Genomic DNA, 57,671 nt, shown 5'->3' on the forward strand with positions numbered 1-57,671 from the left:
CTCATAATCCCTCTTTTTTCCAAAGTCGCTTCCATAAAACTATAATCCTATCGGTTTACTAGGTTTTAAGCAAAACTAAACTTCGCCTGTTTAAACACCAATTATTTCCTTAATAAAAATCTTATTTTAACACTTCAGGCTATTGCGTGATAGCAATATCTTCCAAAGTGTTTTCACCAAGTACATTTAGTGAAGCATCCCTCACCTGTATCATCAGTTTATGAACTGAACAGGTATTCTCATCAGGACAATCATCACACTTTTCATAATAATTAAGGCTAACGCAGGGAACCATTGCGATAGGCCCTTCTAAAACCCGGATCACTGCGGTCATTTTTATTTCCTGAGGTTCTTTTATTAAATAATAACCTCCGCCTTTACCCTTTTTCGAGCCTAGAAATCCTGATTTTCTGAGTTCCAGCATAATACTCTCCAGGAACTTCTGAGAAATATTCTCACTTTCAGATATCTCTGAGGCCTGGACCGGATTCCTGTCCTTTTTTCTGGCGATGTACGCCAGTGCCTTAATTCCGTACTTGGTCTTTTTGGAAAGCATAGGACGAATATAAAATATTCCCTTTGCTTTCTCTAATTGTTCAACGCGTTTTTTAAATCCTTAATTATATCATCTATATGTTCCAATCCAACGGAGATCCTTACAAGTCCGTCGCTAATTCCCGCATCCAGACGCTCACTTTCACTAAGCTTACTATGAGTTGTAGAAGCCGGATGCGTAACTATGGTCCTGGTATCCCCGAGATTTGCCGACCTGCTGCAAAGCTGAAGTCGGTCAATAAATCTTCTACCAGCTTCTATTCCTCCTTTTATTTCGAAGGCGACCACATTCCCTCCTAGTTTCATCTGTTTTTTGGCAATTTCATATTGCGGATGAGATCTTAAAAATGGATATTTCACATTTTCAGTTTCGTCCAGGGTTTCCAGAAACTCAGCCACTTTTAAGGCATTTTCGCAATGCCTTTCTAAACGAACCGGAAGGGTTTCCAGGCTTTTAGAAAGTATCCAGGCATTGAAAGGAGAAAGTGCCGGCCCTGTATTTCTACTGAAAAGATAAATTTCCCGAATTAGATCTTCTCTACCTACAGTGACTCCACCAAGGACCCTACCCTGCCCGTCTATTAATTTAGTAGCCGAATGTAGTACCAGGTCTGCCCCAAATTTTATCGGATTCTGTAAATACGGAGTTGCAAAACAGTTATCGATGATCAGAATCAGATCATGCTTTCTGGCAATTTCACCCAGATATTCCAGATCCAGAATATCAACTCCGGGATTGGTTGGAGATTCTGCAAAAAGGACTTTGGTTTCCGGTTTAATTAGTGCTAGAATATCTTCAGGTTGATTCACATCAAAATAGGAATGTGAAATATTCCACTTCGGAAAATACTTCGTAAACAAGCCATGGGTAGAACCAAAAACCGATCTTGCCGCCACAATATGATCTCCACTATTCAGCAAAGCCGCCAGGGTGGAAAATACAGCCGCCATACCAGTAGCAAAAGCGTAGCCTCCTTCTGCGCCTTCCATCTTCACAATTTTCTCCACAAGTTCTGAAGTATTCGGATTGGTAAATCGGCTATAGATATTACGTTCTTTCTCTTCGGCAAAACTCGCTCTCATATCTTCTGAATCTTCAAAGACATAACTTGAAGTAAGAAAAAGCGGCACAGAGTGCTCCTGAAATTGAGTTCTTTCACTTTGGGTTCTTACAGCAATCGTCTCAAAATTCTCCTGAGAATAGGCGTTTCCGTTTATTTGTTCTGTCCCGATAGCTTGTAGGTTTTCCATCTTATTTTAATTTAATCGTTCAGATATTTTTAAAATATCTCCAAATACTCCCCTTGCAGTCACCTCTGCCCCAGCACCGGCTCCTCGAATCACCAAAGGCTGATCTTTATAGGATTCGGTATAGATCTCAAAAACATTATCGGCTCCTTCAATTTGTCCCAGAACTGAGGATTTTGGTTCATTGATAAGTTTTGCTTCCAGTTCCCCGGTTTCGGCATTTAATTCACCTATATATCGCAGAACATCATTGGTAAGTTTCTTAGTTTTAAAATTCCTAAAATGAACATCCAGTTCTCCAGTTCTTTTGTTGAACTCATCCAAAGTTGTATTTCCATTCAATTGCTTCGGAATTAAAGACTGGATCTTTACTTCTTCAAATTCCTTTTGCAATTCCAGTTCACGGGCAAGAATGAGCAATTTTCTACCAACATCCTTTCCACTCAGGTCTACCCTTGCATCAGGTTCAGTATACCCCAATACACCTGCTTCCTTAAGCACTTCTGAAAATTCTTTTTCTTCTTCAGAATACGTATTGAAAATATAACTCAGGGAACCAGAAAAAACTCCTCTTATTCTCGTCACTTTCTCTCCGGAAAGGTGCAGAATTCTCAAAGTTTCGACTATCGGAAGTCCTGCACCAACATTGGTTTCGTAAATGAACTTCTTGTTATTTTTCTTCAGTTCTTCTCTCAACTTTCTATAAAATTCGGTAGACAGGGTATTAGCAACTTTATTAGCCGCGATAATATGACTTCCGGAATTTATCAGCGAGATGTAATTTTCTGGAAATTCGTCACTGGCCGTTGTATCTATGGAAACAAGATTCTCAAAATCATTTCTTCTGAAATACTCCTGAATATCCTCAAAAGAATAGCGCTGCGAATTAGTTTTGAACCCGTTATTCCAACCAGATTTTATCCCGTTTGGGTTTAGAAAAGCATGGGAAGAATCTGCCACCAGGATCACTTTTACAATGATGCCTGATGATTTCTTCAGATGTTCCTCAGATTTGGCAAGTTGTTCCAGCAGTTTGCTGCCTACTTTACCCGGCCCAAACAGAGCGAGATGAATCGTTTTCATATCTTTTTTGTGTTATTTGAAATATTGGTTTTAAAAATTGATTGAGCTGATCTGTCTCGATCAGAAATGCATCGTGCCCATGAATTGATCTTATTTCATGAATGCTGATATTTGGTTTTAACAGGGATAATTCCACGTAGGTATTCCAATTCTCTTCCGCCAAGAAAAACAGATCTGAATTCACTGTTACCAGGTGCACATTCCCCTTGATCCTGTTGGCTGCTTCCAAATAATTTCCGCTGCCATCACTAATATCAATCGTAGTGAGCAAATGATTCATCAATTTATAAGAAGGAAGCGTGAAGCGGTTCTTCAACTTTTCGCCATGATGCAAAAGCCAGTTTTCAACTTCAAAACTTTGGTTTTCCTTGTTTCTTTTTCCTTCAAATTTTTGAGCCAGCGAATGCGGAGTCCTGTAAAAGGTCATCGCATGCATACGGGCATCATGAACAGGATTAGATGAATTATTCAAAATATGATCCTGTATTCTGCAATTGGCCACCAGCCAGTCGGTAGATTTGTAATCGCAGGCGATCGGAATGATATTCTCAGCCAGGTCTGGTTTTAAAACTGCCAGTTCCCAGGCCAGTGCACCACCTATACTTCCACCAATAATGGCAAAAAGCCTGGTAATATTCAGCTTTTCCAATGCCAGTGACTGAATCTTTGCAATATCTCTTAATCTGAATTCCTTATAATTTTCAAAGAACTGATCTTCGTGACCTTTGAATCCGTTGCCGGGAATATTAAAGGCAAGCACGCAGAACTTATCTATCTCGATACATTTATTTTTACCTATAAGATCCTTCCACCATCCTTTGCTTCCTGTAACCAGCGAGTTACCGGTTAGGGCATGATTTACCAATATGATCGGGGCCTCTGTTGGCTTTTTTCCGAAGAACTGGTAGCTCAGGTGAATATCCTGAACAGTTCCTGCGGAATTTTTAAAGTTTTCTATTTTAATCTCTTCAAGCATCTCTTTTAATTTAATCCGGAAAAGGCCTTGACCTTTCCCGGATCTATTAACCAAACCAACATTTTAAACCAATGATTTCTTTTTAATTTGCGCAAAGGCCTCCTTGAGATCTGCCTTTAGATCCTCCACATCTTCAAGCCCAACAGAAAGCCGAATTAAGTCTGGAGTCACTCCCGTAGAAGCTTGCTCCTCTTCAGTTAATTGCTGATGCGTAGTACTTGCCGGGTGAATGATCAGTGATTTTGTATCTCCAATATTTGCCAGAAGTGAAAATACTTTTGACTCATCTACCACGGTTTTCGCAGCTTCAAATCCTCCTTTTACTCCAAAGGTTACCAGTCCGCTTTGACCTTCCGGAAGATATTCCTGGGCTAGTTTGTGATATTTACTGGATTTCAGACCTGGATAATTAACCCATTCTACTTCCTCCTGCTCCTGAAGCCATTCAGCAAGTTCCAGAGCATTTTTACTATGTTCTTTGATCCTGATCTTTAAAGTTTCCAGTCCCTGGATGATCTGGAAAGCGTTGAAAGGACTTAAGGCTGCACCATGATCTCTTAAACCTTCTATTCTCACTTTGGCGATAAATGCCGCTTCTTCGAGAGCTTCATGATAAACTAGCCCGTGGTATCCTGGTGAAGGCTCGGTGAACTCTGGGAATTTTCCATTAGCCCAGTCAAATCTACCTGCATCGATGATCACGCCACCAAGCGCGGTTCCATTTTCGTTTATATATTTAGTTAAAGAATGAATTACGATATCTGCACCATGTTCTATAGGATTCAGCAAATAAGGTGTAGCAACCGTATTATCTACAATAAATGGAACTTTAAAAGCTTTAGCTTCCCTGGAAATTCCTTTAAGATCCAGTACATCCAGTTTAGGATTTCCCACAGATTCAGCGAAGAATACCCGGGTATTTTCCTTTGCTGCTTTGGTGAAATTTTTAGGATCTGAAGGATCTACGAAAGTGGTAGTGATCCCGAATCTCGGTAATGTATTCTTAAATAGGTTATAAGTCCCTCCGTAAAGACTGTTGGAAGAAACGATATGGTCTCCGGCTTTAAGTAAAGTAAGTAGCGCTGTATTAGTCGCTGCTGTTCCAGAAGCGGTAACTACCGCTGCTATACCACCTTCCAGCGCCGCCAGCCGCTGTTCCAGAATATCCAGGGTTGGATTATTGATCCTGGTATAAATAAACCCGGGTTCGGCCAGAGAAAATAGATTTGCCGCGTGATCTGAATTATTGAAAACGTAAGAGGTGGTTTGATAAATTGGTACTGCTCTTGTTCCACCATTTTGTGTTACATCATGTCCTGCATGTAATGCTTTTGTTGAAAAATTCTTTGTGCTCATAATATTGATTTTAAAAATGTTGATTTTGACCTAATAAAGAAGTCCCCCTGATATGCTATTACCAGGGGGACTTTTTGAATTGAACTTTATAACTAATTAAATTCTCCGGTTTTGGCAATAGTTTGTCATGTGACGCATACACATCATATCCATACACATAGTCATCATTAGGTTACAAGTAGTTCTCATTAGTTCTCTTAACATTTAAAACTCGATTTGGGAGCTTTGATATTTTACTGTTTCGTTTTTTTCTTTTTCGTCAAGCTGAATTTGATTCAGCTTCTCAATAGATCCTGAATCAAGTTCAGGATGACGGTTTATTTTATTTCAACACTTCGACTGCGCTCAGTGTGACAAAAATCTGGATATAAAAAAAGCCGCTGCGGTTGGCAGCGGCTTTTTGCATTTATATCTTTTCAGGTTATGCAATAGAGTGCGCTGCGGAAGTCTCCGGCATCATACACATCATATTACAAATTATACTGATCATTTTTATTATTATTTCGTTTACAAAGATAACGACGGACTTTTTTAATTTCCAAGCGTTTAGATAAAAATTATTGAAAATAAATTTTTCGAGGTCTTTTTATAAGGATATAAAAATTAGACTGTTGTTTCATTAATTTATTCGGAAATGTCTTCTGCGTTAGGGATTGAGCGGGTTGTTTGAGCTCTCCCGGTTTTTCACCAGGAAGCGAGCCGCGAAAGCCCGGCGCAAGCCCTTTTCGGCGCAGCGCAACGCCCCAATTCAGTATACTAATTACCAAAAACAGGTTGAACAAAGCCTATAAAAAATCGAAATTGGATAAAATGACGTTAAATGCAATTGCCATGATATGAATTTTTATACATTTGTAACCAACATATTGAAAGGGATAGATTTGACTGATTGCAACCCTATTATACTTTGAAGAAGTATTTTAAAATGCTAAAGCAGAATGTTTACTACACTCCACTTAGCTCTTCACGTCAAATTTTTCCATTCTTATAATTAAAAAAGGAATTGAATGGCTTATTTATTTACTTCAGAAAGTGTTTCTGAAGGGCACCCGGATAAAATTGCAGATCAGATTAGTGATACCTTACTTGATAATTTCCTGGCTTTTGACGGGGAATCGAAAGTTGCCTGTGAAACTTTGGTAACTACAGGACAGGTGGTACTTGCTGGTGAAGTTAGAAGTAATACCTATTTAGACGTACAGAATATCGCCCGTGATGTGATCAATGATATTGGTTATACTAAAGGTGCTTATAAATTTAGTGGGGATTCCTGTGGGGTGATCTCTTTGATCCATGAACAATCCCAGGATATTTACCAGGGTGTAGATCGCGGAAAGAAAGAAGAACAGGGAGCCGGTGACCAGGGAATGATGTTTGGTTACGCGACCAATGAGACTGAAAACTATATGCCCCTTGCCCTGGATATTTCTCATAAAATATTGATTGAATTGGCGAAACTTAGACGTGAGGGAAAAGATATAGAATATCTGAGACCCGATTCTAAAAGTCAGGTAACCATAGAATATAGCGACGATAATGTTCCGCAAAGAATTGTAGCTGTTGTAGTTTCTACTCAGCATGATGACTTTGATGCCGACGATGAGAAGATGCTTTCTAAGATCAAAAAGGATATGATTGAAATTCTTATTCCTAGAGTGAAGAAACATTTACCAGAATATGTTCAGGAGTTGTTCAATGATGATATCGTTTATCACATTAATCCAACAGGTAAATTCGTAATTGGAGGACCGCATGGTGATGCCGGACTTACAGGAAGAAAGATCATTGTAGATACCTACGGCGGAAAAGGTGCCCACGGTGGTGGAGCATTTTCAGGAAAAGACCCTTCTAAAGTTGATCGTTCTGCAGCTTATGCTTCAAGACATATTGCCAAGAACCTAGTTGCTGCAGGTGTGGCACCAGAAATTTTGGTTCAGGTATCTTATGCTATTGGGGTGGTAGAACCTACTTCAATTTCAGTTTACACTTACGGAAAGAAAAATACAGATCTAAGCGATGGCCAGATCGCTGAAAAAGTGAAGGAGATTTTCGATATGCGTCCAGCTGCTATTGAAGACAGGTTAAAGCTTAGAAATCCTATTTATCGCGAAACTGCTGCCTATGGACATATGGGTAAAGAACCAAGGATGGCGACCAAGGTTTTTGAGAGTCCTTATAATGGTAGAATCACCAAAGAGGTAGAGTTATTTACCTGGGAAAAACTGGATTATGTAGATAAGGTGAAAGCAGCTATTTCACTGAATGATTAATCATATTCTAGCATAAAATTAAAAGCCACGTAAATGCGTGGCTTTTTTAATTTGTATAATTTAAATTGTAGGTTTACCGCCAGTAACCTGTACTGTAGAGCCGCTCATATAACTTGAATCTTCAGAAGCTAGTAAAACATAAGCAGCAGCAAGTTCTGCAGGTTGGCCGGGTCTTTTCATTGGAGTATCTTCCCCAAATACTTCTACTTCGTCATCGGGTAAGGTAGCCGGAATTAGTGGAGTCCAGATAGGCCCCGGCGCCACACAATTAACCCTTATTCCCTTATCAGCCAGAAGCTGCCCCATACTTGCGGTCATGTTTTGAATCGCACCTTTAGTAGCCGCATAAGGTACAAGGTCTGGACGAGGGCTATAGGCATTGATAGAAGAGGTATTAACAATAGTACTCCCCGGTTTTAAATGCGGTTCCGCAGCTTTACATAAATAGAATAAACTATAAATATTCGTTTTAAAAGTATAATCGAACTCTTCACTAGATATATCCTGAAGCGATTGTCTCGACATTTGATAAGCGGCATTATTAACCAGAATATCTATTTGTCCAAATTCTGAAATGGCTTTTTCGATAATTTTCTTACAATGATTTTCATCGCCTACATCTCCAGCCATAAGCACCGCTTTTTGTCCTGCTTCCTCAACCAACCTGGCAGATTCTTTCGCATCTTCATGTTCTTTCAGGTATGATATCAGCACGTTTGCTCCTTCCCGGGCATAGGCAAGCGCCACTGCTCTCCCTATTCCACTATCTGCGCCCGTTATTATCGCATTTCTTCCTTTTAATTTGCCACTACCTTTATAGGATTTTTCTCCATGATCTGTTTTTGGCTGCATTTTTTGTTCCCTACCGGGTTCTTCCTGATTCACATTTGAGAATGGAGGTTTTGCATACTTTTCTTGTGGATGTTCCATACTTCATTTTTTCGTTTAACTCATTATGAGTCATAAAATTATCGAAGAATATGGAATTGAATTTTAATAATTTCCTAAATTTCCCATAATTGAAAATTATACTTTATCATTTCTTCGGAAAACCTTAACAGCGGCGAGCTTTATTAATTCCTATTTTTAAAACTCACCAACCGGTTTTCTAATGTCTATATTCAAAAAAGTAAAAAACACCATCAACCTTCTAAAGTCGGTTGACATGGATCAACTAGCCAAGATCAATGAAAAAATAGATCTGGCCGATGCCATGAAATCTTTAGGGAGTTTAGACGAGCGTCAATTGGCCGGATTGATGAAAATGTTAAAATCAAAAGGCAAAAAAGGCCAGCATGACCTCCCTCCCATCGATGGTGATTTTTATAATCTAGACCTTAAACTAACGGAAAAACAACGTGAAATTCAGTTGAAGGTGCGAAATTTCATGGAAGATGAAATTAGACCGCTGGTAAATGAATACTGGAAGAAAGACCAGTTTCCATTTGAGGTGATAGAAAAATTCAAAGATCTGAATATAGTTGGTGTACCCTACGAAGGATATGGATGTCCTAATTTACCTTTCCTTATGGAGGGTATCGTAGCCCAGGAGATCGCCAGGGTGGATGTTTCGATCTCCACATTTTTTGGAGTCCATAGCGGTTTAGCGATGGGCTCAATTTATTTATGCGGAAGCGAGGAGCAGAAACAGGAATGGCTACCACAGATGCAAAAAATGGAAAAGATAGGAGCATTTGGTCTTACCGAACCTAATGTTGGGTCTGGCGTTGCCGGCGGTTTGGAAACCACCTGTAAATTTGACGGTGAAAACTGGGTCTTAAACGGACAGAAGAAATGGATTGGAAATGCAACTTTTGCCGATGTAACCATTATCTGGGCAAGAGATCTGGATTCAAATCAGGTGAAAGGGTTTTTAGTAAGAAAGGAAAATCCTGGCTTTAAAACCGAAAAGATCAGAGATAAAATGGCACTAAGAATTGTTCAGAATGCCATTATTACTCTGAAAGATTGTAAAATTCCAGAAAGCGACAGGCTTCAGAATGCAAATTCCTTTAAAGACACTGCCAATGTTCTAAGAATGACCAGAGCCGGAGTGGCCTGGCAGGCGGTGGGATGTGCTCGAGGAGCCTATGAAAGCGCTTTAAAGTACACTAAAAAAAGAGAACAATTTGGAAGACCTATTGCTTCCTTCCAGTTGATCCAGAATCATTTAGTAGAAATGCTTTCAAACTTAACCGCAATGCAAACCTTATGCTTCAGACTTTCTGAAATGCAGGACCTGGGACTTCTAACAGATGAACATGCCAGTCTTGCAAAAGTTTACTGTAGCATGAGAATGCGAGATGTTGTTAGCCGTGCCCGTGAGGTGCTTGGGGGCAATGGAATTTTACTGGAATATGACGTGGCTCGTTTTGTAGCAGATGCCGAGGCGATCTACAGTTATGAAGGAACAAAAGAAATTAATTCGCTTATAGTAGGCCGTGCCATTACTGGTTATAGTGCCTTTGTGAGCTAAAAGAAAAAGAAAAATTTATGTCAGTATTGATTGTATGTCCGGGGAAGGATCCGGAAAATTGGGTAAAAGCTTTAGAGAATCAACATCGAGGGATGAATATTTATGTTTATCCTGAAGATCATGATAAAGAAGAGGTAGAATTCGCTCTCACCTGGAATCACCCACGTGGTCTATTTAAGAATTACCCAAACTTAAAAGTTATTGCCAGTATGGGTGCTGGAGTAGATCATATTCTGAGTGATGATGCGCTGCCAGAAGGCGTGAAAATCACGAAGGTAGTAGATGATACCCTAACAGAAGATATGGGAGACTTCGTGTTAAGCCAGGTAATGAACCATATTAGAGGTTTGCACCATTACGTGAAATGTCAGAAAGAAAAAGAATGGGATAAATTTCAGTATAAAAGACCTCAGGATACCAAGGTTGGAGTCATGGGACTTGGAGTGCTTGGTAATGCTGTTGCCGACAAGCTTCATAAGAACTTTTTCAAAGTTTATGGATGGTCCAGAACCGAGAAGAGCTGTGAAAATGTAACTAGTTTCTATGGTAAAGAACAATTAGAAGAATTTCTTCAGAATTCTGAAATACTTGTTTGTTTATTACCTTTAACTGAGGATACAGAAAATATCCTGAATGCAGATCTTTTTGATATGCTGCCAGAAGGAGCTTATGTAATAAATGTTGCCAGGGGTGAACATCTTGTAGAACATGACCTTATGGAAATGATCGATAACGGGCATCTCGCCGGGGCGTCGTTAGACGTTTTCAGAGAAGAACCTTTACCCGAAGAGCATCCATTCTGGGAACATTCGAAGATAAATATTACGCCTCATATCGCCAGTGTAACCAAACCTGAATCTGTGGTGCCTCAAATTGCAGATAATTATGATAGAATGATGGAAGATGAACCTCTTAAAAACAGAGTGGAGTTGGATAAAGGTTACTAATAATTAAACTTTTTACAGATGGATACGATTAAAAATATCATGGTGGCGGTCGATTTTAACGACAGCATTGGGGAGCTTATGGTGTATGCAGATAGTCTTGCACAGAAATTTACATCTAAGGTCTGGGTTTTACATGTTGCAGATCCCGAACCAGATTTTGTAGGTTATGAACCTGGCCCACAATATATCCGTGATATTAAGGCAGAAGAGTATCGCGAGGAACACCGAAACCTTCAGGAAGTCTGTAAAAATTTTATCAGTGAGGATATTATTACTGAAGCATTATTAATCCAGGGGTCTACTGTAGAAACGGTAATGAAGGAAGCTCAGAAATTAAATATCGACCTTTTGATCGTTGGTACGCATAAGCATAGTTTTTTGCATAATCTTTTACAGGAAAGTATTTCGCTGGAATTATTCAAAAAAGCCGAGATACCAATGCTCACCATCCCCATCGATGAATAAAGATTGTTGAAAAAATCCCTGATATCTCAGGGATTTTTTATTTTCACTCTAAAAATATCAGATCTTGAAAATAGAAAAATTGCATTTGGAAAAAGTACTTGAGCGTGTCCAGCCGCATATTCATCGTACACCGGTATTGAGTTCAAGTCTATTAAATGAAATGGCCGAAACAGATCTCTGGTTCAAGTGTGAAAACTTTCAGAAAATGGGCGCTTTCAAAATGCGCGGTGCCACTAATGCCATTTTAAAACTTTCCGAAGAAAAAAAATCCAAAGGTGTGGTCACCCATTCTTCAGGTAATTTTGCCCAGGCACTTTCTCTTGCGGCAAAAAGCCTGAATGTCCCGGCATATATCGTAATGCCCGATACTGCTCCGGAAGTTAAAAAGGCGGCCGTTAGAACTTATTCCGGTAAAATCACCGAATGTCCTTCAACCATAAAAGACCGGGAAGAAACGGCTAACCAAATTCAGGAAAAAACTGGCGCCACATTTATCCATCCCTCAAATGATATTGATGTGATCTTAGGCCAGGGCACAGCTGCTATGGAATTGCTTCAGGATCATCCAGATCTAGATTATATAGTTTGCCCGGTTGGCGGTGGCGGACTTATCGCAGGTACCGCTCTGGCAGCAAAGTTTTTCGGAAGGAACTGTAAGTGTATTGGAGGAGAGCCTATAGAGGCAGATGATGCATGGCGCTCTCTAAGAAGTGGTAAAATTGAAACAAATGATTCAGCCGAAACTATTGCTGATGGGTTAAAAACGCAGCTTGGCGATCAAAATTTTCCAATAATTCTGGAAAATGTAGATGAAATAATTCGTGTTAGCGAAGAAGAAATAAAGAGTGCACTCAGACTCATCTGGGAACGAATGAAGATCATCGTGGAACCTTCAAGCGCTGTACCTCTTGCCGCGGTTTTAAAGGAGAAAGATAAATTCAAAAATAAACAAGTTGGCATCATAATTTCCGGTGGAAATGTAGATCTCAGCAGCCTCCCATTTTAAGATTTTCGGGGTAGTTTTTTAAATTAAAACAGACCAACTTTCACCTAATTGAAAGATGCTGTATATTTAAGTACTATAAACTACTCGATCATGCACAAATATTTAAAGGTCCCTATCCTTTTACTCCTTATTACAAATTTAAATTCTGCAATAGCTCAAAAAGACGAAAAGAAAGAAGATAAATGGGATGTTTCAGATCCATATCCTGAAGATTGGGAATTTCAAACATTAGATCTTGATACCGATGAAGGCACCTGGATGAATCTGGATGTGAGTCCCGACGGTAAAACAATCGTTTTTGACCTACTTGGTGATATTTATAAAATGCCGGTCAATGGCGGAAAAGCTACCATGTTAAGATCTGGAATCCCTTACGAGGTTCAGCCTAGATTTAGTCCTGATGGGAAGAAAATTTCTTTTACCAGTGATGCCGGTGGCGGGGATAATATCTGGGTAATGGATGCCAATGGGAAAAATGCCAAACAGATCACAGAAGAGAAATTCAGATTATTGAATAATGCGGTCTGGACCCCAGATGGAAATTCACTAATCGCCAGGAAACACTTTACCTCTGGAAGATCTTTAGGTGCAGGTGAAATGTGGCAATATCATGTTGCTGCTAATGGTGGCATTCAGATTACCGAACGTAAGAACGATCAGCAAGATGTAAATGAACCAAGCATAACCTCAGACGGGAAATATCTTTTTTATAGTGAAGACATGTATCCCGGAGGTAATTTCCAGTATAACAAAGATCCAAATAAGCAGATCTACGTTATAAAAAGGTATGAATTTAAAACGGGTGAAACCATTACTATAACCGGCGGACCCGGCGGAGCTGCAAGGCCAGAAGTCTCCCCTGACGGAACAAAACTTGCTTTTGTAAAACGCATAAGAACGAAATCTGTACTTTTTATTCATGATCTTGAAACCGGAGAAGAATGGCCGGTTTTTGACAAATTGAACAAGGATCAGCAGGAAGCGTGGGCGATCTTTGGGGTATATCCAAATTTCAGCTGGATGCCAAATAATAAGGAATTGGTCTTCTGGGCTGATGGAAAGATCAATATAGTGAATATTGAAACTTATGATGTCTCAGAGATCCCTTTCCAGGTTTCAGCAAAGATCAGGATAGCAGAAACACTGCAGACAGATCATGAAGTATATTCAGAAATTTTTGATGCGAAAGTAATTCGCCATGCAGTCACTTCTCCCGACGGAAAAACTCTGGTTTTTAATGCCGTTGGTTATTTATGGAAAAAATCACTCCCAAACGGAAAACCTCAGCGTATTACCGATTCAGAAGATTTTGAATTCGAACCAGATTTTTCTCCAGATGGCAAACATATTATTTACGTAACCTGGAATGATTCAGAACTTGGAAGCATTAAGCGTGTTTCATTATCTGGAGGATCACCTGAAGAACTTACCACCAGAAAAGGTATTTATAGAAATCCGTCTTACTCCAACAACGGTAAAATGATCGTATTCTCCAAAGAGAGCGGGAATAGCGATCAGGGGCAGACTTTTACCAAAGAGCCAGGAGTTTATATCATGACTTCAGAAGGAAAAGATGAAAAGAGACTAGTGAATTCGGGTCTTTTTCCAATATTTAATGCTGATGACACGAGAATTTTCTTTCAAACGGGTGGTTATTTCTTTGGAAGTATTACTAAAACCTTAAAAAGTGTAGACCTTAATGGTAAGGACGAAAAAGCGCATATAAATTCAAAATATGCCAACAGGATACTGCCTAGTCCAGATAACAAATGGATACTTTTCAGTAACCTGCACAAAGCCTATGTGGCGCCATTTGCTGTGACTGGTCAACCAGTAGACCTCGCACCAGATTCTAAAACATTGCCTGTAACCCAGGTTTCCAAAGATGCAGGTGTGAATTTACACTGGTCTAATAATAGCACAAAAATTCACTGGACACTGGGAGATGAATATTTCACAAATGATATTGAACAGCGATTTACTTTCTTGAAAAATTCGCCAGATTCCATTCCTCCTGTAACCGAAAAAGGAATCAAGGTTGGTCTTAAAATAAAGACTGATGTGCCTGAAGGGGTGATCGCATTTACTAATGCCCGCATTATTACAATGAACGGTGACGAGGTAATTGAAAATGGAAGTATTGTTATAAAAGGGAATAAGATTGAAGCCATAGGAAAGACTGGCGGCGTGAGTATTCCTTCCTCAGCCAAAACTTATAATGCTGAAGGCAAAACGATCATGCCCGGGATCGTAGATTCTCATGCTCATATTGGAGCTTTCAGATACGGCCTAACACCTAAAAAACACTGGCCATCTTATGCTAATCTCGCCTTTGGGGTAACTACTGCGCATGATCCTTCAGCTTTGAGCGAAACTGTATTCGGGATCGCTGAATTGATCAAAAGTGGTGACATGATCGGGCCTAGGTTATATTCCACTGGCATCATTCTTTATGGTGCAGATGGTGATTTTAAAGCTGAGATCAACAGTATAGATGATGCGAGATCTGCAATTAGAAGAACCAAGGCTTTTGGTGCTACTTCAGTAAAAAGTTATAATCAGCCGCGACGTGAACAAAGACAGCAGGTGCTTCTGGCAGCAAAAGAACTTAATATGAATGTAGTTCCGGAAGGTGGTTCTACTTTTTTCCATAATATGAATATGATCGTTGATGGTCATACGGGAATTGAGCATAATATTCCGGTAGCTCCGGTTTATAAAGATGTATTGAGTCTTTGGGGAACTTCAAATACCGGCTATACTCCTACCCTAATCGTAAATTACGGTGGAATAAATGGAGAGTATATTTTCTATGATAAAAGCAATGTCTGGGAAAATGAAAGACTGCTAACCTTTACCCCTCGCGAGTTAGTAGATTCAAGGTCCAGGCACAGAACAAAGTTGCCTGAAGAAGAATATGAAAATGGTCCTATTCTGGTTTCTGAAACTGCTAAAGCATTAAGCGATGAAGGCGTAAAAGTGAACATGGGTGCTCACGGACAATTACAGGGATTGGGTGCTCACTGGGAACTATGGTTACTGCAAATGGGCGGAATGACCAATATGGAAGCTCTTAGAACTGCAACAATAAACGGAGCGGAATATATAGGGATGGATAAGGAAATAGGATCTCTTGAAAAAGGTAAGCTCGCCGATCTTATCGTCCTGGAAAAAAACCCGCTGGAGGATATTAGAAATTCAGAATCTGTAATCTATACCATGGTGAATGGACGACTTTTCGATGCAAAAACAATGAACCAGATAGGGAACGAACCGGAAGAAAGAACTAACTTTTACTGGGAAAACAATAAATATAATGCTGCTTTCAAGTGGCACGAAAGCACCCAAAGCTTTACCAGACCTACTTGCGTATGCCATAGTACAGGAAATTAACTTTTAGCATGACATAACACCAGAGGCATGGAATTGTATCTAACAGTCGCGATTATCATCATAGGGATCATTCTCTTTGTGCGTGATTATTTTTCGATAGATACAACTTCCATCGTCATCATGGCTCTTTTTATAGTTTCTGGAGTATTAAGTCCTGAAGAGGGATTCTCGGGGTTTAACCATCCTGCAACTATCACCCTTGGCTGTATGTTCGTGGTAAGCGCTGCCGTATTCAAATCTGGGCTTATAGATGGGCTTAGTGCCAAACTCATTAAGATCGCCAGGATCAATTATTTCCTGGCGCTGGTATCATTAAGTGTAACTTCAGCAGTACTATCAGCCTTTATAAATGATTCTGCCGTAGTGGCAATATTGATTCCGGTAGCATTACTAGTTTGCAGGGAAGCAAATATTAGCCCGGCCCGGTTACTTATTCCCATATCTTTTTCGGCTCTATTCGGCGGCACCTGTACCTTAATTGGAACTTCCACAAATATCCTTGTAAGCAGTTATGCTGAAAAATTAGGTTCTGAAGCTTTCGGTATGTTCGAATTTTCACTGGCAGCACTTTGTTTACTTGCGATTGGATTAACCTACATCTTCATTGTAGGACCAATATTACTACCTAAAAGAGATCTGCCTGAAAATGCAGGATTAAAAAAGGAAGCCGAAAAATATATGGCTGAGATCGAACTGCTGAGTGATAGTGATGATGTAGACAGATCTATTGCAGAATCTTTGCTGGTGAATGACTACAAGGTACAGATCCTGAGGATAAAAAGGAAACATTACCGGGTTTATGAAATAAATGGAGAGACTGTTCTTAGGGAAAATGACCTGGTTAGAATTCTTGTAGATCCTGTTAATCTCGCAAAATTAAAAGTAAAGAAGGGACTCTCGGTAAAGGGAGACAAAGAAAACGTACGTGATGTTGAACCTAATGACAGTATAACACCTAAAAGTACTCCGCCAAATGAAGAAAAGAAAATCTATGAGGTTATGATCCCTTATGGATCTGAACTGGCAGGAAGATCGATAAAACAGATCAACTTTAGAAGTACTTATTATGCTTCGGTTTTAGCCATTAGGCACAGAAAAGAAACGATCACTGAAGATGTTTCCCAGGTAGTGCTAAAAGAAGGTGATATGATGTTATTGTTTGCCTCTGAAAAAGCTATATCGTTACTGGCTTCAGAAAAACTGATAGTTACACTTTCTGAATATCAGGGAAGAAGCGTAGACTATAAAAAGGCAATTCCAGCATTACTAATTGTAATCGGAGTAGTCTCTGCAGCAGCATTTAATATTACTTCGATCCTTATAAGCGCCATGATAGGAAGTCTTTTGCTAGTTACTTTAACTATTTTAAAACCGCAGGAGGCTTATGAAGCTATAGAATGGAAAGTGATTTTTATGATCGCCGGGGTATTGTCCATGGGAAAAGCCCTGGAAAAGACCGGGGGATCAGATATTATTTCACAATATATATTCGAATCCCTGGGTGGTTTGGATCCCAGATGGACCTTAAGTTTAATATTTCTATTTACATTTTTATCTACAAATGTATTATCCAGCAAGGCTGCAGCTGCATTAATGACCCCCATTGTTATAAGTCTTGCCGCCGCCATGCAGTTGAGTGAAAAGCCATTCTTGATAGGTGTTATGTTCGCTTGTTCCCTTACATTTATGACTCCGGTTAGTTATCCTGTAAATACTATGGTGTATGCTCCTGGAAATTATAGGTTCAGAGATTTTTTAATGTTCGGAACACCCCTTAACTTTATCATCTGGATCGCAGCGTCCTTTATAATCCCAATATTTTTTCCCTTTTGAATATGAGAAGAGTAAAACTGCACAATCCGTTTAAAACGAGAATAATCGATGAAAAACTGGTACGTGAACATTTAGCCCTCGAACGAACAAAACTTGCTAATGAACGTACATTATTATCATATATACGTGCTTCTATCTACCTATTGATAAGTGGCCTGGCATTGTTACAAATTAAAGAATATCAAGGAATAAGCCTTATGTGGGTGGGTTACCTTTCCCTTTTAATATGCGTGCTTTTTCTAATAGTAGGTTTTTCGAGGTATATTGCGCTGGAAAGAAAATTAAACCGACTGTTACAGCCAGATGAGGAGGATGAATCAGAAAATAAAAGGAATAATTAAAATCTAATTTCCGCTTGCAACAAATAGTTCACTATTCATTTCATTTTCTGGTTATAGGCCTTCTTGCTTACCTATATGACAAAGAAAACTGGTTGAAATACTGGGCAATTCTAGCGGCCACCATGCTCGTTGATCTGGATCATTTAGTAGCCGTTCCCATGTTTGATCCAGACAGATGTAGTATTGGCTTTCACCCATTGCATACAGAAATAGCGATCACAGTTTATATTTTAGGAATGATCTTCGTAAAACACAGAATTATCAGACTTATTTTTATAGGCCTGTTCTTCCATATGCTTACAGATTTTATAGACTGTATCTGGACGTATTCTAAATGTGCCACCTGTTTACAGGACGTCTTTTAATTACCGGTTGCCACCTTAGAAAGGTTGTCTAAAGCTGTATTGATGGTATTGAGAATTTCCTCACTATTTTCTACTGAATGTCGACCAGCTATAAAAAACGGATCATTATAAGAAACATATACTTCTCCTTCTGAATTCTCCCAGACTAACATTTTTTGAGGAAGATCTAAACCGATACTCTGTTCCTTCTGCATCAACGGCGTACCTAGATTTGGATTTCCAAAAATAATAACCCTGGTAGGATCTAATTCTAAACCTACTCTGGCGGCGTTTGCCTGATGGTCCAGTTCAGCCATAATACTAATATTGGGATTTGAATCCAGTGCATTTTTTAAAGCTGAATAAGAATCTTCAAAACTCAGTTCACTTTGTTTTGTTATAATCCCTTCTTTAGAACCAACAGTTTGCTGATCTGCCGCTAGTATTTCATTTTTTGAAACTCCTGAAACCAGGTTCGCCAGAGCACCAGATATTTTAGATAATGTCTCAACTCCATCCAGCTCATGTCTGGACCTTAAATATTCTACATTATTATATAGAATTATATCCTTCTTATTCTCGCCTTTATAAAACAAAACTTTCTGTGGCAGATCTAATCCCGCCAGCTGATTTCTTTGCATTAAAGGAGTTCCTAAATTTGGGTTACCAAAAAAGATAATTCTGGTATAATTGAGATCCTCATCGATAGATTTGGCATTTTGAGCATGATCAACTTCAGCGACAATACCTATAGCCTCGTTTTTATTAAGTGTTTGCCTAAATTGGTTATAAGCACCCTGTATGGCAACCTCGCTCATGGAGTATTTTGTACCAACTGGAAATTCTGTAGACATAAATCTTTCAGGATTATTAAGGTTTATATCTGCAGTCGCTAAATTTTGCTCATTTTCATTTTCAGTACAGGAAATAAAGGCCAGAAAAAGCCCAGCGGAAAGGATTATATTTTTCATAACTATCAATTTTGAAATTAAAATTAACTTCATAAAAACTTATTATTCAACTAATTAATAATTTTTAACGGCTAATTGTTAAGTAGCTGAAAAATTTCTACGCAGTCTGTCAACTATACCTCCCATTTTAAATCAATTATTTTATCTTTACAGACCTTAATTCAGCCTAAGAAATCAATTATGCATGTAGCCATCGCCGGAAACATTGGTGCAGGAAAAACCACTCTAACCAGATTACTCGCTAAACATTACAACTGGGAACCTCAGTTTGAAGACGTACTGGAGAATCCATATTTAGAAGACTTCTATAACAAAATGGAACGTTGGTCGTTTAATTTACAGATCTATTTTTTAAATAGCAGGTTCAGACAAATATTGCAGATTAGAGAAAGTGGTAAAAAGATCATTCAGGATAGAACGATCTATGAGGATGCATACATTTTTGCTCCTAACCTACATGCGATGGGATTAATGACCAATAGAGATTTTGAAAATTATAAATCACTATTCGATCTAATGGAAAGTGTGGTGCAGGGTCCGGATCTTCTTATTTATCTAAGAAGCAGTATTCCTAACCTGGTCCAGCAAATTCATAGTAGAGGTCGGGATTATGAAAATACGATCTCAATTGATTATTTAAGCAGGCTGAATGAAAGATATGAAGCCTGGGTTCATAATTACGACAAAGGAAATTTATTAATAATTGATGTAGATAATATTAACTTTGTAGATAATCCTGAAGATCTCGGAGATATTATTAACAGGATCGACGGGGAGTTACACGGACTTTTTTAAAAGAAAGGGCATTATGGAATCAACGAAATTAAAAAGACCAAAACATAAGGGATCACCAAAGTTGTTTGACAATCCTATATTAGAAAAATTAACGCATACGCATATATCACTACCATTGATAATTTTTGGAGTGATATCTATAGCGCTGGTTTATTACGGAATCATAGAAAAAGGTTTTGAAGCTCCGGCTATGATAGGGCTTTTCCTTGCAGGATTATTCTTTTTCACTTTTATTGAATATGTAATGCACAGGTATTTATACCATATACCTGCAACTACTCCTAAAAAGCAGAAATTATCTTATACCATGCACGGTGTGCATCATGATTACCCAAAAGATAAGTCAAGACTAGCTATGCCTCCGGTACTTAGTTTGGTGATCGCCACGGTATTATTCATTATATATCGAGCGGTTTTGGGTGACTATGTATTTGGTTTTCTTGCTGGTTTTTTAATTGGTTATGCTGGTTATCTAGCCGTGCACTATTCGGTTCATGCATTCAAAGTACCAAATAACTTTCTCAAAATATTATGGCATCACCATAGTATTCACCACTACAGAGAGTCAGACAGAGCGTTTGGAGTGTCGTCTCCATTATGGGACCATATCTTTAGAACAATGCCTAGAAAAGCACCTAATAGTCAACGTGCCGCAGTAGGAACAAGTATAGATCCTAGTTAAAGTACATTCACATTAAATAGAAAAGATCCCAAAAATTTCGCGATCTTTTTGTTCATATATCTTTTAGGCTACTTTATAAAGCCATTCTCCCGGGCGTGTTTTTCAGCTTCATTAGAGTTTTCTGCCAGTAAAACTGGTACGGTATCAAAATTATCGATCAAACTCCTCACCCTCTCCATTTGCTTTTTGTGCTTTACACTTCGTAAATAAATAGCCATTATCCTGTCTGAATATTGAGCAGCAATATCTGTATAAATACTTGCATCGTGCTCCCCGCTGTCTCCAATTAATATAAATTTCATATCGGGATAAGTCTTAAGAATATTGGTGATCTCTTTCTGTTTATGAGGCTTCTCAGGCTTTAAAGATCTATCGAATGGTGTTACAAAATCTCTAAGTAAAATTGGCCCTTTTGGAAAGCCATTATGATCCAGGAATAATTTCAAATACTCATATAAATTCCAGGGGCTATTACTCAAATAGAAAATTGGATTCTTAGATGCTCCACCCCTACCGTTATGTAATTTTTGATAAAGGTCTGGCGCGCCTTTAAAGGGAATCCTTTCGTAGGCGTTAGTTAATAGAGAATTTTTTAACAGGCGAAGTTTTAAAAAAGAAGTTACTCCTGTCTGTAAGATTGTATCATCTATATCACTAATCACTCCGTATTCTGCATCTATCTGTGGTACCAGAAATTCCCCAATGGCAGGATCATCTATAATTTCGGTCCTGGGAGCCAGTTCATTTCTATAATAAACCTCATACTCCAGCCAGCCTTCCTCATTGGCATGTTCAGATAAATTCTCCTCTATAGTTTTATCAAAAAGGAAGTACCCTTCATCATCTGTAGTTCCGGTTAGATTTAATTTATCCCGCAGGATCAATTGCATTTTTGCATCGGGAACCTCAAAACTGTCAAATTGTTTCCATGTATTTTTTATGGTTCTCCAAATAGACTGGTCTTTTACAATATGCAAAGGTTCATTATCCAGGACACGACCTTTTACATATAAATGTGAATAAGTACCATAACTTCTATAAGGCAACACATAAACCTGATCCAGATTTTTGTATCTGCCCAATACTTTTTTAAAACGTTTACGCATTAAGACTGGTGGTTTTTCTCAATTTACTTTTTATTCTGAAAAAGCTTGAAAATAGCTGCCAGTTTTATAAAACATTTAATATCTACAGGCTATTTAGCCTTTCCAGGGAAGCTTCCATGTCTAATTTATTTTTTAAAACCTTACTGAATAGATCTCCCTTTTGTTTCAATCTTTCAGGCATATTTTGAAGATTAAAATCAGTGATCTTTAACCCAGGTTTTAATTCATTCCATTCTAAAGGAGCAGATACCGGGGCGCCTTTACGAGGTCTTACGCAATATGGAGAAACCAAAGTTTGTCCTCTCCTATTCTGAAGATAATCCAGATAAATTTTACCCTTTCTACTCTTTACCGCCCTGGCCATACTGGTTAAATCCTTCGACCGTTCCTGAATGAAATAGCAAATAAGCTTTGTAAAATCTCTTGCCTCAGTATAGGTGTATTCAGCAGCTAATGGAATATAAATATGAAGTCCGCTGGATCCTGAAGTCTTGCAATAGGCCTCTATCTTTGCAGTGTCTAATATTTCCCGGGTGATCTGCGCTACTTCAATTACTTCTTCAAAAGAATTTTTATCTGAAGGGTCCAGATCTATTACCGTATAATCTGGTTTATCCAGATCCTGTATACGAGAGCTCCATGGATTGATCTCAATGCAGCCTAAATTCGCCATATATAATAGGGTTGCCTCATTTTGGCAAAGCATATATTCAATATCTTTATCTGAAGATTTTGAATGGATCTTAATTGTTTCGATCCATTTTTCCAGTAAGCCTTCATTATCCTTCTGATAGAATCCGGTTTTGTTAATCCCATTGGGATGTCGATGCAGGTTTTGTGGTCTGTCTTTGAGGTATGGAAGAATATATTCTGAAATTTTTAAATAATAATCTATGAGATCATATTTTCTCAAACCGGAATCTGGCCAGTAGACTTTTTCCAGATTTGTGAAATTCACTCTGATGCCATCTATTTCTAATGAATTTGACCCCGTAGATTTGCTCTTTACTTGCTTTATAGTTTCCGTGTCTGCTTTGATCTCCTGCGGAAATTTATCTTCCCTTAAACCTTTATAAACAGGATGACGCATAAGGCCTGCTTTGGTCCATTCTGAAAATATTACTTCGCAAATTAGTTCCGGAGAGACCCAGGTAGGCTTTCTACCTTTCAAATTTGGCTTCTTATTAAATGGACATTTTTCAACCTCCAGTTTTTGCATTTTTCCGAGTAGCTTTTTCTGCTCAGCGTTTGAAAATCCGGTGCCACAATTGCCAATATATTGAAGCTTTCCTTCCTTTTTAGCGCCTAGAATGAGGGAGCCAAAAATTGAACCTTTAGATTCTGTAAATCCACAAATAAGGGTCTCCATACTCTCGTGAGCTTTTATCTTTAACCAGCTCTCACTCCTATAACCCGGTGAATAAATAGAATCTGATTTTTTCGCGATCACACCTTCCATCCCGGCCTCAATAGCTTTATCATAAAAGGCAATCCCCATTCCTTCGATATGATCGCAATATTCGGTTATAACTGTATCCTCAAGTACTTCTGGAATTAAACTTTTTCTTTCGATCAATGGTAAATTCAGCATACTATGATCATTGAGATAAAGCATATCAAAAACAAAAAATTTCAGGCTGCCATTTGTAGAGGAACTATAATTCTGAAGTTCCTGAAATATTGGCAATCCATTTTTATCAAGTACTACCACTTCCCCATCCAGAATCACATCATGAGGAATTAGTTCCAGGTCCTTTACGAGGTTCGGGAATTTAGAATTATAGGAAATTCCGTTACGGGAGTGAATAGAAACTTTAGAATTCTGAATGTTTGCGATCAATCTATAACCATCCCATTTTAATTCGTAGATCCAATCCGGTTTATTGAAAATTTTCTTTGCAGTTGTGGCCAGCATAGGCTTAACCGGATCTCCTGGATTTAACTTCCTTACCTTACCCTCTAATGTGGCACTGGATGAAGATGAATATGACTCTGCATCATAGTTAAGATCTGTAGAGTATTTATCCTTCTTTTTTATCAACAACCACTGCTTCTGGTCATCGCCTCTCTTTGTGCGTACCAGTGCAAATTCCCCTTTTAATTTTGTACCAGAAAGAATGATCTTCAGGTTACCTTCTTCAAGTTGATCTAATAATTCCTTTTTGATCCCGGACTTAAAGGTTCCAGAATCCCATATTTTCATCACTCCGGCACCATAATTACCTTTTGGAATTGTGCCTTCAAAATTTAGATATTTAATGGGATGATCTTCGGTTTGTATAGCGAGTCGCTTATCTGAAGGGTTCATGGACGGGCCTTTGGGAACAGCCCAGCTTTTTAGAACTCCATCAATTTCAAGACGAAGATCGTAATGTAGACGGCTGGCTTTATGTCTCTGAATTACAAAACGGCCCTTGTTTTCATTATTTATTTCAGCAGGAGGCTCCGGAGTATTATCAAAATCCCTTTTCCTGATGTAGTCTTCTAAGGCCATTTTCAGGAGGCTTTACCTTTTTTCTTCTTTTCAAGACTGGCTTTTAACTGAGCCATAAGATCTTTAGCAGGAGTTGGTTTGCTATCAAAGTCTTCTTTCTTCGGTTTCTTCCCGGTCGCTTTAGAATCAATAATTTTCATTAATTGATCATTATAGACGTCCTTATATTTTGAAAAATCAAATGCTGTAGTGTATTGGTCAATCAAGGAAATAGCCATGTCCACTTCTTTTTTTGTAACCTTAGATTTAGATAATTTCAATTCTCCAGGATCCCTGATCTCATCTTCAAATCGAATCACATGTAAGACCAGGGTATTTTCATACACTCCTACCAGACTTAGGTGTTCTTTTTGACGCATTACAAAGGTAGCGACTCCTAATTTTTCTGTCTTTTTGAGAGCATCACGAAGTAGATTATAAGATTTTCCACCTTCTTTCTGAGGTTCCAGAAAATACGGCTTCTTGAAAAGCACATCAGCAACGGCAGACTCTTCAATGAATTCTTCGATATCAATGGTTTTACTTTTCTTCATATTGGCGGCTTCAAAATCTTCCTTTTCCAGAATCACATAATCCTCGTCCTTCTTAAAGCCCTTCACTATATCCTTCCACTCAACCTCCTTACCAGTGTCTTCATTTACACGTTTATATCTAATTTTACCATTATCCCGGCGATCTAACATATCAAGATCAAGTTTACGGTCTTCAGACCCCGAGTACATTTTGATTGGTATGGAAACCAAACCAAAACTAATTGAACCATTCCAGATCGACCTCATATTAATGGTTTCTAAGCGCCTTTATTAATTGATCTTTAGACATATCGCTTCTACCTTCTATTCCAATCTCTCTGGCTTTCTCATACAACTCTTCCCTGGTCCTTTCCTCATATTTTTCTGCCTTTCCTCCCTTTTTTCCTGAATTCGGATCATTAGAGATCCTTGCAGCCTTTTCCTTACTCATTCCTTCATCAACAAGTTTCTCGTATTGCTCATCATTCTTAATTCTAGGTCCATGATCTTTAGCCATAATTTTAGAGTTTTGATTTTCAATATTAAAGCTACGAGTTTTGAAGAACCATTAATAGAATAGGATTTCAGATTAACCAGATTTTAACCAGCCAGGATTAAATATTAAGACTTTTTTAAGAAAATGAAAATCTGTAATTCCCTAAAGCCTTTGCTTATAGTAGATCTAAAATCTAAGACCATAAAGAGTCTTAAGAATTACCAAAATATCTGGTTAAAAAAGTTAATAATCTGGCATTTTTTTTCTTCCACTTATATTTTTATAACTAACTAAATTCGTGAAATTTTTATTCAAACTTAAATGTTGGAGGAGGTAGAGTTATGCAATTTGGTCAGAAGAAGAAAACTATCGAATTACTTGAAAAATTAAGAATCAGAAATTACAAAAGTGCGTTTATGTATAAGATCGCCTATACAAATGAAAATAGGTTGATCTTAAAAAATTTCTATCGCCAATTGTACGCACAGAAAATTACTTTTATTGAAGAAATAGAGGAGCGGATCGAACTGTTGAAAAAAGAAATTTCGCCCATTCCAGATCCTAAAATGCTTTCATTTTATAAGAGAAAAAAATGTGAGTTATCCCAGCTATATCTAAAGTACAAAATGAAAAACAGGTTTTCTGATTTTCATCGCAGAGAACAGAAATGTTTAAAACAATACGCCAAGTATTTATCAGTTATTAATCACGCTTTGGTGAGGGAATTATTGCTTGCACATAAACATAAAATCAAAAGCAATATTGTTGAAATGAATAATACCGGAGTTATGAAATTTCCTATTGCATAAAATAAAAATCTCCACCTTGGCTGGCGGAGATTTTCATTATAATTAACTGAATCCTGCTATTTCAGAGCATCTATCTGCTTCTGAACCTCCAGCTCTGATCCTTCAAAATCAAAAGTTTCAGTATAGGTTTCACCATCATTAGATTTAGTTACGACTACGTAAGCCACTACCTTATCATTTTCAGTATTTGTTTCAATCTTTACTTCCTTAGAAATTATTTTTGCATCTTCATCCTGTTTAGCAAGCATAACCGTTTCTTCCAGATTTGGAATATCCCCTTCTGTATGTCCTCCCAGAATCGGGGCGATCACCAGACCTATAAGACAGGTTAGCTTAATAAGGATGTTCATAGAAGGTCCCGAGGTATCTTTAAACGGATCTCCAACAGTATCACCAGTTACAGCAGCCTTATGAGCATCAGATCCTTTATAAGTCATTTCCCCATTAATCATTACCCCGGCTTCAAATGATTTCTTAGCATTATCCCATGCCCCTCCAGCATTATTCTGAAAAATAGCCCATAACACACCACTAACCGTTACTCCGGCCATATAGCCTCCCAGCATTTCGGCGATAAGAACATTTTCGTATCCAAACAACATTGGCAGAAAGGCGATTACAATAGGAAACCCGATAGTAATTACACCAGGTAATAACATTTCTTTCAGCGCAGCTTCCGTAGAAATAGCCACACATTTATCATATTCAGGTTTTCCTGTCCCTTCCATGATACCTGGAATTTCTTTAAACTGTCTTCTTACCTCTCTTACCATTTGCATGGCCGCTTTCCCTACAGAACTCATAGCAAGGGCAGAGAATACCACCGGCACCATCCCCCCAACGAATAACATTGCCAGGACAGGAGCCTTAAAGATGTTAATCCCGTCAATTCCTGTAAAAGTTACATAGGCCGCAAATAGCGCTAATGAGGTTAATGCTGCAGATGCGATCGCAAATCCTTTTCCAGTTGCCGCTGTTGTATTTCCCACGGAATCTAGAATATCTGTTCTTTCACGAACTTCTGAAGGTAATTCGCTCATTTCAGCAATACCACCTGCATTATCTGCAATTGGCCCGAATGCATCAATAGCTAATTGCATAGCAGTTGTTGCCATCATTGCAGAAGCAGCCAACGCAACACCGTAGAATCCTGCAAAGGCATAAGATGCCCAGATTGCTGCAGCGAATAATAAAATAGAAAAGAATGTAGAGATCATCCCGGTTGATAGTCCGGCGATTATATTCGTTGCGGCACCTGTACTGGAATTCTGAACGATGCTCATCACAGGTTTTTTACCTAATCCAGTATAATATTCAGTAACTGCAGATATCACTCCACCAACAATTATCCCCACTAAAGAGGCGTAGAATACATTAAGTGAACTTATAGATTTCATTTCAAAACCTTCCTGACCACCAACAAAGAATCCCATGGTCATAGGTTCTGATGGTAACATCCAGGTCACTAAGAAGTAACTGGCAATGGCTACAAGGATAATAGATACCCAGTTACCGATATTCAAAGCTTTCTGTACTTCAGATTCTTTGGCGTCATTAGATTTAATACGAACCAGTAAAGTTCCTATGATCGAAATGATAATTCCAACACCGGCAATAGCCATTGGCAATAGAATTGGGCCTATACCACCGAAACCTGCAGAGGTAATATCACCTCCCATGTCTTTGATGATATAATTTCCAAGAACCATGGCCGCAAGAACTGTGGCTACATAACTACCAAAAAGGTCGGCTCCCATTCCTGCAACGTCACCAACATTATCTCCTACATTATCTGCAATAGTTGCCGGGTTACGAGGGTCATCTTCAGGAATTCCAGCTTCCACCTTACCTACAAGATCTGCTCCTACATCGGCAGCTTTGGTATAAATACCACCACCCACACGAGCGAAAAGTGCTATAGACTCTGCTCCAAGAGAGAATCCTGCAAGGGTTTCCAGCACGATGGTCATTTGGTCTGTATTAGTCCATTCGCCTCCCATAAAATAGTGAAAGAACAAAATAAAGAATCCGGTAAGACCCAAAACGGCTAAACCGGCCACTCCAAGTCCCATAACTGTACCACCTCCAAAGGACACGTTAAGTGCTTTTGGTAAACTGGTTCTGGCAGCCTGGGTAGTTCTTACATTCGTTTGGGTTGCGATCTTCATTCCCATATTTCCTGCAAGTGCAGAAAAGAATGCTCCGAAGATAAATGCTACTATAATTAAATAATGTGTAGTAGGAACAAAATAAGCGATTGCAGCCAATGCAATACTGGCACCAATCACAAAAAGGGTTAATAACTTATATTCTGCTTTTAAAAAGGCGAGCGCCCCTTCATAGATGTGAGCTGAAATTTCTTTCATTTTTCCGTCGCCGGAGTCCTGTTTCATCACCCAGGATCTTTTGACCCACATATAAATGAGTCCGATTATTGCCAGCGCCGCAGGCATATAAATCATTATTGCTTCCATAAATTAGCTAGGTTAATTTGTTAATTATTTATTAATGCCAGCTAATGTAGTAAAATTGACAACAATTAAAAAAGCAATAACTTTTTAAGGTTATTGCTTTTAATATCTCAATATATATGGATAATATTTATGATTATATACCGAAGCGTGATTTATCACCTTCATAATTCTCAAATCGCTCCACACATTGTCTTATAATTTCCCGTGCTTCATTAGCGTCGCCGAAATCACCTGTATCAACCTTTTTCTTCTCAAGATCTTTATAAACTTTAAAGAAATGTTCGATCTCTTTGATCATGTGACCGTTCAATTCTTTCAGGTCATTTAATCTATTCCAGATAGGATCTGAAACCGGTACACAGATGATCTTTTCATCAGGTCCTTTTTCATCGGCCATATGAAAAACACCAATAGGCTTAACTTCCATCACAATCCCCGGGAACGTAGGTTCAGAAACCAGTACAAGTACATCTAGTGGATCTTCATCCAGTGCTAAAGTATTAGGAATAAAACCATAATCTGCAGGATACATCATCGAAGAGAAGATCATCCTATCGTAACGAACTTTTTTCAGTTCAAAATCATATTCGTATTTATTTCTACTCCCTTTTGGGATCTCGATCAATACATCAAAAGTATCAGACATTTTTCTTTTTTCTTTTCATTAAAATTAAGGGGTGCAAATATAGTTATTTCTGATCTTTAAATCATTAACTAAAAGTGAAAACCGAAGTCTATTGTAAAAGCCATGGATCTGGCATCTGGGTTATCAAAATAATTACCTCTAAAATGCACATCAAATCGCATTACTTTAAGAATATTCCCGATTCCGAAACTGTACTCATAAAACGGATCTGAGTTTGGTGCGACCAGAGGTAAACCAGAGGCATCAATCCTTTTGCTTTCTTCAGATATATCTCCATAAACCGCACGAAAACCAATCATTTCCCGCAAATTTAATTCTCGCAAAAGCGGAATTCGAGAAAATAATCTTCCATTAAAATTATGCTCCAGGTGAATTGCCGAATAAGAATCTGTTACAAATTCGTAAAAATCCAGTGTTGGAAAAGTATTATACAGAGCGAAGTACGTCTGGTTTCCAGGCACCACACTAAGAAGTCCTAAAGGCACTGCTCCAAATGTCTTCCCGGCTTCCAGGCTTGCATTAGAACGACCAAAGCCACCAATCAATAATGGCTGATTGTAGAAAAATTGAAGTTTTTTATAGTTAAAATCACTTTTAAAAACATCCTTTACCCCTAGACTATAATTTAGAAACAGGGTTGGAAAATCTTCTTCGTTCACTATATTCCTTTCCACTCCGTAGCCAGAAACCTTTCTTCCGGGCATCCAGGTGAGAATGGTGGAAAATTCGGTTTGATTGATCTCAGAATCTATAATTGTTCTTTCTTCATCTACATAATAATCCAGACTGAATTCTGGAGATGCCGGTTTTAGCTCTCTATAATTTGCGGCTACCCGAACCGTAAAATTCTTAAGCGGCTCCAATTCCACCGCAAAAACACTTAAGTTTATTGAACTCAATTTATCATTATCGCCAACATTTAATAATGAAGAAGAGGCAAGACTTCGTCCAAGCACATCTGTAGAATTAGTTAAACTCGTCCCCAATTGCTCAACATCCCTGCGATTACCTCCACCAATTATAAGCCTGGATTTATGATCCAGCAGTACTTTACCGGAGATACCATATTTAAATTTCTGATCTTTAAAACCGTAAGCTCCATAAGCTTCAATTCTCCATGGATCATTTTGTCCAAAATAAGTTCGCCCGCCAAACCTGGTACGCACCCCTTCAACATCATTAAAACCGAAAGTAGAATAAACCGGCCCGTAATCCCAGCCATCAAACTCCACATAACCAGATTGCACAATTGTAGCTATGTCATAAAGTCTATTGAAAGCTTTAGTTTTGGTGAGACTGTCCAGCATCACATAAATTCCTTCCTCGTCTTCATTTAATTCTTCCAGACGATTTTCAGACCAGAATTGCTCGCTTCGATTGTAGGCCTGTGATTGAGGATTGTAAACTGGTTGTTGATAAAAGGATGCAGGTCTTTTATTATCAAATTCATATTCATCATAAAGAAGTGTTCTTTTCGCATAAACTCCTCTGGAACCTTTTTTCTTATTCAAGGCAAAATCAGCCATAAAAAAGTCCCTTGTAATTAAGAACACAGAATCATTCAATACATCAAAATCCTGTTCTATATAAACCTGCTTTATCCAGTTAATATTTACATCTTTTGTTGTTTCTAGATTGATATTCTTCACCGCCCAGGTAGTATCATTCACCCAGAAATCTCCTTTAAAGGTGAGTTCATTTTCACGACGGGGATAATAAACAATATTATAGCACCACTTATTATCTACATAGGCACTGTCTGACAATACATAATTATAGGTATCTATTCCTGTAGTTGAAACCGGGCTTACAAAACTCTTATCAAAAAATTTGATGTAGTTTTTGTAAATATCATAATCGTCATATATGTCCTTTACATAATCTATAAGATTCCTGTTCTGTTCAAATCCTGAATTCTTATTCCCCAGCAACACCTCTTTCTCTTCATTAAGAAGATTATCGCCGTAAACCTTATTTATAGATTCATTAATAAACATCGGTAAATATGTTTTACCTGTGACGTTATTGGTATCTGCATAATCAAAAATGAATTCCATACCATTGAAGATCCTGCTTTTAATCAGCGTACTGTCTATGGTATTGATATCGAATTCAAGTTTTTCATACTCCTTATAAGAATATTGATCAAAAGCTCTAACTCCATTGCTTCTTCTATTCTCCCAAACCTTTTTCAGTATATCTATGGCAGGGTTATTCTTTTTGGAAGTTTTTCCCCTGTAAATAACTACCTCATCAAGTGTGGAGGCCGCTTCCTCCAGAGTGATATTCATTTCGAGATTTACAGAAGCCTTTAATGGTATCTTCTTGGTTTCATATCCAATAAAGGAAATAAGTAGGGTGTCATAATTACCATCAGATTGCAGATAGAACTCCCCGTCTTCATTAGTTGTTGTTCCACTGGTTGAATTAGCAAATACAACATTTGCGAAAGGAACTGTTTCTCCGGAATTATCATTCACTACTCCACCAACCTTGGTTTGAGCTTGAATAAAATTCAGACTAAGAATAAATATTAAAAGTAAGTAGGATTGTTTGCTCATTATTGGATAAAAAAAAACTTCATCGAAAAGATGAAGTTTCAAAGATAAGTTGATTCAGGTTACTTATACATTACCTTTTTCACAGCTTTAACAACATCGTCGCTATTTGGCAACCATTCCTGTAAAAGACCTGGTGAATATGGTGCCGGAGTATCGGCAGTATTAAGTTTTACAATTGGAGCATCTAAATAGTCAAATGCTTTAGATTGTACCTGGTATGTAATTTCTGTCGCAACATTTCCAAAAGGCCATGCTTCTTCAAGGATCACCAAACGGTTAGTTTTCTTAACCGATTCAAGAATTGCATCATGATCCATAGGACGTACCGTTCTAAGATCGATGATCTCGCAGGAGATATCCTCTTCAGCCAATTGCTCAGCAGCTTTGTATGCTTCCTTGATAATTTTTCCAAAAGAAACGATAGTTACATCACTACCTTCTCTTTTTATATCGGCTTTACCAATTTCGATAACATATTCCTCTTCTGGCACTTCTCCTTTATCTCCATACATCTGCTCACTTTCCATAAAGATCACCGGATCGTTATCACGAATAGCGGCTTTTAATAGGCCTTTCGCATCATAAGGATTAGATGGAACTATTACTTTAAGTCCCGGAGTATTTGCATACCAGCTTTCAAATGCCTGAGAGTGTGTAGCACCTAACTGCCCCGCAGAACCCGTAGGACCACGAAATACGATAGGAATATTGAATTGCCCACCACTCATCTGGCGCATTTTGGCAGCGTTATTAATGATCTGGTCAATACCAACAAGAGAAAAGTTGAAGGTCATGAATTCAATGATAGGTCTGTTGCCATTCATCGCCGATCCAACACCAATCCCTGCGAAACCAAGTTCTGCGATTGGAGTATCTATAACTCTATCAGGACCAAATTCGTCTAGCATTCCTTTAGAAGCTTTATAAGCTCCATTATATTCAGCAACTTCCTCTCCCATTAAATAGATGCTGTCGTCCAGACGCATTTCTTCGCTCATCGCTTCTGCAACGGCTTCTCTAAATTGAATTGTCCTCATTATATAATTTCTTAATTTAATTTACTGCACAGCAAAAATAGTAATTCATATAGGTATATACCATATTTGCTGATTAAATTTTAAGGACCAAAAACCCACTTTAAGAAAAATCTCGTTTTTTGGCAGGTTATTATGAACTTTAATTCAGATTAAGTACAAAAGATTAATTATTACTTAAAATTACCCGCAATTTTTTAGTCAATTTTATTATGCATGCATAGCATTTTTCGATTTAAAATACTTATCTTCGTCAACGAAAACGATTTATTAAAAAAAGAACTTTATATATGAAAATCTTAGTATGTATTAGTCATGTACCTGATACTACATCGAAAATCAATTTCACAGACGGAGACACTAAATTTGACACCAATGGTGTTCAATTTGTGATAAACCCTAATGATGAATTTGGTCTTACCAGAGCAATGTGGTTTAAAGAAAAACAAGGCGCCAGTGTAGATGTTGTAAATATAGGAGGAGCTGAAACAGAGCCAACACTTAGAAAGGCTCTTGCTATTGGTGCAGACACCGCTATTAGAGTAAATACTCCTGCAAATGACGGATACCAGGTAGCTAAAGAACTTGCTAAAATCGTTAATGATGGAGGGTATGATCTAGTAATTGCGGGTAGAGAATCTATTGATTATAATGGAGGAATGGTGCCGGGAATGTTAGCGCAGCTTTTGAAAGCTAACTTTATAAATAATTGTATTAGTCTTGAAGTTGATGGTGATAGCGCCAAAGCTATACGTGAAATAGATGGTGGTAAAGAAACTTTAACCGCTTCTCTTCCATTAGTGATCGGCGGACAAAAAGGACTGGTTGAAGAAAGTGATCTTCGTATACCTAACATGAGAGGGATCATGCAGGCACGTAAGAAACCATTGAATGTGGTTGAACCTGCCGACACTTCTACCAAGACCGAAGCTGTTAAATTTGAAAAACCAGCTCCTAAAGGAGACGTTAAACTGGTAGATCCTGATAATCTTGATGAGTTGATAGATCTTCTTCACAATGAAGCGAAAGCTATCTAATTTATTATTTAGGTATCTAAAAGAATTTCAAAATTTAAAAATCAGAAGAAAATGTCAATTTTAGTATATATAGAATCAGAAGAAGGAAAATTCAAGAAGGCTTCCTATGAAGTTGCTTCTTATGCAAAAGGAGTTGCAGAAAAGATGGGAACATCTGTTACTGCAATTGCGTTTAATGCAGGGGATGTTTCAGAATTAGGAAAATATGGAGTGGATAAGGTATTAAATGTCAATAGCGAAAAGCTAAAGAATTTTAATGCTGAAGCTTATTCAGATGCAGTAAAACAAGCGGCTGAAAAAGAAGGCAGCAAAGTTGTTGTACTTAGCCAGAGCGCAAACAGTAAATATCTTGCTCCATTATTAGCAGTTCAACTTGAAGCAGGTTATGCTTCGAATGTAGTTGCTCTGCCAGAAAGCACAGATCCTTTTACAGTTAAAAGAACTGCTTTTACTAATAAAGCATTCAATTTCACTAAGATATCTACAGATGTAAAAGTGATTGGATTATCTAAAAATGCTTACGGCCTTAAAGAAGTTCAGGGAGATGCTGCGGCCGAAGAATTCAGTCCGAATCTTTCAGAAGAAGATTTTTCAGTAAATGTAGAGTCTGTAGATAAAGCAACCAATAAGGTGACTATTGCCGATGCCGAAGTTGTTGTTTCTGGTGGACGTGGACTTAAAGGTCCTGAAAACTGGGGAATGATCGAAGAAATGGCCGATATCCTGGGCGCCGCTACGGCTTGTTCCAAGCCGGTTAGTGACATGGGATGGAGACCTCACAGCGAACACGTAGGACAAACCGGTAAACCGGTAGCTTCAAATTTATATATCGCTGTAGGTATTTCAGGAGCTATCCAGCACTTAGCCGGAATTAATGCTGCTAAAACAAAAGTGGTAATTAACAATGATCCTGAAGCACCTTTCTTTAAGGCCGCAGATTATGGAGTTGTTGGTGATGCCTTTGAGATAGTACCTAAGCTAAATGAAAAATTGAAGGAATTTAAAGAGAAAAACGCATAATTTTCATAAATTGCGACCCATAAAGGGGCTGTCTAAATATGGTAAATGTCCTTATTTTAGACAGCCTTTTTAATTTTACTGAAGTATGAGTTTAGTGCGACTGAACATTAAGGGAATATCTTATAGTCAAACACAAAACGGAGCTTACGCATTGATCCTCAATGAAGTTGGGGGTGAACGTAAATTGCCTATTGTGATCGGAGCATTCGAGGCACAATCAATTGCGATAGCTTTGGAGAAAGAGATTAAACCTCCCCGACCGCTTACACATGATCTATTTAAAAACTTCTCAGATAGGTTTGAGATCGTTGTAAAACAGGTTATAATTCATAAACTGGTTGATGGTGTATTTTATTCCAGTCTCATCTGCGAAAGAGATGGGATTGAAGAAATAATTGACGCCCGCACCAGTGATGCTATTGCATTGGCACTAAGATTCGATGCACCAATATTCACCTATAAAAATATTCTTGACAAAGCCGGGATTTATTTAAAGGCCGAAGAAAAACAGCGAGAGCAGGAAGAAAAAGAGGAAGAAGAGATTATTGAGGAAGAACTTCTAAAGGAAGAAATAGATCTGCAACCTGAAGATACTTCAGATTACAAAAAAATGTCCCTGGAAGAACTAAAAGAATTACTCTCTCAAGCTGTTAGTCAGGAAGATTATGAAAAAGCGGCCCGTATCAGGGACGAAATTTCTAAAAGAAAATAACCCGAAATGAACAAAATCTGGTGTTGCCTATTCCTGATTGTAATATCTATTACATCAGCCTCAGCTCAAACTATTTCTAAAAACTGGCAACTTGATCCCTCAACGGACACTTCCCAGCAGGACCAGTTTTATGGAAATGCATCTGAATTAAATTTTAAAGAAGGTCGGTTTGAATTTTTAAACAAAAATGGGAACGATACCCTTGCTTCGGGGGATTACCTTTACCAAAACAAACTCCTTGTTCTATTCTACAATTCTCCAAAAGACACTATCCAGAATTTAAGAGTATCTGCACTTTCAGATTCCACAATGGCTATCTCTTCTAAAGGAACCATTATAAATCTCAAGGTTAAAGATCAAAGTGTAGAAGATGTTATTCCAGCCAAAACGGCTAAGAAAATGATCCCGAGTGCTGGTATTAGTACTTCCAGCTTAATTCGGGGTATTATTGGAATGATGGTATTGCTTATCATCGCATTTCTTTTTAGCAGTAACCGCAAAGCAATAAACTGGAAAACTGTTGGCCTTGGAATTGCAGCCCAGTTGGTATTAGCCATAGGAGTATTAAAGATCACGGTTGTTCAAAACGTATTTGAATTTGTTGGAAATATATTCGTTCTAATCCTTGATTTTACGGCTGCGGGTAGTGAATTCTTACTCGGTGGAATGATGGATGTGGACAGCTTTGGATTTATATTCTTATTCCAGGTTCTACCAACGATCATATTTTTCTCGGCTCTTACTTCTGTATTATTCTATGTTGGGGTGATTCAGATAGTTGTAAAAGGTATGGCATGGGTGTTAACTAAATTACTTGGAATTTCTGGACCTGAAAGTTTAAGTGTAGCCGGAAATATATTCCTGGGACAAACTGAAGCCCCGCTTATGATCAAAGCATATCTGGAAAGAATGACCAGATCTGAAATTCTTCTGGTTATGATAGGTGGTATGGCCACGGTCGCCGGAGGTGTACTCGCCGCCTATATAGGATTCCTGGGCGGAGATGATCCTGCTTTAAGATTACAATTCGCGAAACACCTGCTTGCGGCATCTGTTATGGCTGCGCCTGGTGCAATCGTAGTTTCTAAAATTCTTTATCCTCAACAGGAAGGAGTTAATACAGATGTAGAAGTTTCTTCAGAAAAGATTGGTTCTAATATCCTTGATGCTATCGCTAATGGTACAACTGAAGGTTTAAAGCTTGCCGCCAACGTTGCTGCGATGCTGCTTGTTTTTATCGCTTTTATCGCCATGATAAATTACATTCTTGGATATATAGGTGGATTAACCAGCCTTAACGCTCTTATGGCCGAATATACTCCATATTCCAAATTTTCACTAGAATCTATTCTTGGAATCATTTTCGCACCATTAATGTATGTGATTGGAGTTGCTAAAGAAGATATGATGCTAATGGGCCAGTTGCTGGGTATTAAACTAGCAGCAAGTGAATTCGTTGGTTATGTACAATTAGCAGATCTTAAGAACCCAGCAAATGCATTGAGCCTGAACTATGAGAAATCTGTGATCATGGCTACTTATATGCTTTGTGGTTTTGCGAATTTTGCATCGATTGGTATCCAGATTGGTGGAATTGGATCGCTAGCCCCGGGACAGAGAAAGACCCTTTCAGAATTTGGAATGAAAGCATTAATTGGAGGTACTTTGGCTTCCCTGCTTTCCGCAACCATCGCTGGAATGATCATAGGTTAAGATTAAATCTGATTCCAAATTTTTAGAAAACTTTCTAATTTCATCTTCTTTTAGATTTCAGATAAGCCCTAAATTGCCTGTTAGCTTTTTTCTTATTTGAAAACAGCTGATTGTTTTATCTCATGGCAATTTTAGAATGAAGGAAAAATTAAAAAATCCTGTCTACCGTGGTGAGGAGGCTCAATGGCCACACCAGATCCCAATCAAAGGCTGGTTAGATATCGGTAAGCGTGTTTGGCATGAAATGAAAGTAGACCATGTACAGATAGTTTCTGCCGGTGTAGCTTTTTATTTTTTCCTGTCAATTTTCCCTACTATTGTAGCTGCAATATCTATTTACAGCTTTATATTAGAGCCTTCCCAAATCGAAGAACAGATTTCCAGATTAAATCTCATTTTACCTGAAAAGGCATTTGGAATGATCTCAGATATTTTAGATCCTGTAATTAAACAATCCAAAAAAGAAATTGGCTGGGGACTATTTATAAGTCTTCTTATAAGTATATGGAGTGCAAATAAAGGGACTAATGCATTATTCCAGGGCGTAAACATAGCCTATGACGAACTTGACAATAGAAATATTTTCAAGAAAAATCTTATCACACTTCTATTTACCCTTTGCGGACTTGTTCTGGGATTAATAAGCTTACTTATTGTAATATTTTTTCCACTGCTAATTGATAAATTAAGTTTACCCTCGGCATTAGAAAAAACTCTCACCTGGTTACGTTGGGTAATCCTTGGCGTAATCCTCATCACGTCTTTAAGTATGGTATACAAAATTGCACCAAATAGAAGAAGTCCGCGTTTTAGATGGGTAAGCTGGGGAGCAATTCTGGGTACGGGATTATGGCTCGCAGGTTCCATGCTATTTTCCTGGTATGTAAGCAATTTTGGTAGTTATGATGATTTATACGGAAGTTTCGCTGCAGTTGCCATTTTGATGCTTTGGCTTTTCTTGACTGCTTTCATCGTTTTGATGGGTGCTGAGATAAATTCTGAAATGGAACATCAAACGAGATACGACACTACGATTGGCCAACAAAGGCCCATGGGAGAACGCAATGCCTACCATGCCGACAGATGCGCGATAGATTGTGATGATTAATCTAATGTCGTTGAAACAAAGTTGATAACTATTATCTATTCTGCAGGAAATTAGTCTTCAGTTTTTAGCTGTTTTGTTATTTTTATTGGAATTAATTTTCAGGTTTTTTCCGAACAAAACTGCCTTTCAATGAAACAATACCACGATCTTCTTAAACATGTATTAGAACACGGAGCTCAAAAAGGGGACCGCACAGGAACAGGAACAAAAAGTGTTTTTGGTTACCAGATGCGTTTCGATCTTAGTGAAGGTTTCCCGATGGTCACCACTAAAAAACTTCACCTTAAATCTATTATTCATGAACTACTATGGTTCCTTAAAGGTGACACCAATATCGATTATCTTAAGGAGAATGGGGTAAGGATCTGGAATGAATGGGCAGATGAAAATGGTGATCTTGGGCCGGTTTATGGCCATCAATGGAGAAACTGGAATAGTGAAGAAATAGACCAGATCAAAGAGATCGTTGAAACCTTAAAAACTAATCCTAATAGTAGAAGAATGCTGGTTTCAGCATGGAATCCATCGGTTTTACCAGATACATCGGTGTCATTTTCAGAAAATGTTGCAAACGGAAAAGCCGCACTTCCACCCTGCCATGCATTTTTTCAGTTTTATGTAGCTGATGGAAAGCTATCCTGCCAGTTATACCAAAGAAGCGCTGATATATTTCTAGGAGTTCCATTCAATATTGCATCTTACGCACTGCTTACCATGATGATGGCACAGGTTTGCGGTTACGAGGCAGGTGATTTTATACATACTTTTGGAGATGCACACATCTACAATAATCATATGGAACAGGTAAACCTACAATTGAGCAGAGATCCAAAACCACTGCCAACGATGGAAATGAACCCTGAAGTAAAAAATATTTTTGATTTTAAATTTGAAGATTTTATATTGAAGGATTACGATCCGCATCCGGGAATAAAAGCAAAGGTTGCGGTATAATTAAACTAATAAAATGGTATTAATATTATGAAGAAGTTATTAATTATTGTGGTGATGTTAATCGGATTTACCGGTTTTGCACAGGATGAAGTAAAAGGCAATAAAGTTAGTTCTAAAGAGGTTGCTCCTGTCTGGAAGGGTTGTGAAGACAGTAGTGACAAAAAAGCCTGTTTCAATAAAATGTTAATGCAGCACATAAAGGAAAATATTAAGTATTCAAAGAATTCCGAAGGAGAATGGATTCGAGGCAAAGCAACCGTTTCCATGAAAGTGAATGAAGAAGGTAAGGTTGTGGTGAATTCTGTAGATGGAAAATCCCCAGTACTAAATAAGGAAGCTAAAAGGCTAATGGAATCCATACCAGAGATGACTCCAGGGAAACTTGCAGGTAAACCAAGAGCGATTAAATATACCATCCCTATCAATTTCTAGACAGGTTATATTTAACTCGACCTTAACGACTGATTAGCAATGTCGTTTTTAAAAAATTGTAAATTTGAGTGATACCTAAACGTATCACTCTTTTTTTATGCTTTCACAAAAGGAACTACTTCAACTATTCAAAGAAACCAGGGCAGATTCAGAGATGATCTGTTCTTATCTGGAAACCGAAGATTATGTAGTACAGCCAATAGAAAATGTATCTCCACCTAAATGGCATTTAGGCCATACCACCTGGTTCTTTGAGGAATTTATACTTAAAAAATATGCTTCAGATCATAAGTTATTCGATAAGAATACAGCTTATGTTTTTAATAGCTACTACGAAAGTGTAGGCGACAAGGTTATAAGAACTAACCGCGGGAATTTATCCCGACCTACCGTGGCCTGGATCTATGACTTCAGGGAATTTGTAACTTCCGCTATAATAGATCTAATGACTAATAACAGCCTGGACGATGAAGCTCTGGAAGTTATCGAAATTGGTTGTCATCATGAAAAACAGCACCAGGAATTATTGTATACAGATATAAAATATATACTCGGGAATAATCCTTTATTACCAAAATACAATGATGAGTTCAGAGAGAATATCATCCAGGATTTTGAAAATAAATGGATAAATATTCCGGAAGGAGTTTATGAGATTGGGCATAAATCTGATGACTTCTGTTATGACAATGAGAAAGGAGTTCACAAGAAGTATCTGTGTGAATTCAATATTTCTAATAAGTTAGTAACCAATAGGGAGTTTATTGAATTTATAGATGACGGTGGTTATGAAGATGTACTTTTATGGCACGCAGAAGCCTGGGACTGGATCAACGATAATAAAATAAATTGTCCTTCTTACTGGCATAAAATTGATAATAACTGGCATCAATTTACCTTAAACGGATTAAAAAGATTAGAACCTGAAGCTCCAGTCACCCATATTTCTTACTATGAAGCATTTGCCTTTTCTCAATGGAAAGGTATGAGATTACCAACAGAAGAGGAATGGGAAACAGCCCAGGAAAAATTTGATTGGGGAAGTAGATGGGAATGGACCGAGAGTGCATATTCTCCTTATCCAAATTACCAGAAACCTGAAGGTGCCCTTGGCGAGTACAATGGTAAGTTCATGGTAAATCAAAAAGTTCTTAGAGGTGGTTCAGTTGCTACTTCCAGGAATCACACCCGCCCAACCTATAGAAATTTCTTTCATCCACAGCTCAGATGGCAATTTACAGGCTTTAGACTGGTAAAATAATTCAATATCTAAATGAAAAACGCTCCAGAAATAACTTTTGATTCTGCATTTGCCGAGGACACTTATAAAGGATTAAATAGTGATCCTAAATTTCTATTGTCGAAATATATCTATGATAAAAATGGCGATAAGCTATTTCAAAAGATCATGGATATGCCGGAATATTACCTGACATCTTGTGAATTTGATATCCTAAAGTTAAATGCTGAAAATATTGCCGATTCCTTTAGCAGTGAAAATGGCTTTGATCTAATTGAACTCGGTGCCGGTGACGGGAAAAAAACCAAGATCCTATTGAAGGAGATGGTAGAGAAAGGATATAATTTCGATTACCTACCGGTAGATATAAGTCAGAATGTACTGGATGAATTAGAGAACTCGCTAAAAGAAGAGATCCCGGAAGCCAGCGTAAAAGTGCAACAGGGAACCTACTTTAAAACCCTGGAAAAACTTTCAGAATATAACAGTCGTAAAAAAGTGATCCTTGTTTTAGGCAGCAATATTGGTAATTTATCACATAAAGATGCGGTAGATTTCTTAAACAATATTCGCAACGCTATGAGTCCTGAAGACATGCTTTTTATGGGATTTGATCAGAAAAAACACCCGCAGAAAATACTGGATGCTTATAATGATCCCTCTGGAATCACAGAAGATTTCAATAAAAATTTACTGGTAAGAATAAATTCTGAACTAGATGGTGATTTCAACCTGAACAACTTTTTGCATTGGGAGACCTATGATCCTGAAACCGGGACCGCTAAAAGCTTCTTGGTGAGCAAGAAGGTCCAGGAGGTTAATATTAAAAAATTAGACCTACAGATACACTTTGACGCCTGGGAAACGATTCATACCGAGATCTCCCAGAAATATGATGATTCTGTAGTAAAATGGCTCGCAGATGAAGCCGGTCTAAGTGTAGAGAAGTCCTTTGGGGACAAGGAAAACTGCTATAAAAATTATATATTTAGAAGACAATAATTTCTAAATTACAACCTCATGAAAGCCATATGGAATAACACCATTATCGCTGAAAGCTCAAATACAAGGATCGTGGAGAATAATCATTATTTCCCCATGGAAGATGTTAAAGATAAATATTTGAAATCGAGTGACTCCAACACCAGATGTCCATGGAAAGGAAAGGCATCTTACTTTCACATAGAAATTGATGGGCAAATAAATGAAGATGCTGCCTGGTATTATCCAGAGGCAAGCTATGCCGCAAAACCCATCGAGAATTATGTAGCCTTTTGGAAAGGAGTAAAAGTCACGGAATAATTCTATTCAGTGAAATAAGAAACCGGAATAAGAACTAAACTTCCAGAACGCTATTTTCAGCCGCTGCAAAATCATTCCACTGATACCCGTCAGCTTCGGCCTCATTTATCCACTGCCCGTCTATGATATATCTAAATTGATATTTTTGGTCTACCGGCACATTGAACTGACCTTTAAAATTACCATTCTTATATTTTTTCAACTCAGATAACTCCCAACTATTAAAATCCCCAGCTACTTCAACTTTATGCGCTTCTTTTGCAGGAACACAAAAAGTGATCTTACATTCTGGTTTAGATTTAAGGTACTGTTTTGTAATTGACATGACTATTCTTTTTTAATAATTCATGCTTCAAATTAAAATAATAAAACAGTATAAAACAATAACAATCAGAAGGTTATAGTTATTTTTTCGAATATCGAAATATTTCCGGGAATTTATAGAAGACTTGAAAATACGAAAACGTTATTCTAAATTTTTTCTGCAGAAATTAAGTAAAAATTGATGTGAAATATTCCCCGAACCTTTAAATATTCAAGGCTTTAAATAGTTGATTCAGATCTTTTTCGGTATTAAAATAGTGCATGCTCACCCTTATCCCCTCCCCTCGCAGGGATGTAATAATATCCTTGCCTTTTAGATCCCCAAATAGACTGTCATTCCCCTTAATATTGAATAATGGAGAAAAATCCTTGCGTTCTGCGATCCATTTTTCCAGGAGACCGGCCTTTATAAATCGTTGCCTGGCAATTTCCTTGAGTGTGCTTACCTGATCTGAGATCGTATCTATACCAATTTTTTGAATATGCTCAATTGCAACTTTTAAACTTCCAAAATTAAGGGTATCATAATGTCCTGGTTCAAATTTCCCGATAAAATTACCTTCATGGGCCTTATACTTTCCCTGAAGTGAACCAAATCCAAGATGTTTTGGAGAGAGTTTTCCCTGTACACTTTCATTGAAAAGCATAAAACCATTTCCGTATCCCGCACTCATCCACTTATAACCACTACTCAAAGCGATATCTATTCCAGACTCATCGAAATTGAATTTTTCAGTTCCGAAATACTGGGTACCGTCGGCAATCAGGATCAATTCCGGAAACTTTTCTTTAAGTTTCTTTAAAAAATCCAAGCTCAGTTTGACCCCATTGATATATTGAACGATACTAAAAGCAAAGAAGTGAGGCTTTTCAATTTCGATTTTTTCAATAATATTAGCCTCTAGATCTTCATTCATATCGGCGTAAACCACCTCAAAATCCCGGGATTCTACGGCCCAGTTTATCGAAGGGTAATCATTTTCGATCAAAAGAGCTTTATTCGGTTTATCAATACTTTCTAAAATACTGTTGAATCCATAGGAGAAATTTGGTATTAATGCAACCCGGTTTGGTGCACAGTTAAAGAACTCTCCAACCGTTTCCCTTACTCCGGTTAACATATCCCCCATTTTCTCTTTCAGAATACTGGCTTTAAGGAAGTAATCCATATCATGATCCTGGCGGAATTCCCAGACTTTTTCAGGTAATAATCCGGTTGCTGCTGTATTTAAATAGGTATACTGCTCCAGTACAGGGAAGCCTTTTCTTAAATTATCCATAAGCATTAGGAAGTTCTTTTGATAAAAATGTAAATTTGATAGTACACTAATGTAATTGTAAATATGTTTTCTAAAAAGAAAAACACCTCTAAAATAGATTACGAACAACGCGAACTATACGAAAATGCCAGAAAGAGGGCTAGACAAAAAAAGCGTCTTTTTCAGCATTTTGTAGTTTTTCTAATTGGAGCCGTCTTCCTTATTGTGCTTAACGTTGTTATAGGTTATCAGGAGCAATTTAAGCCACTGGGATATAACTGGTTTGTATGGGCCGTATTACTTTGGACGCTCATTTTTTTGGTCCATTTTTTCAATGTTTTTATAGTAAACAGTTTCATGGGAAAAGACTGGGAAGCCAGACAGGTAGATAAACTAGTAAAAAAACAGAAGCAAAGAATAGCTCATTTACAGGAAAAGGTAGATAGAGATCATCCTCTCCCTGAAGAAAGAAGAACTATAGACCCTACTACTTCAACAAAAAGAATTAACCCGGAAGACCCGGAGAGACCTATAAATAGTTAGAAATAAATGATCACAATAATTGCTGCAGCCGCAGAGAATAACGCTCTTGGTAAAGACAATGATCTTGTATGGCATTTACCCGATGATTTCAAGAGATTTAAGAGACTTACGTCGGGACATTATATAATTATGGGTAGAAAGACCTTTGAGTCTTTCCCTAAGCTTTTACCTAACCGAACCCATGTAATCATTACCCGAAAAAAGGATTATAGTCCAGAGGGTACTATCGTTGTAAACTCACTTGACGAGGCACTCAGGGTTTCTAAACTAGATGAACAGCCATTTATTATTGGTGGCGGTGAGATCTATAAGATAGGAATGGAAGCTACAGACAGAATTGAACTTACCAGGGTTCATGGAGAATTTGAAGCGGACACGTATTTTCCGGAAATTGATGAAGACAACTGGAAGCTTATAAAGGAAGAATTTCACGAAAAAGACGATAAGCATGATCATTCTTTTACTTACCTAACCTATGAGCGTAAGTGATCAAAGGCGAATATTAGAGCAGATTGCTAAAGATCTAGACCTTAAACTTACCGATTATTCGGTACTAAGCGGCGGAGATATTAATAAGGTCTTTCTCATGGAAACATCTTCCGGAAAGTTTGTGATAAAACTAAATCATGCCGACAGATTCCCTGGAATGTTCGATGCTGAAAAAACAGGTCTGGAAAAATTACTGGAAGCCGAGGTAATTGACATTCCTAAACCTATAAAGACAGGGAAAGTAGATTCTCAGTCATATTTAGTACTGGAATACAAAAATCCAGGACAAAAAACTTCAGATTTCTGGGAAATATTCGGGGAGCAATTAGCGAAGCTACATCAAAAGACCTCCTCCTCTTTCGGTCTGGATACCGATAATTATATTGGCAGCCTACCGCAATACAATGAAACACGTAATTCTGCTTCCGAATTCTATATTGAAATGCGCCTGGAACCTCAAATAAAAATGGCAGCAGACAATGGATTTCAATTAAATGTTTCAGAACGCTTCTATTCCAATTGTAAAAATACTATTCCAGATGAGCCTTCCTCTTTAGTGCATGGAGATCTATGGAACGGAAATTACCTGGTTAATTCTCAGGGACTCCCCTGTTTAATAGATCCTGCTGTTGCTTTTGCTCCTAGAGAATTGGACCTGGGAATGATGCATCTATTTGGCGGTTTTGATGATAGGCTTTTTAAAGTTTACGAAGAAACCTTTCCGCTTCAGGAAGGATGGAGAGAAAGATTAGATCTTTGGAAGCTATACTACCTACTAGTCCATTTAAACATTTTTGGCTCAGGTTATAGATCCCAGGTAACTTCGATAATTTCTAAATACAGCTGATTTTACACTTCTTAACATCGGCGAAACTTTTTTTAGCAGTTCATTAGCGCATATACCGTCACATCTAAAGTATCTTCATAAAAAATAAAATTGATTATGAGTACTAAAAATTTATATGACGATAAGGCAAGAGAAAAAATAAAGGAACTGGCAGAAGATGTAGATTTCTGCATGCTGGTTACTAATATGGATGAGAAGCCTTTAAGCGCTGTACCTATGTCTACCAAGCAGGTAGATGATCATGGTGCTGTTTGGTTTTTAAGTAATGCTGATAGTGAGCACAACAGGAATATTAAAAAGGATAGCGATGTACAGTTGTTGTACAGCGGAACTTCAGATATGGAATTCTTATCTATATATGGAGAAGCATTTATCGAGACCAACCGCGATGTAATTCATGAATTATTTTCTAAAGCAGATAATGCCTGGTTCGATGGTAAAGATGATCCAAATATTACTGCAATAAAGGTGAATCCTAAAGAAGCATATTACTGGGATAATAAGGACAGTAAAATGGTAACTCTATTTAAATTAGGTATGGCTGCGGTAAGTGGCAATAACCAGGATATTGGAGAAAAAGGAAAATTAGACTTATAGAAGACTTGTATTTGCATGAAGAGACCTCATAACGAATCTTTGTTATGAGGTCTTTTTATTTATCCCTATTTTTGCTTTCCTAAACCAACATTTATGAAAGCATACGTTTTTCCCGGTCAGGGAGCCCAGTTTTCGGGAATGGGATTGGATCTTTATGAAAAGTCTCCCGAAGCACAGGACCTGTTCAACCAGGCAAATGATATACTTGGATTTTCTATTACAGATATAATGTTTGAAGGATCTGCTGAAGATCTGAAGCAAACTAAGGTTACACAACCAGCAGTTTTTCTTCATTCAGTGATCTTGAGTAAAGTTCTTGGAGATAGCTTTAAACCAGATATGGTTGCAGGACATTCACTTGGAGAATTTTCAGCGCTTGTAGCCAACAGAACACTAAGCTTTGAAGACGGATTAAAACTGGTATCTCAAAGAGCCCAGGCCATGCAAAAAGCGTGTGAATTAGAACCTTCCACTATGGCAGCAGTATTAGGACTTGAAGATGAAATGGTAGAATCTGTATGTTCAGAAACTGAAGGAATTGTAGTTGCAGCTAACTATAACTGCCCGGGGCAACTGGTGATTTCTGGTGCTTATGATGCAGTAGAAAGAGCTTGTGAGAATCTAAAGGAAAGAGGAGCTAGAAGAGCCTTGATACTTCCTGTAGGGGGGGCATTTCACTCTCCATTAATGGAACCAGCCAGGAAAGATCTGGCCGCGGCAATTGAAAACTCAACCTTCAATAATCCTATCTGCCCGGTTTATCAAAATGTAAGCACATTTGCGGTAAACGATCCTGAGGAGATCAAGAAAAATCTTGTTTTTCAATTGACCGCCCCGGTAAAATGGACCCAATCTGTTCAAAATATGATCAAGGACGGAGCTTCAGAATTTGTAGAAGTTGGTCCTGGAAAAGTCCTACAGGGACTGGTTAAAAAAATAGAAAGAAGTATGGAGACCTCATCTGCAGGAATCTAATAATTCTTATTATTATATAATTGAAAAGCCTGATCAAATATTTGATCAGGCTTTTTTAGTTGTATTTATCTCCCTAACCCTGAACTCGATTCAAATTCTATAATTTGAGATCCTGAAACAAGTTCTGGATAACTCTATATTCTGTCTAATTATTTTTATAGACTTTTCCTTCTTTCATCACAAATTTCACGTCTTCCAGCGTTTTTATATTCCGAGTAGGATCTTCATCTACAGCTATGATATCCGCATAAAAACCTTTTGCAAGCTGGCCGCTTTCCTTTTCCATTTTCAGGATTTTAGCAGGCACAATCGTTGCTACCTGAATTGCTTCCATTTCAGGCATTCCGGCTTCAACCATAAATCCAAATTCTTTTGCATTGTCTCCATGTTTAAAAACCCCTGCGTCTGTTCCAAAAGCAATAGGCACTCCCCTTTTATAGGCTTTAGCAAAGGTATTCTGAATCTTTGGTCCTATTTCCCTGGCCTTAGGCACTACCAGTTCCGGATAATAGTTTTCGATCTCTGCTTTTTCCGTTACTTCTTTTCCGGCGGTAATAGTAGGAACAAGATACGCTCCATATTCCTTCATTATATCCATAGTTTCTTCGCTCATTAAGGTTCCATGTTCAATAGTCGTCACCCCAGCTTTCACCGCTCTCTGCATTCCTTCATCCCCGTGAGCATGGGCTGCAACGTGAAAGCCATAATCCCTGGCAGTCTTTACGATCTCTTCAATTTCTTCAGTAAAAAATTGAGGATTAGAACTACTTTTCGCCACACTTAAAACGCCACCTGTAGCAGTGATCTTAATGAGGTCTGCTCCATTCTTATAACGTTGTCTAACTGCTTTCCTGGCATCTTCAACCGAGTTTACCACTCCATCTTTTGGCCCGGGATCTCCAGTTAAAGCAGTATTCATTCCATTAGTAGGATCTGCATGACCTCCCGTTGTAGCTAAAGATTTACCCGCAGTAAATATTCTAGGGCCCGCAACTTTACCACTATTGATAGCCTTTCGCAATGCAATATTAACCCCTGAACCGCCGAGATCTCTCACGGTAGTAAAACCAGCCATAAGAGTTTTTTCAGCAAACCCAATAGAACTAAAAGCATCATCTGCCGGGTTATTTGTAAACCGCTGAAGGTATTTTGACGGATTAGTCTCGTTTTCCAGATGCACATGCATATCTGTAAACCCGGGAAGTACTGTTTTAGTTTTAAGATCTATCAAAGAATCCTGTTCCGAAGCCGGATCGATAAATCCTTTTTCAACACTTTTTATCTTTTGTCCTGATACAATTATAGTTTGATCATTTAAGACCTTACCGTTTTTGGTATCTACTAATTTACCTGCATGAATATAAATATCCTGGGCCATAATATTAGAAGTAATAAAAATGGCTACTAAAATTGTAATCAGTTTCATGATGTTATTTATTTAGAAAGTCTATAATAGTTTTTGAGATATGCTGGATCTGGTCATCTTCCAATTCAGTATGCATTGGCAGGGAGATCACTTCTTTAACCAGTTGATTGGTCACCGTAAAGTTCTTCTCGTCATACCTTTCGTCTACATAAGCTTTTTGAAGATGTAGCGGAATTGGATAATAAACTCCAAACGGAATCCCTTTTTCCTGTAAATGTTTTGCCAGGGCATCTCTTTTCCCATTACCAATCTTTAATGTGTATTGATGATAAACATGGGTGTCACAATCACCTCTTCTCACCGGAGTCACAATATGTTCATTATCAGCAAAGGCAGTGGAATATTGTAAAGCAGCTTCTTTTCTTGCTTCATTATAAATATCCAGATTTTTAAGCTTAGCTCTGAGTACGGCTGCCTGGAAACTATCCAGTCTGGAATTAACTCCTACCACATCATGATGATAACGTTCATACATCCCATGATTTACAATCCCCCGGATAGTATGGGCCAGTTCATCATTGTTGGTAAAGATCGCTCCACCATCACCATAACAACCTAAATTTTTAGAAGGGAAGAAAGAAGTAGCCGCTACATCACCAATAGTTCCGGCTTTTTTTATCTCACCGGTTTTAGAATGAAAATCGGCTCCAATAGCCTGCGCATTGTCCTCGATCACATATAGGTTATGCTCTTTTGCAATCTCCATAATCGCATCCATATCGGCCGTCTGCCCAAATAGATGAACAGGCACAATTGCTTTAGTATTTGGCGTAATAGCCTTTTTTATTTCTTCTGGATCTATATTAAAAGTTTCCGGATCTACGTCAACAAGAACAGGGGTTAACTGAAGTAATGCGATCACCTCCACCGTCGCAGCGAACGTAAAATCTGCAGTAATAACTTCATCACCTGGTTTTAAGCCCAACCCCATCATTGCAATTTGCAGAGCATCGGTTCCATTAGCACATGGGATGACGTGTTTTACATCCAGATACTCTTCTAATTCCTTTTGAAATGCATGAACATGAGGCCCATTAATAAAGGAAGTTTCCTCTAATATTTCCTGCATTCCTTTATTTACTTCTTCTTTTATACCTTCGTATTGACCTTTAAGGTCAACCATTTGAATCTTTTTCATCTACAATATTTTTCAGGTTTACGAAAATACGAAATATAGGTCCTACTGGCAATCCAATTATTGGGAAAGGCCTATTTTAGCAATCTCAAGTTTTAAGTGTGCATAGAATTTACAACGTATTAGTAAAACTAAGTGGAACTGTTCTTAAAGCGGCAGGAAAATTCAGTCCTAAATTGAAAGATTTTACTGAAGGCAGAGAAGATCTATTTTCACGACTAGAAAAGAAAATAGACCCTAATGAAGATCATATTTGGATACATGCTGCCTCTCTGGGAGAATTTGAAATGGCCGTACCCGTATTAAAACTGCTGAAGGAAAAATATCCTGAGAAAAAAACGGTGGTTAGTTTCTTCTCACCTTCCGGATACAACAATAAAAAGCAACACTCATTGGTAGATCATTTTACATATCTACCACTGGACACTCCAGATAATGCTAAAAGGTTTCTGGATATTATTCAGCCGAAAATGGCCTTTTTCATCAAGTATGATTTCTGGCCTAACCTTCTAAAAGAACTGAAGAGACGACAAATTAGAACATTTCTTGCTTCCGGAGTTTTTAGAAAAGACCAGGCATTTTTCAAAGCTTACGGAAAATGGATGATCAAGTCTTTAAAGGCATTTGATCATTTCTTTGTTCAGAATAAAGAATCTCAGGAATTACTATACTCTATAGGTTTTAAGAATGTTACAGTTAGTGGTGATACAAGATTTGACCGGGTAGCGGCGCAATTAGAAGCAGACAACCATATTGACTTCATTGAAGAGTTCAAACAGGATAAAATGTTGGTGGTTTGCGGAAGTACCTGGCCGGAAGACGATGAATTAATCCTGAAATTCCTTAACAGTTCAGTAAATATAAAATTCATCATAGCTCCTCATGAGATCAAAGCTGAAAAGATCCAGAAACTAGAAAAACGCATAAATATTCCAACCATTAAATATTCTGAAAAAGAAGGCAAGGATTTGAGCCACTATTCCGTATTAATCCTGGATACTATAGGATTACTGGGAAGAGCGTATAGCTATGCTGATATTGCTTATGTGGGTGGAGCTGCCGGAAATACAGGACTTCATAATATTTTAGAACCCGCGACTTTTGGAATACCTATAATCATAGGCGAAAATTTCAGTAAATTTCCTGAAGCAGAGCGTTTAAGACAGCTAGCAGGCTTGTTTTCTGTTAAAAATTCGGAAGAATTTTCAGCAATATTAACCAAATTATATACGAATTTAGAATTCAGAGAAAAGACCGGAATGATAGCAGGGCACTTTATTAACAGTAATACCGGAGCGATTAGAGCACTCGAAGAACACCTTTAAACCGGGATTCCTTTAATCTTAACACTCTTTGCTAAAAAACCTTAAAATTAAAACGTAGAATCGGTTTTAATTGTAATTTCGAGGTATATAACCAAATAAACTATTGAACAATGAAACGTTTATCAATCCTGGCCGGTGGCCTGTTAATGTTCTCTGTAGTATTAACTTCATGTAGAGACACAGCTGAAAAGGAGACCATTGTGAGGGAGGTTGAAGTAGAGAAAGAAGTTAAAACTCCAGAGGAAGTTGAAGAAAAAGAAGGTATCCTGGAAAGAACTGCTAAAGAAGTAGATAAAGAAGTGAATAAAGAGATCGATGAAGAAATCGATAAAATAGGTGATGATAACTAGATTCATATATTAAACTATATTGAACTCAGATGATCATTACTATTTAAAAGTTAAACCAAATCCAAAAATTATAATAAGATGAAAAAACCAATTGTAATGTTTGCTTTAATGCTATCTATGGGAGTATTTTTTACCTCATGTAGAGATACAGCAAAAGAGAATGAAACAGACGACATGGAAATGTCTGATGATATGGACGACGTATCAGACGATATGGATGACATGAATGATGACAACAACAGTGTTGGTAACGACATTGAGCAGGCTGCAGATGATGCCGGTGATGCGGTTGAAAATGCTGCTAATGAAACCGGTGATGCGGTTGAAAATGCTGCCAACGAAGTTGAAGATGAAGTCGAAAATAATGACGACTATTAAACTTCTTAATTGAAATTTTTATTAAACCCTTTCTTTCCGGAAAGGGTTTTTTAGTTCTTAAAAGATTTCAATTCTCGTTTAAGTTCTTCCATAGATTGTTGTAATTCCTGAAAAAGTCCACTATTAGATGGATTATCAAGATTGAAGGTAAGTTTGGAATTCACCTGCCAGATCTCCTGAATATCATGAACATTTATTTCTAACGGTAAATATTCTTCATTCAAAGAGATAAGAAGGACTTTAGAAGGATCTGGCATCTTTTGCAATTTCTTGACCAGCACCGAATCATACATTACTATTACATATACACGGTTATTACTGGCTTCTTCGATACTCGAAACGGCCTTTCCCATAACCCACTCCCCAGGACGATAATCTGGCAACATACTATCTCCTTCGATCTGGAAACCGCGATAAGAAGCATTCCTGAATTCGGGCAATGGTATATCAAAAGCCGGAAGCTGATTGTACCATTCTACATCCTGAACATTATGAGGATATCCGGCAGCAGCCTTTTGATTCACTAATACTATATTCTCATTATCTGAACTATCTACAGTGATTACTTTTGGGCTAACATCACCCTTAGAAATTTTAAGGTATTTCTGCCCACTTTCTCCAAAAAGCCACAAGGGATTGATCCCGAACTGTCGTAGCAGTTCTGCCACTATCTTTCCTGAAAGTTTGGTGCGCCCTCGCTCTATATCGGCTGTAGAATTCTTGATACCCAGTAAGGCTGCAAATTCAGTTTGAGTGTAGTTATTTTCTTCACGCACTTCTTTAAAGTGCTTAATTTCAATAGATCCAGGTGTGCCCATAGTTGATAGATTAGGAATATTTCCAAAATTTACTCAAAAATATTGGATTTAATCCTATTTAACCAAAAAAGCTGATAAAATTTTAAATATTACTATATCTATCTTTAAATCCCAACAAGCGTAAAGCATTAAGCACAACTACGATCGTAGAACCTTCATGGAAAACTACAGCAATACCAATATTGGCCCATCCAAAGATCGTAGCTGGTAAAAGCAAGGCTACAACTCCCAGACTAATCCAAAGATTTTGTTTTACGATCTGCTGTGATTTACGACTCAAAGCAATAGCAAACGGTAGAATCTCCAGTTTATCGGCCATTAAGGCAATATCTGCTGTTTCTAATGCAACGTCGCTTCCAGCCGCCCCCATGGCAATTCCAACGGTGCTATTTGCCATAGCCGGAGCATCATTTACTCCATCCCCTACCATAGCAATCTTATTCTCTTCTTTTTTAAGCTGAATAATTCGCTCTACCTTTTCTTCTGGCAATAAGCTGCCATAGGCATGGGTAAGGCCAATTTCAGAAGCGACCGCATTGGCAACTTCCTGGTTGTCCCCGGTTAACATGATCATTTTTCTAATCCCGATCTTCTTAAGCTTAGCCAATGTAGATTCAGCAGCTTTTCTAGGTGTATCCATGAGACCAATGATTCCGCTAAATTCATTCTCATTCTGAACTAACATTACCGTTTTTCCTTCTCTCTCCAGTTTCTGCACTTTTTCTTTCACTCCGGTTGGTACTCCACCTACATCCTCATAGAGTTCTATATTCCCAATTCTGATCATTTCTCCTTCAACCTTACCCTTAATACCTTTTCCCTGGATGGCCTCAGTATTTGAAGCTGTGGAAATTCCATTTAATTTATTCATCCGTAATTTACCATCACGTACTACTGCTTTGGCTAATGGATGATTACTGGAACTTTCAATCGCAATAACTTTTCTTAAAAACTCATCATTAGATAGACCATTTAGCAGAATCACGTCTGTAAGTTTTGGTTTTCCTTCGGTAAGTGTTCCCGTTTTGTCAAAAGCCAGAGCTCTTAAGGTACCCAGATCTTCTAATGGCTTCCCTCCTTTAATAAGAACTCCACCTTTAGCCGCGCGGGCAATACCACTTAAAACTGCTGAAGGCGTAGAAATAGCCAGGGCACAGGGACTTGCAGCAACCAGCGCAGCCATGGACCTATAAAAACTATCCTGCCAGGATTCATCAACCACCAGGAAGGCAAAATTGAGTAGTATTATCAAGATTAAAACGGCAGGAACATAATATTTTTCGAATTTATCTGTAAGCAACTGAGTAGGCGATTTCTTTTCCTGTGCCTCTCTAACCATCGTTATTAACCTGTTTAAAGTAGAATCCTGAGACTTCTTTAAAACTTTTACCTCGATGCTATTATCTCCATTAATTGTTCCTGAATAAACCCTGCTTTTCGCCGGAATCTCATCTGGTGAGCTATATTCTTTATCAGGATCTTCTACCGGAACTTTATCTACTGGAATACTTTCCCCTGTAATTGGTGCCTGATTGATACTGGATCTTCCACTAATTAGAACTCCATCGGCACTAACCGTTGAATTTGGTCTTATTTTAATAATATCTCCAGGACTAAGATCTGTGATACTAACTTCCACATACTCTTCTCCTTCTTTTCTAAAGGCAATTTTAGGGGATAATTTAGTAAGAGATTCTATCGATTTTGTAGCTTTTTCCATGGCCAGATGTTCCAGGGCATGTCCCAGACTAAAAAGGAATAATAGCAGGGCACCTTCAGCCCATTTATCAAGGAGTGCTGCACCTATAGCCGCCACCAGCATTAGAAAGTCTATCTCAAACCGACCATGCGAAATTTCTTCAATTGCTTCTTTCAAGGTATAATAACCACCAAAACCATAAGAAATCAAATATGGAACGAGTATATAAATGAAGGAAAATCCGCTGAATTTATCGAGTAGAAATCCTATTAGCAGAAAGGCTCCACTTAAAACAGCAAAGATCAATTCAGTTCTCTCTCCAAAAATACCATCGTTATGAGGTTTGCAACAACCGTGATTATGGTTAGACATAAGGTTTACTTTTATGATTATCCAGGATAGATTTTGAGATTGGATGGAATTTCCATTGGTTTTAAAGGAGATACATTTGAACCTCCGGTGTTTCCTACTGGGATTATCCCCACAAATGATTTAACACCTCCTACAAGCAATCTTGGTATCTGACCGAATATTTCTTTCAATTTTCTGGTCTTAAAACCAAATTTCAACATTAACCAATGTGATCTAGTATGCTCTAGTGGATAAGCCTGACCAAGTATATGGCTTCTTTCAAGTGAATTCCAGGCATTTCTAAAATCCCCACTTTGTAGAAACTTCTTATATCGAAAGATCTCCAGACAATAATACTCTTTCAATGAAGAAGGCATAATAAAATTCATCATCAACTTATTTAATTCAGAAAACTAAGATAAGCTGAAAAACATGCAACTAAAGTGCATAATTAAGTATTACTACATTTATCACAAATGCCTTTAATAACCAGATTCATATCCTTACTCACAAATCCTTTGGGCAAGCTAATATGTGGAATCTTATGATCTGTAAGGCATGTAGTTTCATTACATTTAGTACAGTGAAAATGAAGATGAAGATCCTGAGAATCGCCGACTTTAAGAGTATTCTCATCCAGGGCATATTTAGCAACGCCAGTCCCGTCGTCTATTTGATGTACAAGGCCTTTCTTTTCAAAAGTCTTAATTGTGCGATATAGAGTGGTACGTTCAGATTTATCGAAACCTGCTTCAATATCATTTAAGGTAACAGCAACATTCTTCTCGGTTAAAAACCTATACATTAAAAGTCTTATGGCCGTAGGCCTTATTTGATGTTTTTTTAGAACCAGCTCAATTTCTCCCATAATAAAAAGAAGTTAATCAAATTTAGTTTGATCTATGCTTAAAACAGAAAACCGTCACTAATAAGTAACGGTCTTGCTAGAATTTTCATCAAAAATTAAAGTATATTTTAATCAACGCAGCAATTACAAACTCTAACTTTTGTAAGCTGCAGTTTTTCCTTTGCTGTTGATATAGCCAGGCTACTATTCGGGAAGATGCCCAAATATATTCTAGTAAGAACATCTGGTAATTCCCTGCATTTTTCGGCATGAACCCTTATGACACCTAGTGAATCTGGATTCTTACTGGAATAGTAATATTGCATGCCGCAATTTATAGCCACCAGGAATCATATAGTATTCGGATTCGAAAAAGTTTTAATGTTTTTAGTTCAGGATTTAGAAATCATCCCCGAAGGTTTCAGCAAAACATTAGCCTGAATTCATTATCAAATAGCTTTTAATTCTATAACCCAGAAACCAATGATCAAAAGAAGCGAGATAAACATTCCTCCAAAGATCATAAGCAATCCACGACTTTCAACTTTGATACTCTGAATCTCTTCTTCAAATAACTGTTTTTCGGTATTCTCCAATCTTAAATAATTTTTCACTCCTAATTTTGAAGCTATTTTCCCTTTTGGGGTGAGACGTATTTCACCTCGTCTGGAAATTGTAATAAGTTCGTTTTCGCGTAGGGTATTAATAAAATTAATGGACGTATTCTGTCTAAGGTCAGACACCATCATACCCTCGTGAAAACCTGCTGCATTATGTGCTTGTGCATCCATGTTAACATTTTATTAACTTTTAGTAAAACTAATTAACGAAATTTAACTTTATTATCAAAGTTAAATATTCTTACTATTATCAACATATTATCAACTTTTTCACAGTTATATTTAGAAAAACCTTGCTATTAATGCGAAAGGGAATAATGAGATTTTAGACTTCAGAAAAAACAAATCTTATAACTCCTTACTATTACACCCATTCACATTTTAATAATTACTGAAGAAAGCATGATGTCTATCATTTTTTGAAAGTTATATCTCAGCTAATTTTATATCAATTAGAGCTTGAATAATTACAATTAAGAATTAACGACCATGAAAAATATATTGATTGCTACAGATTTTTCAAGTGAAGCATATTGTGCATTATTTTATGCCTCAAGCTTGTTCAAGGGTGGAATAAGTAAATTCTATATCGCGAATTTTTTTGGCGAAAAAATTGAAGCTTCAGTTTATAGTATAGTGAATGAGGCGGAGCTTAGAAAAAAATCCCTGCTAAAGAAGGATTCTGAATTAGCATGCAAGGAAACCCTGCATCGAATTGTGAGAGATTCAGATTTAAACAGCGATAGATTTGAGATCATACCTTCTGAGCAAAAATTATTACCAGGTATTCTGAATCTTATTCAAAATAAAGATATCGACCTACTGGTGATGGGCACTGCCAACCATGCCGGAACTTTAAAAAGTATTGTGGAAACCAATACAACAAAGATCATAGAACACGCTTTAAATATTCCGGTACTTATCATCCCAAGAGAACTAGATTTTAATCCATTATACCATATCGCTTTTGCAAGTGAACTTATTTATGAATTTAATCCTGAATCGATTAAAACTATAAAAGCCATTGCTGAAAAATCTGGAGCCAGGATTACTGTGATACACGATGGAAAAGAAACTGAAATGTCCCAGAGACAGTGGAAAAACTATAATAGTTTTAAATCAAATTTCGAAGGTTTGGAAGTTTCGCTGGCTTTTTCTTCCAATCACATTGAAGTTTCGAAGTCTATAGCAGAATTCGTAAAACATAATAAAGTGGACATGCTTTGTATGGAATATTACAAACATTCCTTTGTATCAAATCTCTTTATAGAACCCGTAGTTGAGAAAATTGACCGAC

57 protein-coding genes (2 of these 57 cut by a window edge) are annotated in these 57,671 nt (G+C 37.8%); 31 read left to right on the top strand and 26 right to left on the bottom strand.

What is annotated here, in order from left to right; genetic code table 11:
* The 6 genes from G530_RS0113805 to G530_RS0113830 form a co-directional block, all read right to left on the bottom strand.
* A protein-coding gene (locus tag G530_RS0113805; RefSeq protein WP_026935097.1) for a phosphoadenosine phosphosulfate reductase domain-containing protein crosses the window boundary here: on the bottom strand, positions 1 to 5 show its start. It extends 625 nt beyond the left edge of the window; the window shows 5 of its 630 coding nt (coding positions 1–5); the start codon lies at positions 3 to 5; its stop codon lies off the left edge, out of view.
* A 134-nt stretch (positions 6 to 139) separates the two neighbouring features.
* Entirely contained in the window at positions 140 to 556 is a 417-nt protein-coding gene (locus G530_RS0113810; RefSeq protein ID WP_026935098.1) for an RrF2 family transcriptional regulator, read from the bottom strand.
* Between the two features lie 32 nt (positions 557 to 588).
* Positions 589 to 1,806 (bottom strand): trans-sulfuration enzyme family protein, encoded by a 1,218-nt coding sequence (locus G530_RS0113815; protein WP_051199798.1) that lies wholly within the window; start codon positions 1,804 to 1,806, stop codon positions 589 to 591.
* A gap of 6 nt (positions 1,807 to 1,812) precedes the next feature.
* Entirely contained in the window at positions 1,813 to 2,886 is a 1,074-nt protein-coding gene (locus G530_RS0113820) for a homoserine dehydrogenase family protein (RefSeq protein ID WP_026935100.1), read from the bottom strand.
* Positions 2,849 to 3,862: an alpha/beta fold hydrolase gene (locus G530_RS0113825; RefSeq protein WP_026935101.1), complete on the bottom strand. Its 1,014-nt coding sequence runs from the start codon at positions 3,860 to 3,862 to the stop codon at positions 2,849 to 2,851. The genes G530_RS0113820 and G530_RS0113825 overlap by 38 nt, the downstream gene beginning before the upstream one ends.
* Before the next feature lie 63 nt (positions 3,863 to 3,925).
* A complete protein-coding gene (locus tag G530_RS0113830; protein ID WP_026935102.1) occupies positions 3,926 to 5,218 on the bottom strand; it encodes an O-acetylhomoserine aminocarboxypropyltransferase/cysteine synthase family protein in 1,293 nt (430 codons plus the stop codon).
* 1,007 nt (positions 5,219 to 6,225) lie between these two features.
* Here G530_RS0113830 and metK point away from each other — a divergent pair.
* The gene (metK, locus tag G530_RS0113840; protein ID WP_026935104.1) at positions 6,226 to 7,488 is read left to right on the top strand and encodes a methionine adenosyltransferase; all 1,263 of its coding nucleotides are present in this window, start codon (positions 6,226 to 6,228) and stop codon (positions 7,486 to 7,488) included.
* A 60-nt stretch (positions 7,489 to 7,548) separates the two neighbouring features.
* On the opposite strand, the gene G530_RS0113845 is transcribed toward metK, so the two are convergent.
* Positions 7,549 to 8,418: an SDR family oxidoreductase gene (locus tag G530_RS0113845; RefSeq protein WP_026935105.1), complete on the bottom strand. Its 870-nt coding sequence runs from the start codon at positions 8,416 to 8,418 to the stop codon at positions 7,549 to 7,551.
* 181 nt (positions 8,419 to 8,599) lie between these two features.
* On the opposite strand from G530_RS0113845, the gene G530_RS0113850 reads away from it, so the two are divergent.
* The 8 genes from G530_RS0113850 (at position 8,600) to G530_RS0113885 (ending at position 18,314) form a co-directional block, all read left to right on the top strand.
* Complete coding sequence (locus tag G530_RS0113850; protein ID WP_026935106.1) at positions 8,600 to 9,964, top strand: acyl-CoA dehydrogenase family protein; 1,365 nt, start codon at positions 8,600 to 8,602, stop codon at positions 9,962 to 9,964.
* Positions 9,965 to 9,981: 17 nt separating this feature from the next.
* Positions 9,982 to 10,911, top strand: a complete 930-nt coding sequence (locus G530_RS0113855; RefSeq protein WP_026935107.1) for a 2-hydroxyacid dehydrogenase — start codon at positions 9,982 to 9,984, stop codon at positions 10,909 to 10,911.
* An 18-nt stretch (positions 10,912 to 10,929) separates the two neighbouring features.
* Positions 10,930 to 11,376, top strand: coding sequence for a universal stress protein (locus G530_RS0113860; protein WP_026935108.1), 447 nt, complete (start codon positions 10,930 to 10,932; stop codon positions 11,374 to 11,376).
* 70 nt (positions 11,377 to 11,446) lie between these two features.
* Positions 11,447 to 12,382, top strand: coding sequence for a threonine ammonia-lyase (locus G530_RS0113865; protein ID WP_026935109.1), 936 nt, complete (start codon positions 11,447 to 11,449; stop codon positions 12,380 to 12,382).
* 90 nt (positions 12,383 to 12,472) lie between these two features.
* Positions 12,473 to 15,775, top strand: a complete 3,303-nt coding sequence (locus G530_RS0113870) for an amidohydrolase family protein (RefSeq protein ID WP_035716494.1) — start codon at positions 12,473 to 12,475, stop codon at positions 15,773 to 15,775.
* 27 nt (positions 15,776 to 15,802) lie between these two features.
* Complete coding sequence (locus G530_RS0113875) at positions 15,803 to 17,608, top strand: SLC13 family permease (protein ID WP_026935111.1); 1,806 nt, start codon at positions 15,803 to 15,805, stop codon at positions 17,606 to 17,608.
* A 2-nt stretch (positions 17,609 to 17,610) separates the two neighbouring features.
* Entirely contained in the window at positions 17,611 to 17,949 is a 339-nt protein-coding gene (locus G530_RS0113880) for a DUF202 domain-containing protein (protein WP_026935112.1), read from the top strand.
* A gap of 14 nt (positions 17,950 to 17,963) precedes the next feature.
* Complete coding sequence (locus tag G530_RS0113885) at positions 17,964 to 18,314, top strand: DUF6122 family protein (protein WP_026935113.1); 351 nt, start codon at positions 17,964 to 17,966, stop codon at positions 18,312 to 18,314.
* Here G530_RS0113885 and G530_RS0113890 read toward each other — a convergent pair.
* Positions 18,311 to 19,264 (bottom strand): DUF302 domain-containing protein, encoded by a 954-nt coding sequence (locus G530_RS0113890; RefSeq protein WP_026935114.1) that lies wholly within the window; start codon positions 19,262 to 19,264, stop codon positions 18,311 to 18,313. The genes G530_RS0113885 and G530_RS0113890 overlap by 4 nt on opposite strands.
* Before the next feature lie 180 nt (positions 19,265 to 19,444).
* Between G530_RS0113890 and G530_RS0113895 the strand changes: the two genes are divergently transcribed.
* Both G530_RS0113895 and G530_RS16985 read left to right on the top strand, forming a co-directional pair.
* The gene (locus G530_RS0113895) at positions 19,445 to 20,059 is read left to right on the top strand and encodes a deoxynucleoside kinase (protein WP_026935115.1); all 615 of its coding nucleotides are present in this window, start codon (positions 19,445 to 19,447) and stop codon (positions 20,057 to 20,059) included.
* Positions 20,060 to 20,072: 13 nt separating this feature from the next.
* Complete coding sequence (locus tag G530_RS16985; RefSeq protein ID WP_035716497.1) at positions 20,073 to 20,741, top strand: sterol desaturase family protein; 669 nt, start codon at positions 20,073 to 20,075, stop codon at positions 20,739 to 20,741.
* A gap of 68 nt (positions 20,742 to 20,809) precedes the next feature.
* Here the strand turns inward: G530_RS16985 and G530_RS0113905 are convergent, their stop codons facing one another.
* The 4 genes from G530_RS0113905 to G530_RS0113920 all read right to left on the bottom strand — a co-directional run bounded on the left by G530_RS0113905 (position 20,810) and on the right by G530_RS0113920 (position 25,370).
* Positions 20,810 to 21,847, bottom strand: coding sequence for an App1 family protein (locus tag G530_RS0113905; protein WP_026935116.1), 1,038 nt, complete (start codon positions 21,845 to 21,847; stop codon positions 20,810 to 20,812).
* Positions 21,848 to 21,929: 82 nt separating this feature from the next.
* Complete coding sequence (gene ligD, locus G530_RS0113910; RefSeq protein WP_026935117.1) at positions 21,930 to 24,341, bottom strand: DNA ligase D; 2,412 nt, start codon at positions 24,339 to 24,341, stop codon at positions 21,930 to 21,932.
* A gap of 2 nt (positions 24,342 to 24,343) precedes the next feature.
* On the bottom strand, positions 24,344 to 25,120 hold the full coding sequence (ku, locus tag G530_RS0113915; RefSeq protein ID WP_026935118.1) for a non-homologous end joining protein Ku: 777 nt from the start codon (positions 25,118 to 25,120) through the stop codon (positions 24,344 to 24,346).
* A 1-nt stretch (position 25,121) separates the two neighbouring features.
* Positions 25,122 to 25,370 carry a DUF7218 family protein gene (locus G530_RS0113920; protein WP_026935119.1) on the bottom strand — a complete coding sequence of 83 codons (249 nt, stop codon included), beginning with the start codon at positions 25,368 to 25,370 and terminating at the stop codon, positions 25,122 to 25,124.
* Positions 25,371 to 25,765: 395 nt separating this feature from the next.
* Between G530_RS0113920 and G530_RS0113925 the strand changes: the two genes are divergently transcribed.
* Positions 25,766 to 26,158 (top strand): hypothetical protein, encoded by a 393-nt coding sequence (locus tag G530_RS0113925; RefSeq protein ID WP_156888640.1) that lies wholly within the window; start codon positions 25,766 to 25,768, stop codon positions 26,156 to 26,158.
* A gap of 56 nt (positions 26,159 to 26,214) precedes the next feature.
* Here the strand turns inward: G530_RS0113925 and G530_RS0113930 are convergent, their stop codons facing one another.
* From G530_RS0113930 to G530_RS0113945, 4 genes are all read right to left on the bottom strand, one after another.
* Positions 26,215 to 28,632, bottom strand: a complete 2,418-nt coding sequence (locus G530_RS0113930) for a sodium-translocating pyrophosphatase (RefSeq protein WP_026935121.1) — start codon at positions 28,630 to 28,632, stop codon at positions 26,215 to 26,217.
* Between the two features lie 133 nt (positions 28,633 to 28,765).
* The gene (locus G530_RS0113935) at positions 28,766 to 29,278 is read right to left on the bottom strand and encodes an inorganic diphosphatase (RefSeq protein WP_011708220.1); all 513 of its coding nucleotides are present in this window, start codon (positions 29,276 to 29,278) and stop codon (positions 28,766 to 28,768) included.
* 68 nt (positions 29,279 to 29,346) lie between these two features.
* Positions 29,347 to 31,839 carry a DUF5686 and carboxypeptidase-like regulatory domain-containing protein gene (locus tag G530_RS0113940; RefSeq protein ID WP_035716500.1) on the bottom strand — a complete coding sequence of 831 codons (2,493 nt, stop codon included), beginning with the start codon at positions 31,837 to 31,839 and terminating at the stop codon, positions 29,347 to 29,349.
* 59 nt (positions 31,840 to 31,898) lie between these two features.
* Positions 31,899 to 32,876, bottom strand: coding sequence for a pyruvate dehydrogenase complex E1 component subunit beta (locus tag G530_RS0113945; protein ID WP_026935123.1), 978 nt, complete (start codon positions 32,874 to 32,876; stop codon positions 31,899 to 31,901).
* A 287-nt stretch (positions 32,877 to 33,163) separates the two neighbouring features.
* Here G530_RS0113945 and G530_RS0113950 point away from each other — a divergent pair, with 287 nt between their 5' ends.
* From G530_RS0113950 to G530_RS0113995, 10 genes are all read left to right on the top strand, one after another.
* Positions 33,164 to 33,910 (top strand): electron transfer flavoprotein subunit beta/FixA family protein, encoded by a 747-nt coding sequence (locus G530_RS0113950; protein WP_026935124.1) that lies wholly within the window; start codon positions 33,164 to 33,166, stop codon positions 33,908 to 33,910.
* 51 nt (positions 33,911 to 33,961) lie between these two features.
* Positions 33,962 to 34,930 carry an electron transfer flavoprotein subunit alpha/FixB family protein gene (locus tag G530_RS0113955; RefSeq protein WP_026935125.1) on the top strand — a complete coding sequence of 323 codons (969 nt, stop codon included), beginning with the start codon at positions 33,962 to 33,964 and terminating at the stop codon, positions 34,928 to 34,930.
* Positions 34,931 to 35,015: 85 nt separating this feature from the next.
* Positions 35,016 to 35,642, top strand: coding sequence for a bifunctional nuclease family protein (locus G530_RS0113960; RefSeq protein ID WP_026935126.1), 627 nt, complete (start codon positions 35,016 to 35,018; stop codon positions 35,640 to 35,642).
* Positions 35,643 to 35,648: 6 nt separating this feature from the next.
* On the top strand, positions 35,649 to 37,355 hold the full coding sequence (locus G530_RS0113965; RefSeq protein WP_026935127.1) for a NupC/NupG family nucleoside CNT transporter: 1,707 nt from the start codon (positions 35,649 to 35,651) through the stop codon (positions 37,353 to 37,355).
* 136 nt (positions 37,356 to 37,491) lie between these two features.
* On the top strand, positions 37,492 to 38,463 hold the full coding sequence (locus tag G530_RS0113970; protein ID WP_026935128.1) for a YihY/virulence factor BrkB family protein: 972 nt from the start codon (positions 37,492 to 37,494) through the stop codon (positions 38,461 to 38,463).
* 129 nt (positions 38,464 to 38,592) lie between these two features.
* Positions 38,593 to 39,417 carry a thymidylate synthase gene (locus G530_RS0113975; protein ID WP_026935129.1) on the top strand — a complete coding sequence of 275 codons (825 nt, stop codon included), beginning with the start codon at positions 38,593 to 38,595 and terminating at the stop codon, positions 39,415 to 39,417.
* A 27-nt stretch (positions 39,418 to 39,444) separates the two neighbouring features.
* Entirely contained in the window at positions 39,445 to 39,849 is a 405-nt protein-coding gene (locus G530_RS0113980; protein ID WP_026935130.1) for an energy transducer TonB, read from the top strand.
* 97 nt (positions 39,850 to 39,946) lie between these two features.
* On the top strand, positions 39,947 to 41,110 hold the full coding sequence (gene egtB / locus G530_RS0113985; protein ID WP_026935131.1) for an ergothioneine biosynthesis protein EgtB: 1,164 nt from the start codon (positions 39,947 to 39,949) through the stop codon (positions 41,108 to 41,110).
* Positions 41,111 to 41,122: 12 nt separating this feature from the next.
* Positions 41,123 to 42,091: an L-histidine N(alpha)-methyltransferase gene (locus tag G530_RS0113990; protein WP_026935132.1), complete on the top strand. Its 969-nt coding sequence runs from the start codon at positions 41,123 to 41,125 to the stop codon at positions 42,089 to 42,091.
* A gap of 18 nt (positions 42,092 to 42,109) precedes the next feature.
* Positions 42,110 to 42,391, top strand: a complete 282-nt coding sequence (locus G530_RS0113995; RefSeq protein WP_026935133.1) for a DUF427 domain-containing protein — start codon at positions 42,110 to 42,112, stop codon at positions 42,389 to 42,391.
* A gap of 34 nt (positions 42,392 to 42,425) precedes the next feature.
* Here G530_RS0113995 and G530_RS0114000 read toward each other — a convergent pair whose 3' ends face one another.
* Positions 42,426 to 42,716: an isoamylase early set domain-containing protein gene (locus tag G530_RS0114000; RefSeq protein WP_026935134.1), complete on the bottom strand. Its 291-nt coding sequence runs from the start codon at positions 42,714 to 42,716 to the stop codon at positions 42,426 to 42,428.
* Between the two features lie 202 nt (positions 42,717 to 42,918).
* Complete coding sequence (locus G530_RS0114005) at positions 42,919 to 44,001, bottom strand: aminotransferase class V-fold PLP-dependent enzyme (protein WP_240472169.1); 1,083 nt, start codon at positions 43,999 to 44,001, stop codon at positions 42,919 to 42,921.
* A 57-nt stretch (positions 44,002 to 44,058) separates the two neighbouring features.
* On the opposite strand from G530_RS0114005, the gene G530_RS16990 reads away from it, so the two are divergent.
* From G530_RS16990 to fabD, 5 genes are all read left to right on the top strand, one after another.
* Positions 44,059 to 44,517 (top strand): 2TM domain-containing protein, encoded by a 459-nt coding sequence (locus G530_RS16990; RefSeq protein WP_035716502.1) that lies wholly within the window; start codon positions 44,059 to 44,061, stop codon positions 44,515 to 44,517.
* A 6-nt stretch (positions 44,518 to 44,523) separates the two neighbouring features.
* A complete protein-coding gene (locus G530_RS0114015; RefSeq protein WP_026935136.1) occupies positions 44,524 to 45,006 on the top strand; it encodes a dihydrofolate reductase in 483 nt (160 codons plus the stop codon).
* A complete protein-coding gene (locus G530_RS0114020) occupies positions 44,993 to 45,853 on the top strand; it encodes a fructosamine kinase family protein (RefSeq protein ID WP_026935137.1) in 861 nt (286 codons plus the stop codon). The genes G530_RS0114015 and G530_RS0114020 overlap by 14 nt, the downstream gene beginning before the upstream one ends.
* A 96-nt stretch (positions 45,854 to 45,949) precedes the next feature.
* On the top strand, positions 45,950 to 46,450 hold the full coding sequence (locus tag G530_RS0114025; RefSeq protein WP_026935138.1) for a pyridoxamine 5'-phosphate oxidase family protein: 501 nt from the start codon (positions 45,950 to 45,952) through the stop codon (positions 46,448 to 46,450).
* Positions 46,451 to 46,543: 93 nt separating this feature from the next.
* Complete coding sequence (fabD, locus tag G530_RS0114030) at positions 46,544 to 47,425, top strand: ACP S-malonyltransferase (RefSeq protein ID WP_026935139.1); 882 nt, start codon at positions 46,544 to 46,546, stop codon at positions 47,423 to 47,425.
* A 145-nt stretch (positions 47,426 to 47,570) separates the two neighbouring features.
* Here fabD and G530_RS0114035 read toward each other — a convergent pair whose 3' ends face one another.
* Together G530_RS0114035 and G530_RS0114040 are read right to left on the bottom strand one after the other, a co-directional pair.
* Positions 47,571 to 48,851, bottom strand: a complete 1,281-nt coding sequence (locus tag G530_RS0114035) for a metal-dependent hydrolase family protein (RefSeq protein WP_051199799.1) — start codon at positions 48,849 to 48,851, stop codon at positions 47,571 to 47,573.
* Between the two features lie 4 nt (positions 48,852 to 48,855).
* The gene (locus tag G530_RS0114040; RefSeq protein ID WP_026935141.1) at positions 48,856 to 49,989 is read right to left on the bottom strand and encodes a DegT/DnrJ/EryC1/StrS family aminotransferase; all 1,134 of its coding nucleotides are present in this window, start codon (positions 49,987 to 49,989) and stop codon (positions 48,856 to 48,858) included.
* A 98-nt stretch (positions 49,990 to 50,087) separates the two neighbouring features.
* Between G530_RS0114040 and G530_RS0114045 the strand changes: the two genes are divergently transcribed.
* The 3 genes from G530_RS0114045 (at position 50,088) to G530_RS0114055 (ending at position 52,039) form a co-directional block, all read left to right on the top strand.
* Entirely contained in the window at positions 50,088 to 51,311 is a 1,224-nt protein-coding gene (locus tag G530_RS0114045; RefSeq protein ID WP_026935142.1) for a 3-deoxy-D-manno-octulosonic acid transferase, read from the top strand.
* A gap of 110 nt (positions 51,312 to 51,421) precedes the next feature.
* Positions 51,422 to 51,661 carry a hypothetical protein gene (locus G530_RS0114050; RefSeq protein WP_026935143.1) on the top strand — a complete coding sequence of 80 codons (240 nt, stop codon included), beginning with the start codon at positions 51,422 to 51,424 and terminating at the stop codon, positions 51,659 to 51,661.
* A gap of 117 nt (positions 51,662 to 51,778) precedes the next feature.
* Positions 51,779 to 52,039: a hypothetical protein gene (locus G530_RS0114055; protein WP_240472170.1), complete on the top strand. Its 261-nt coding sequence runs from the start codon at positions 51,779 to 51,781 to the stop codon at positions 52,037 to 52,039.
* 50 nt (positions 52,040 to 52,089) lie between these two features.
* Here the strand turns inward: G530_RS0114055 and G530_RS0114060 are convergent, their stop codons facing one another.
* From G530_RS0114060 to G530_RS0114085, 6 genes are all read right to left on the bottom strand, one after another.
* On the bottom strand, positions 52,090 to 52,857 hold the full coding sequence (locus tag G530_RS0114060; protein WP_026935145.1) for a LexA family transcriptional regulator: 768 nt from the start codon (positions 52,855 to 52,857) through the stop codon (positions 52,090 to 52,092).
* Positions 52,858 to 52,939: 82 nt separating this feature from the next.
* Positions 52,940 to 54,928 carry a heavy metal translocating P-type ATPase gene (locus G530_RS0114065; RefSeq protein WP_026935146.1) on the bottom strand — a complete coding sequence of 663 codons (1,989 nt, stop codon included), beginning with the start codon at positions 54,926 to 54,928 and terminating at the stop codon, positions 52,940 to 52,942.
* A 17-nt stretch (positions 54,929 to 54,945) separates the two neighbouring features.
* Positions 54,946 to 55,299: a DUF3703 domain-containing protein gene (locus G530_RS0114070; RefSeq protein WP_340139855.1), complete on the bottom strand. Its 354-nt coding sequence runs from the start codon at positions 55,297 to 55,299 to the stop codon at positions 54,946 to 54,948.
* Positions 55,300 to 55,358: 59 nt separating this feature from the next.
* Positions 55,359 to 55,775: a Fur family transcriptional regulator gene (locus tag G530_RS0114075; protein ID WP_026935148.1), complete on the bottom strand. Its 417-nt coding sequence runs from the start codon at positions 55,773 to 55,775 to the stop codon at positions 55,359 to 55,361.
* A gap of 107 nt (positions 55,776 to 55,882) precedes the next feature.
* Positions 55,883 to 56,080 carry a hypothetical protein gene (locus tag G530_RS17665; protein ID WP_156888641.1) on the bottom strand — a complete coding sequence of 66 codons (198 nt, stop codon included), beginning with the start codon at positions 56,078 to 56,080 and terminating at the stop codon, positions 55,883 to 55,885.
* Between the two features lie 123 nt (positions 56,081 to 56,203).
* Positions 56,204 to 56,545: a hypothetical protein gene (locus tag G530_RS0114085; protein WP_026935149.1), complete on the bottom strand. Its 342-nt coding sequence runs from the start codon at positions 56,543 to 56,545 to the stop codon at positions 56,204 to 56,206.
* A 318-nt stretch (positions 56,546 to 56,863) separates the two neighbouring features.
* Between G530_RS0114085 and G530_RS0114090 the strand changes: the two genes are divergently transcribed.
* Positions 56,864 to 57,671, top strand: the 5' portion of a protein-coding gene (locus G530_RS0114090) for a universal stress protein (RefSeq protein ID WP_026935150.1). 68 nt of this gene lie beyond the right edge of the window; only the first 808 of its 876 coding nucleotides appear in the window; the start codon lies at positions 56,864 to 56,866; the stop codon falls past the right edge of the window.

Origin of the sequence: Christiangramia echinicola DSM 19838, assembly GCF_000423065.1 — a bacterium.
GTDB classification, from domain to species: domain Bacteria; phylum Bacteroidota; class Bacteroidia; order Flavobacteriales; family Flavobacteriaceae; genus Christiangramia; species Christiangramia echinicola.

What these genes read in the sequence shown, in the direction of transcription:
- G530_RS16985 (WP_035716497.1), top strand. Translation starts at nt 20,073, where the DNA reads ATGGAATCAACGAAATTAAAAAGACCAAAACATAAGGGATCACCAAAG.
- G530_RS0113845 (WP_026935105.1), bottom strand. Translation starts at nt 8,418, where the DNA reads ATGGAACATCCACAAGAAAAGTATGCAAAACCTCCATTCTCAAATGTG.
- G530_RS0113970 (WP_026935128.1), top strand. Translation starts at nt 37,492, where the DNA reads ATGAAGGAAAAATTAAAAAATCCTGTCTACCGTGGTGAGGAGGCTCAA.
- G530_RS0113920 (WP_026935119.1), bottom strand. Translation starts at nt 25,370, where the DNA reads ATGGCTAAAGATCATGGACCTAGAATTAAGAATGATGAGCAATACGAG.
- G530_RS0113990 (WP_026935132.1), top strand. Translation starts at nt 41,123, where the DNA reads ATGAAAAACGCTCCAGAAATAACTTTTGATTCTGCATTTGCCGAGGAC.
- G530_RS0113880 (WP_026935112.1), top strand. Translation starts at nt 17,611, where the DNA reads ATGAGAAGAGTAAAACTGCACAATCCGTTTAAAACGAGAATAATCGAT.
- G530_RS0114065 (WP_026935146.1), bottom strand. Translation starts at nt 54,928, where the DNA reads ATGTCTAACCATAATCACGGTTGTTGCAAACCTCATAACGATGGTATT.
- G530_RS0113925 (WP_156888640.1), top strand. Translation starts at nt 25,766, where the DNA reads ATGTATAAGATCGCCTATACAAATGAAAATAGGTTGATCTTAAAAAAT.
- G530_RS0114015 (WP_026935136.1), top strand. Translation starts at nt 44,524, where the DNA reads ATGATCACAATAATTGCTGCAGCCGCAGAGAATAACGCTCTTGGTAAA.
- G530_RS0113955 (WP_026935125.1), top strand. Translation starts at nt 33,962, where the DNA reads ATGTCAATTTTAGTATATATAGAATCAGAAGAAGGAAAATTCAAGAAG.
- G530_RS0113945 (WP_026935123.1), bottom strand. Translation starts at nt 32,876, where the DNA reads ATGAGGACAATTCAATTTAGAGAAGCCGTTGCAGAAGCGATGAGCGAA.
- G530_RS0114020 (WP_026935137.1), top strand. Translation starts at nt 44,993, where the DNA reads ATGAGCGTAAGTGATCAAAGGCGAATATTAGAGCAGATTGCTAAAGAT.
- G530_RS0114075 (WP_026935148.1), bottom strand. Translation starts at nt 55,775, where the DNA reads ATGGGAGAAATTGAGCTGGTTCTAAAAAAACATCAAATAAGGCCTACG.
- G530_RS0113980 (WP_026935130.1), top strand. Translation starts at nt 39,445, where the DNA reads ATGAAGAAGTTATTAATTATTGTGGTGATGTTAATCGGATTTACCGGT.
- G530_RS0114035 (WP_051199799.1), bottom strand. Translation starts at nt 48,851, where the DNA reads ATGAAACTGATTACAATTTTAGTAGCCATTTTTATTACTTCTAATATT.
- ligD (WP_026935117.1), bottom strand. Translation starts at nt 24,341, where the DNA reads ATGGCCTTAGAAGACTACATCAGGAAAAGGGATTTTGATAATACTCCG.
- G530_RS0114070 (WP_340139855.1), bottom strand. Translation starts at nt 55,299, where the DNA reads ATGATGAATTTTATTATGCCTTCTTCATTGAAAGAGTATTATTGTCTG.
- G530_RS0113860 (WP_026935108.1), top strand. Translation starts at nt 10,930, where the DNA reads ATGGATACGATTAAAAATATCATGGTGGCGGTCGATTTTAACGACAGC.
- G530_RS0113940 (WP_035716500.1), bottom strand. Translation starts at nt 31,839, where the DNA reads ATGAGCAAACAATCCTACTTACTTTTAATATTTATTCTTAGTCTGAAT.
- G530_RS0114000 (WP_026935134.1), bottom strand. Translation starts at nt 42,716, where the DNA reads ATGTCAATTACAAAACAGTACCTTAAATCTAAACCAGAATGTAAGATC.
- G530_RS0113820 (WP_026935100.1), bottom strand. Translation starts at nt 2,886, where the DNA reads ATGAAAACGATTCATCTCGCTCTGTTTGGGCCGGGTAAAGTAGGCAGC.
- G530_RS0113950 (WP_026935124.1), top strand. Translation starts at nt 33,164, where the DNA reads ATGAAAATCTTAGTATGTATTAGTCATGTACCTGATACTACATCGAAA.
- G530_RS0114025 (WP_026935138.1), top strand. Translation starts at nt 45,950, where the DNA reads ATGAGTACTAAAAATTTATATGACGATAAGGCAAGAGAAAAAATAAAG.
- fabD (WP_026935139.1), top strand. Translation starts at nt 46,544, where the DNA reads ATGAAAGCATACGTTTTTCCCGGTCAGGGAGCCCAGTTTTCGGGAATG.
- G530_RS0113895 (WP_026935115.1), top strand. Translation starts at nt 19,445, where the DNA reads ATGCATGTAGCCATCGCCGGAAACATTGGTGCAGGAAAAACCACTCTA.
- G530_RS0114040 (WP_026935141.1), bottom strand. Translation starts at nt 49,989, where the DNA reads ATGAAAAAGATTCAAATGGTTGACCTTAAAGGTCAATACGAAGGTATA.
- egtB (WP_026935131.1), top strand. Translation starts at nt 39,947, where the DNA reads ATGCTTTCACAAAAGGAACTACTTCAACTATTCAAAGAAACCAGGGCA.
- metK (WP_026935104.1), top strand. Translation starts at nt 6,226, where the DNA reads ATGGCTTATTTATTTACTTCAGAAAGTGTTTCTGAAGGGCACCCGGAT.
- G530_RS0113870 (WP_035716494.1), top strand. Translation starts at nt 12,473, where the DNA reads ATGCACAAATATTTAAAGGTCCCTATCCTTTTACTCCTTATTACAAAT.
- G530_RS0113815 (WP_051199798.1), bottom strand. Translation starts at nt 1,806, where the DNA reads ATGGAAAACCTACAAGCTATCGGGACAGAACAAATAAACGGAAACGCC.
- G530_RS0113930 (WP_026935121.1), bottom strand. Translation starts at nt 28,632, where the DNA reads ATGGAAGCAATAATGATTTATATGCCTGCGGCGCTGGCAATAATCGGA.
- G530_RS16990 (WP_035716502.1), top strand. Translation starts at nt 44,059, where the DNA reads ATGTTTTCTAAAAAGAAAAACACCTCTAAAATAGATTACGAACAACGC.
- G530_RS0113850 (WP_026935106.1), top strand. Translation starts at nt 8,600, where the DNA reads ATGTCTATATTCAAAAAAGTAAAAAACACCATCAACCTTCTAAAGTCG.
- G530_RS0113960 (WP_026935126.1), top strand. Translation starts at nt 35,016, where the DNA reads ATGAGTTTAGTGCGACTGAACATTAAGGGAATATCTTATAGTCAAACA.
- G530_RS0114005 (WP_240472169.1), bottom strand. Translation starts at nt 44,001, where the DNA reads ATGCTTATGGATAATTTAAGAAAAGGCTTCCCTGTACTGGAGCAGTAT.
- G530_RS0113905 (WP_026935116.1), bottom strand. Translation starts at nt 21,847, where the DNA reads ATGCGTAAACGTTTTAAAAAAGTATTGGGCAGATACAAAAATCTGGAT.
- G530_RS17665 (WP_156888641.1), bottom strand. Translation starts at nt 56,080, where the DNA reads ATGCAATATTACTATTCCAGTAAGAATCCAGATTCACTAGGTGTCATA.
- G530_RS0114050 (WP_026935143.1), top strand. Translation starts at nt 51,422, where the DNA reads ATGAAACGTTTATCAATCCTGGCCGGTGGCCTGTTAATGTTCTCTGTA.
- G530_RS0114055 (WP_240472170.1), top strand. Translation starts at nt 51,779, where the DNA reads ATGGGAGTATTTTTTACCTCATGTAGAGATACAGCAAAAGAGAATGAA.
- G530_RS0114060 (WP_026935145.1), bottom strand. Translation starts at nt 52,857, where the DNA reads ATGGGCACACCTGGATCTATTGAAATTAAGCACTTTAAAGAAGTGCGT.
- G530_RS0113810 (WP_026935098.1), bottom strand. Translation starts at nt 556, where the DNA reads ATGCTTTCCAAAAAGACCAAGTACGGAATTAAGGCACTGGCGTACATC.
- G530_RS0113830 (WP_026935102.1), bottom strand. Translation starts at nt 5,218, where the DNA reads ATGAGCACAAAGAATTTTTCAACAAAAGCATTACATGCAGGACATGAT.
- G530_RS0113875 (WP_026935111.1), top strand. Translation starts at nt 15,803, where the DNA reads ATGGAATTGTATCTAACAGTCGCGATTATCATCATAGGGATCATTCTC.
- G530_RS0113825 (WP_026935101.1), bottom strand. Translation starts at nt 3,862, where the DNA reads ATGCTTGAAGAGATTAAAATAGAAAACTTTAAAAATTCCGCAGGAACT.
- G530_RS0114085 (WP_026935149.1), bottom strand. Translation starts at nt 56,545, where the DNA reads ATGGATGCACAAGCACATAATGCAGCAGGTTTTCACGAGGGTATGATG.
- G530_RS0113935 (WP_011708220.1), bottom strand. Translation starts at nt 29,278, where the DNA reads ATGTCTGATACTTTTGATGTATTGATCGAGATCCCAAAAGGGAGTAGA.
- G530_RS0113995 (WP_026935133.1), top strand. Translation starts at nt 42,110, where the DNA reads ATGAAAGCCATATGGAATAACACCATTATCGCTGAAAGCTCAAATACA.
- G530_RS0113855 (WP_026935107.1), top strand. Translation starts at nt 9,982, where the DNA reads ATGTCAGTATTGATTGTATGTCCGGGGAAGGATCCGGAAAATTGGGTA.
- ku (WP_026935118.1), bottom strand. Translation starts at nt 25,120, where the DNA reads ATGAGGTCGATCTGGAATGGTTCAATTAGTTTTGGTTTGGTTTCCATA.
- G530_RS0113975 (WP_026935129.1), top strand. Translation starts at nt 38,593, where the DNA reads ATGAAACAATACCACGATCTTCTTAAACATGTATTAGAACACGGAGCT.
- G530_RS0113965 (WP_026935127.1), top strand. Translation starts at nt 35,649, where the DNA reads ATGAACAAAATCTGGTGTTGCCTATTCCTGATTGTAATATCTATTACA.
- G530_RS0113890 (WP_026935114.1), bottom strand. Translation starts at nt 19,264, where the DNA reads ATGAAAAATATAATCCTTTCCGCTGGGCTTTTTCTGGCCTTTATTTCC.